General features: G+C 65.6%; 56 protein-coding genes. 25 read left to right on the forward strand and 31 right to left on the reverse strand.

Features of this window, described 5'->3' with window-relative positions; translation table 11 throughout:
• Positions 1 to 825: 825 nt before the first annotated feature.
• A complete protein-coding gene (locus IC232_RS23405; protein ID WP_190847366.1) occupies positions 826 to 984 on the reverse strand; it encodes a hypothetical protein in 159 nt (52 codons plus the stop codon).
• A gap of 120 nt (positions 985 to 1,104) precedes the next feature.
• Positions 1,105 to 1,500 (reverse strand): DUF6455 family protein, encoded by a 396-nt coding sequence (locus tag IC232_RS23410; protein WP_190847367.1) that lies wholly within the window; start codon positions 1,498 to 1,500, stop codon positions 1,105 to 1,107.
• A 146-nt stretch (positions 1,501 to 1,646) separates the two neighbouring features.
• Here IC232_RS23410 and IC232_RS23415 point away from each other — a divergent pair, with 146 nt between their 5' ends.
• Positions 1,647 to 2,492, forward strand: a complete 846-nt coding sequence (locus IC232_RS23415) for an HD domain-containing protein (protein WP_190847368.1) — start codon at positions 1,647 to 1,649, stop codon at positions 2,490 to 2,492.
• An 18-nt stretch (positions 2,493 to 2,510) separates the two neighbouring features.
• Here IC232_RS23415 and IC232_RS23420 read toward each other — a convergent pair whose 3' ends face one another.
• Positions 2,511 to 3,356, reverse strand: coding sequence for a DUF6544 family protein (locus IC232_RS23420; protein ID WP_190847369.1), 846 nt, complete (start codon positions 3,354 to 3,356; stop codon positions 2,511 to 2,513).
• A gap of 551 nt (positions 3,357 to 3,907) precedes the next feature.
• Positions 3,908 to 4,147: a DUF6894 family protein gene (locus IC232_RS23425; protein ID WP_190847370.1), complete on the reverse strand. Its 240-nt coding sequence runs from the start codon at positions 4,145 to 4,147 to the stop codon at positions 3,908 to 3,910.
• A 127-nt stretch (positions 4,148 to 4,274) separates the two neighbouring features.
• Between IC232_RS23425 and IC232_RS23430 the strand changes: the two genes are divergently transcribed.
• Positions 4,275 to 4,481, forward strand: coding sequence for a hypothetical protein (locus tag IC232_RS23430; protein ID WP_190847371.1), 207 nt, complete (start codon positions 4,275 to 4,277; stop codon positions 4,479 to 4,481).
• Positions 4,482 to 4,509: 28 nt separating this feature from the next.
• Here the strand turns inward: IC232_RS23430 and IC232_RS23435 are convergent, their stop codons facing one another.
• The 8 genes from IC232_RS23435 to IC232_RS23470 form a co-directional block, all read right to left on the reverse strand.
• Positions 4,510 to 5,082: a DUF2306 domain-containing protein gene (locus IC232_RS23435; RefSeq protein WP_190847372.1), complete on the reverse strand. Its 573-nt coding sequence runs from the start codon at positions 5,080 to 5,082 to the stop codon at positions 4,510 to 4,512.
• Positions 5,083 to 5,124: 42 nt separating this feature from the next.
• Positions 5,125 to 5,370, reverse strand: coding sequence for a hypothetical protein (locus tag IC232_RS23440; RefSeq protein ID WP_190847373.1), 246 nt, complete (start codon positions 5,368 to 5,370; stop codon positions 5,125 to 5,127).
• Between the two features lie 210 nt (positions 5,371 to 5,580).
• A complete protein-coding gene (locus IC232_RS23445; RefSeq protein WP_190847374.1) occupies positions 5,581 to 5,955 on the reverse strand; it encodes a response regulator in 375 nt (124 codons plus the stop codon).
• A 100-nt stretch (positions 5,956 to 6,055) separates the two neighbouring features.
• Positions 6,056 to 6,691: a response regulator FixJ gene (fixJ, locus tag IC232_RS23450; RefSeq protein ID WP_190847375.1), complete on the reverse strand. Its 636-nt coding sequence runs from the start codon at positions 6,689 to 6,691 to the stop codon at positions 6,056 to 6,058.
• Positions 6,681 to 8,174 carry a PAS domain S-box protein gene (locus tag IC232_RS23455; protein ID WP_190847417.1) on the reverse strand — a complete coding sequence of 498 codons (1,494 nt, stop codon included), beginning with the start codon at positions 8,172 to 8,174 and terminating at the stop codon, positions 6,681 to 6,683. The genes fixJ and IC232_RS23455 overlap by 11 nt, the downstream gene beginning before the upstream one ends.
• 277 nt (positions 8,175 to 8,451) lie before the next feature.
• Positions 8,452 to 9,633, reverse strand: a complete 1,182-nt coding sequence (locus IC232_RS23460) for an NnrS family protein (protein ID WP_190847376.1) — start codon at positions 9,631 to 9,633, stop codon at positions 8,452 to 8,454.
• Positions 9,633 to 11,078: a cytochrome c oxidase accessory protein CcoG gene (gene ccoG / locus IC232_RS23465; protein ID WP_190847377.1), complete on the reverse strand. Its 1,446-nt coding sequence runs from the start codon at positions 11,076 to 11,078 to the stop codon at positions 9,633 to 9,635. The genes IC232_RS23460 and ccoG overlap by 1 nt, the downstream gene beginning before the upstream one ends.
• Before the next feature lie 72 nt (positions 11,079 to 11,150).
• Positions 11,151 to 11,606 carry a pseudoazurin gene (locus tag IC232_RS23470; RefSeq protein WP_190847378.1) on the reverse strand — a complete coding sequence of 152 codons (456 nt, stop codon included), beginning with the start codon at positions 11,604 to 11,606 and terminating at the stop codon, positions 11,151 to 11,153.
• Between the two features lie 343 nt (positions 11,607 to 11,949).
• On the opposite strand from IC232_RS23470, the gene IC232_RS23475 reads away from it, so the two are divergent.
• Positions 11,950 to 12,648, forward strand: a complete 699-nt coding sequence (locus IC232_RS23475) for a Crp/Fnr family transcriptional regulator (RefSeq protein WP_190847379.1) — start codon at positions 11,950 to 11,952, stop codon at positions 12,646 to 12,648.
• Between the two features lie 11 nt (positions 12,649 to 12,659).
• On the opposite strand, the gene IC232_RS23480 is transcribed toward IC232_RS23475, so the two are convergent.
• The gene (locus IC232_RS23480; protein ID WP_409564957.1) at positions 12,660 to 12,944 is read right to left on the reverse strand and encodes a DUF1858 domain-containing protein; all 285 of its coding nucleotides are present in this window, start codon (positions 12,942 to 12,944) and stop codon (positions 12,660 to 12,662) included.
• 297 nt (positions 12,945 to 13,241) lie between these two features.
• Between IC232_RS23480 and IC232_RS23485 the strand changes: the two genes are divergently transcribed.
• A complete protein-coding gene (locus IC232_RS23485) occupies positions 13,242 to 13,490 on the forward strand; it encodes a DUF2249 domain-containing protein (protein ID WP_190847380.1) in 249 nt (82 codons plus the stop codon).
• 90 nt (positions 13,491 to 13,580) lie between these two features.
• Positions 13,581 to 14,273 (forward strand): NnrU family protein, encoded by a 693-nt coding sequence (locus IC232_RS23490; protein ID WP_190847381.1) that lies wholly within the window; start codon positions 13,581 to 13,583, stop codon positions 14,271 to 14,273.
• 22 nt (positions 14,274 to 14,295) lie between these two features.
• On the opposite strand, the gene IC232_RS23495 is transcribed toward IC232_RS23490, so the two are convergent.
• The gene (locus IC232_RS23495; protein WP_190847382.1) at positions 14,296 to 14,451 is read right to left on the reverse strand and encodes a hypothetical protein; all 156 of its coding nucleotides are present in this window, start codon (positions 14,449 to 14,451) and stop codon (positions 14,296 to 14,298) included.
• A 136-nt stretch (positions 14,452 to 14,587) separates the two neighbouring features.
• Between IC232_RS23495 and IC232_RS23500 the strand changes: the two genes are divergently transcribed.
• From IC232_RS23500 to IC232_RS23525, 6 genes are all read left to right on the forward strand, one after another.
• A complete protein-coding gene (locus IC232_RS23500; protein ID WP_190847383.1) occupies positions 14,588 to 15,154 on the forward strand; it encodes a cytochrome c oxidase subunit 3 family protein in 567 nt (188 codons plus the stop codon).
• 4 nt (positions 15,155 to 15,158) lie between these two features.
• On the forward strand, positions 15,159 to 15,434 hold the full coding sequence (locus IC232_RS23505) for a cytochrome C oxidase subunit IV family protein (RefSeq protein ID WP_190847384.1): 276 nt from the start codon (positions 15,159 to 15,161) through the stop codon (positions 15,432 to 15,434).
• 225 nt (positions 15,435 to 15,659) lie between these two features.
• Positions 15,660 to 16,112 carry a c-type cytochrome gene (locus IC232_RS23510; RefSeq protein ID WP_190847385.1) on the forward strand — a complete coding sequence of 151 codons (453 nt, stop codon included), beginning with the start codon at positions 15,660 to 15,662 and terminating at the stop codon, positions 16,110 to 16,112.
• Between the two features lie 15 nt (positions 16,113 to 16,127).
• Positions 16,128 to 17,474: a cbb3-type cytochrome c oxidase subunit I gene (locus IC232_RS23515; RefSeq protein ID WP_190847386.1), complete on the forward strand. Its 1,347-nt coding sequence runs from the start codon at positions 16,128 to 16,130 to the stop codon at positions 17,472 to 17,474.
• 65 nt (positions 17,475 to 17,539) lie between these two features.
• Positions 17,540 to 18,352, forward strand: coding sequence for a CbbQ/NirQ/NorQ/GpvN family protein (locus IC232_RS23520; protein ID WP_190847387.1), 813 nt, complete (start codon positions 17,540 to 17,542; stop codon positions 18,350 to 18,352).
• Positions 18,353 to 18,366: 14 nt separating this feature from the next.
• Positions 18,367 to 20,280 carry a nitric oxide reductase activation protein NorD gene (locus IC232_RS23525; RefSeq protein WP_190847388.1) on the forward strand — a complete coding sequence of 638 codons (1,914 nt, stop codon included), beginning with the start codon at positions 18,367 to 18,369 and terminating at the stop codon, positions 20,278 to 20,280.
• A 75-nt stretch (positions 20,281 to 20,355) separates the two neighbouring features.
• On the opposite strand, the gene hemN is transcribed toward IC232_RS23525, so the two are convergent.
• The gene (hemN, locus tag IC232_RS23530) at positions 20,356 to 21,708 is read right to left on the reverse strand and encodes an oxygen-independent coproporphyrinogen III oxidase (protein ID WP_190847389.1); all 1,353 of its coding nucleotides are present in this window, start codon (positions 21,706 to 21,708) and stop codon (positions 20,356 to 20,358) included.
• Between the two features lie 251 nt (positions 21,709 to 21,959).
• Here hemN and nirK point away from each other — a divergent pair, with 251 nt between their 5' ends.
• A complete protein-coding gene (gene nirK / locus IC232_RS23535) occupies positions 21,960 to 23,072 on the forward strand; it encodes a copper-containing nitrite reductase (protein WP_190847390.1) in 1,113 nt (370 codons plus the stop codon).
• Positions 23,073 to 23,138: 66 nt separating this feature from the next.
• Here the strand turns inward: nirK and glp are convergent, their stop codons facing one another.
• Genes glp through IC232_RS23575 form a run of 8 tightly spaced genes read right to left on the reverse strand, consistent with a single transcriptional unit; the run spans position 23,139 to position 29,287 of the window.
• Positions 23,139 to 24,395 (reverse strand): gephyrin-like molybdotransferase Glp, encoded by a 1,257-nt coding sequence (glp, locus tag IC232_RS23540; protein WP_312895227.1) that lies wholly within the window; start codon positions 24,393 to 24,395, stop codon positions 23,139 to 23,141.
• 8 nt (positions 24,396 to 24,403) lie between these two features.
• Positions 24,404 to 24,952 carry a DUF4142 domain-containing protein gene (locus tag IC232_RS23545; protein WP_190847391.1) on the reverse strand — a complete coding sequence of 183 codons (549 nt, stop codon included), beginning with the start codon at positions 24,950 to 24,952 and terminating at the stop codon, positions 24,404 to 24,406.
• Between the two features lie 4 nt (positions 24,953 to 24,956).
• Entirely contained in the window at positions 24,957 to 25,574 is a 618-nt protein-coding gene (locus IC232_RS23550) for a NapC/NirT family cytochrome c (RefSeq protein ID WP_190847392.1), read from the reverse strand.
• A complete protein-coding gene (locus IC232_RS23555; RefSeq protein WP_190847393.1) occupies positions 25,574 to 26,047 on the reverse strand; it encodes a nitrate reductase cytochrome c-type subunit in 474 nt (157 codons plus the stop codon). The genes IC232_RS23550 and IC232_RS23555 overlap by 1 nt, the downstream gene beginning before the upstream one ends.
• The gene (napA, locus tag IC232_RS23560; RefSeq protein WP_190847394.1) at positions 26,044 to 28,563 is read right to left on the reverse strand and encodes a periplasmic nitrate reductase subunit alpha; all 2,520 of its coding nucleotides are present in this window, start codon (positions 28,561 to 28,563) and stop codon (positions 26,044 to 26,046) included. The genes IC232_RS23555 and napA overlap by 4 nt, the downstream gene beginning before the upstream one ends.
• A gap of 4 nt (positions 28,564 to 28,567) precedes the next feature.
• On the reverse strand, positions 28,568 to 28,825 hold the full coding sequence (locus tag IC232_RS23565) for a chaperone NapD (protein WP_190847395.1): 258 nt from the start codon (positions 28,823 to 28,825) through the stop codon (positions 28,568 to 28,570).
• Complete coding sequence (locus IC232_RS23570; protein WP_190847396.1) at positions 28,822 to 29,109, reverse strand: 4Fe-4S dicluster domain-containing protein; 288 nt, start codon at positions 29,107 to 29,109, stop codon at positions 28,822 to 28,824. The genes IC232_RS23565 and IC232_RS23570 overlap by 4 nt, the downstream gene beginning before the upstream one ends.
• Before the next feature lie 13 nt (positions 29,110 to 29,122).
• Entirely contained in the window at positions 29,123 to 29,287 is a 165-nt protein-coding gene (locus IC232_RS23575) for a periplasmic nitrate reductase, NapE protein (RefSeq protein ID WP_190847397.1), read from the reverse strand.
• 516 nt (positions 29,288 to 29,803) lie between these two features.
• Between IC232_RS23575 and IC232_RS23580 the strand changes: the two genes are divergently transcribed.
• From IC232_RS23580 to IC232_RS23595, 4 genes are read left to right on the forward strand one after another with little or no spacing between them, the layout of a single operon-like run.
• The gene (locus IC232_RS23580) at positions 29,804 to 30,976 is read left to right on the forward strand and encodes a hypothetical protein (protein ID WP_190847398.1); all 1,173 of its coding nucleotides are present in this window, start codon (positions 29,804 to 29,806) and stop codon (positions 30,974 to 30,976) included.
• A gap of 6 nt (positions 30,977 to 30,982) precedes the next feature.
• Positions 30,983 to 31,372, forward strand: a complete 390-nt coding sequence (locus IC232_RS23585; protein ID WP_190847399.1) for a hypothetical protein — start codon at positions 30,983 to 30,985, stop codon at positions 31,370 to 31,372.
• 41 nt (positions 31,373 to 31,413) lie between these two features.
• Positions 31,414 to 31,950, forward strand: coding sequence for a YcnI family protein (locus IC232_RS23590; protein WP_190847400.1), 537 nt, complete (start codon positions 31,414 to 31,416; stop codon positions 31,948 to 31,950).
• Positions 31,951 to 31,969: 19 nt separating this feature from the next.
• A complete protein-coding gene (locus IC232_RS23595) occupies positions 31,970 to 33,589 on the forward strand; it encodes a CopD family protein (RefSeq protein WP_190847401.1) in 1,620 nt (539 codons plus the stop codon).
• 1 nt (position 33,590) lies between these two features.
• Here IC232_RS23595 and IC232_RS23600 read toward each other — a convergent pair whose 3' ends face one another.
• Positions 33,591 to 34,478, reverse strand: coding sequence for a ferritin-like domain-containing protein (locus IC232_RS23600; protein ID WP_190847402.1), 888 nt, complete (start codon positions 34,476 to 34,478; stop codon positions 33,591 to 33,593).
• 278 nt (positions 34,479 to 34,756) lie between these two features.
• Here IC232_RS23600 and IC232_RS23605 point away from each other — a divergent pair, with 278 nt between their 5' ends.
• From IC232_RS23605 to IC232_RS23635, 7 genes are read left to right on the forward strand one after another with little or no spacing between them, the layout of a single operon-like run.
• Positions 34,757 to 37,105, forward strand: coding sequence for a 4Fe-4S binding protein (locus tag IC232_RS23605; RefSeq protein ID WP_409564958.1), 2,349 nt, complete (start codon positions 34,757 to 34,759; stop codon positions 37,103 to 37,105).
• 14 nt (positions 37,106 to 37,119) lie between these two features.
• Positions 37,120 to 39,069, forward strand: coding sequence for a TAT-dependent nitrous-oxide reductase (gene nosZ / locus IC232_RS23610; protein ID WP_190847403.1), 1,950 nt, complete (start codon positions 37,120 to 37,122; stop codon positions 39,067 to 39,069).
• A gap of 4 nt (positions 39,070 to 39,073) precedes the next feature.
• Positions 39,074 to 40,468, forward strand: coding sequence for a nitrous oxide reductase family maturation protein NosD (locus IC232_RS23615; protein ID WP_246812365.1), 1,395 nt, complete (start codon positions 39,074 to 39,076; stop codon positions 40,466 to 40,468).
• Positions 40,465 to 41,385: an ATP-binding cassette domain-containing protein gene (locus IC232_RS23620; protein ID WP_190847404.1), complete on the forward strand. Its 921-nt coding sequence runs from the start codon at positions 40,465 to 40,467 to the stop codon at positions 41,383 to 41,385. The genes IC232_RS23615 and IC232_RS23620 overlap by 4 nt, the downstream gene beginning before the upstream one ends.
• A complete protein-coding gene (locus IC232_RS23625) occupies positions 41,382 to 42,212 on the forward strand; it encodes an ABC transporter permease subunit (RefSeq protein WP_190847405.1) in 831 nt (276 codons plus the stop codon). The genes IC232_RS23620 and IC232_RS23625 overlap by 4 nt, the downstream gene beginning before the upstream one ends.
• Positions 42,209 to 42,808, forward strand: coding sequence for a nitrous oxide reductase accessory protein NosL (locus tag IC232_RS23630; RefSeq protein WP_190847406.1), 600 nt, complete (start codon positions 42,209 to 42,211; stop codon positions 42,806 to 42,808). The genes IC232_RS23625 and IC232_RS23630 overlap by 4 nt, the downstream gene beginning before the upstream one ends.
• Positions 42,809 to 42,818: 10 nt before the next feature.
• Entirely contained in the window at positions 42,819 to 43,814 is a 996-nt protein-coding gene (locus tag IC232_RS23635; protein ID WP_190847407.1) for an FAD:protein FMN transferase, read from the forward strand.
• Positions 43,815 to 43,892: 78 nt separating this feature from the next.
• Here the strand turns inward: IC232_RS23635 and IC232_RS23640 are convergent, their stop codons facing one another.
• The 7 genes from IC232_RS23640 to IC232_RS23670 form a co-directional block, all read right to left on the reverse strand.
• Positions 43,893 to 44,588 carry a Crp/Fnr family transcriptional regulator gene (locus IC232_RS23640; RefSeq protein ID WP_190847408.1) on the reverse strand — a complete coding sequence of 232 codons (696 nt, stop codon included), beginning with the start codon at positions 44,586 to 44,588 and terminating at the stop codon, positions 43,893 to 43,895.
• Complete coding sequence (locus IC232_RS23645) at positions 44,589 to 44,972, reverse strand: hypothetical protein (protein WP_190847409.1); 384 nt, start codon at positions 44,970 to 44,972, stop codon at positions 44,589 to 44,591.
• Between the two features lie 423 nt (positions 44,973 to 45,395).
• Positions 45,396 to 45,635: a hypothetical protein gene (locus tag IC232_RS23650; RefSeq protein ID WP_190847410.1), complete on the reverse strand. Its 240-nt coding sequence runs from the start codon at positions 45,633 to 45,635 to the stop codon at positions 45,396 to 45,398.
• A gap of 81 nt (positions 45,636 to 45,716) precedes the next feature.
• Positions 45,717 to 47,009 (reverse strand): MFS transporter, encoded by a 1,293-nt coding sequence (locus IC232_RS23655; RefSeq protein ID WP_190847411.1) that lies wholly within the window; start codon positions 47,007 to 47,009, stop codon positions 45,717 to 45,719.
• 56 nt (positions 47,010 to 47,065) lie between these two features.
• On the reverse strand, positions 47,066 to 47,524 hold the full coding sequence (gene ccmE, locus IC232_RS23660; RefSeq protein WP_190847412.1) for a cytochrome c maturation protein CcmE: 459 nt from the start codon (positions 47,522 to 47,524) through the stop codon (positions 47,066 to 47,068).
• A 332-nt stretch (positions 47,525 to 47,856) separates the two neighbouring features.
• A complete protein-coding gene (locus tag IC232_RS23665) occupies positions 47,857 to 48,243 on the reverse strand; it encodes a hypothetical protein (protein ID WP_190847413.1) in 387 nt (128 codons plus the stop codon).
• A 129-nt stretch (positions 48,244 to 48,372) separates the two neighbouring features.
• Entirely contained in the window at positions 48,373 to 48,600 is a 228-nt protein-coding gene (locus IC232_RS23670; protein ID WP_190847414.1) for a hypothetical protein, read from the reverse strand.
• Between the two features lie 188 nt (positions 48,601 to 48,788).
• Here IC232_RS23670 and IC232_RS23675 point away from each other — a divergent pair, with 188 nt between their 5' ends.
• Together IC232_RS23675 and IC232_RS23680 are read left to right on the forward strand one after the other, a co-directional pair.
• Positions 48,789 to 49,097, forward strand: coding sequence for a bacterioferritin-associated ferredoxin (locus tag IC232_RS23675; RefSeq protein ID WP_190847415.1), 309 nt, complete (start codon positions 48,789 to 48,791; stop codon positions 49,095 to 49,097).
• Between the two features lie 282 nt (positions 49,098 to 49,379).
• On the forward strand, positions 49,380 to 50,021 hold the full coding sequence (locus tag IC232_RS23680) for a helix-turn-helix domain-containing protein (protein ID WP_190847416.1): 642 nt from the start codon (positions 49,380 to 49,382) through the stop codon (positions 50,019 to 50,021).
• Positions 50,022 to 50,054: the final 33 nt, after the last annotated feature.

Consider the following 50,054-nt stretch of genomic DNA (forward strand, 5'->3'; position numbering starts at 1 on the left):
ATTCCGGTCGTGGACCGGGATCTTCGGCCCCAGGGGGTGCTGAATGCGCGGGACATGCTCCAGGTTCTCCTGAGAGAGTCGGAGAACGAGGAAGCGATCATGCGGGATTATCTGATGGGAATTGGATACCGCTGACAGTGCGATGCCGTTCCTTCGCCGATGTGCCGGGATCGCAAATTGTCCTCTTCAGGCAGGGCCGCAGCCGCCTTCACGGAGTTGATCCTTGCATGAGGACGCTTGGAAGGCTTCTTGGCGACCGGATCTCCGGCGGTGCGTTCCCCGACACCAAAGCCGGCCGCAGCTCCCGAACGGACCCACCTTCTTCCAGGATGCGGCGGATCATTCTCGCCCGACTAAGGGAATGTCTGTTGTGGGTCGAGCCTGTGTCAAAACTCAGTGCCGCCAGATCTCGACGAAATTTTTGTTCAAGTTCACGCTTCTGTACCGAGGATTTCCCGGTTTATCTCGGCTCGCACGAAATCGAATTGCTCGACAGAGCGGCCGGATCGTGTTTTGACACAGGCTCGGTCATCCAGCGTCCTTCAGCGGGTTCGCGCAAAGGTCCGCTCATTTCAGCAGTGCGGAAGTACGGCTAAGGTCAGCCCCGTGCCTTTTGGAGACCTTCCGGGATCACCCATTCCACACGCAGATCCTCAACTGCCTACAGGTAGGATTTCGCGGAATCCCCTAATAGAAAGGATTCTGACAACCTCCACCTAGCGCTGAGGGTTATCTCGATCCGGCTCTAAGCAGATTCAAGCGCCATCTGAAGACCTCTCTCCTCATCAGAGACAGGTTCGGTGGGATCGAAGTCTTTGGCTTCGGCTAGATGACAATTGCCATGTAGATGCTGCCGACCGCCATCCAGATGAATGAGTTGATCAGCATCCGGACCAGGTCACGGTTATTCTCTTGACCAACACCGAGGAGGTTGCAGCAGAAGTCACCCGGGCCTAAAAATATCGTTTCAATAACTTTAACCATTGTCATGGCTCCTCTCAGATCATGCCGCACCATGCCCGCAACGGTGCGACCCTCCTACTCCGGAATTATCCGTGTGGGAGCAGGTGGGCATCGTCCCATTGGCCATGGGTCGACCCTAGCTCACGAGAAGCTGAGATCGACGGACCGTTCACCGCGCAGCTCCCGCAGCGTCTCCGCGTTGGGGCAGTACCCGCGGTAGGTCAAGGACGCCTGTCCGCGGTCGAGATCCCGCCGGCAGCGGGCGACCGCCGCACATTCCGAGCAGCTCACGCTCATGTCGCGCATCAGCGCGGCCCGCCAGTGCCTGATCCCTTCAGGGTCGAGGGAGAGTGCCTGCATCAGCCGCGGCAACTCCGCACCTGCCTTCGCGCCCCGCGCCACAAGGCGGACCACCACGTCCTCCGGAACCCCGATGTCGCGGGCCAGTGCCTCCCTCTGGTCCGGTCCGAGGGCATCGAATTCATGCGCCTGCGCCAAAATCGATCGCCATTGCCTGATCGTCGCTGCCAAACCCATGGTCGCCTCCATGCTGCGCAATGCAGGATGCTGGAGACCGCATCTCCGAACGTTGATCCAGCGCAAACCCGCGGTGCTTCCCGGCGGCGCCTCGGGAGGATTTCGGCTATACTCGCCTGGTGCGGACTGCGTCGAGGGAGGCTCCCATGATGACGATGCCGGCGATCGTGGCCGATGAACTCGGCAAGGACCTCGCGGAGGACTTCCGGCGGCTGTTCAGCTCCTCGTATCAGGACGAGGCCGAGCGGCTCGACGGCATCGCACGCGTCGCCCTGGAATGCCTGGGCAAGAGCGATGCCCTCTACCACAACGTGGAGCATACCTTCCTCGTCACCCTGGTCGGCCGGGACATCCTGCGCGGGCGCATACTCACCGAGCGCCTTGAGCCGCTGGACTACTCCCATCTCATCGTCGCCTGCCTGCTGCACGACATCGGCTATGTCCGCGGCATCCTGAAAGGGGATGGGAAGGACAGATTTGTCGTGGGTGCGGACGGGCGGACCGTGACCCTGGAGCGCGGCGCTTCTGACGCGGCGCTCACACCCTATCATGTCGATCGCTCCAAACTCTTCGTCAGGGAACGCTTGGGAGCATCGCCGACGCTTGATGCCGAGCGGCTGGAGCGCGCCATCGAGTTCACGCGCTTTCCCGCGGGCGCGTCTGGCGACAATGCCCCGGAGAACCGCGAGGGACGACTGGTCCAGGCGGCCGACCTGATCGGCCAGCTCGGCGATCCCCTGCACCTGAAGAAGGCGAATGCGCTGTTCTATGAGTTCGAGGAGATCGGCCTCAACCGCCAGCTCGGCTACGCCTCCCCGGCGGACCTAGTCGAGCGTTTCCCGGATTTCTACTGGACCAGCGTCTCGCCGCACCTGGAGGAGGCGATCGGCTACCTGAACGTGACGGCTGCGGGCCGGCAGTGGATCGCCAATTTGCACAGCCACGTGTTCTGCGCCGAACACGCCTTCGCCCTCATGGGGCCACAGCGGTAGGATCTACTTGCGCAATGGTCATCGAAAGCTCGCCTCGGTCACCCTGGCGCGGAAGAACGGGAAGTACGCCTCGGTTCCGAAGCCATTGCTGGCATCGATGCGGGTCGGGATCGTGTTGCCCCCGAAGGTCCCGGTTTCCACAACCGTCGCGCCGAACGGTTGATGGCGGAAGAGCCGTTGCGGGTTGGCATTCGTCCAGCGCTGCATGGCAACGGCGAGCGGTCGCCCGTCCGCCGCAACGGTCAGCTCCAGGGCAAAACGCTCGCCAGCGTAAGGGAAGACAGCCCGCGCCGCGTCGTCGTCGATGGACTCCCAGGTGACGCCGTTGGCCGGAAGGAGCGATGCAGGAACCCAGAGGGACTCGGCCACGGCCCTGGCCCGGGCCGAGCGGACGAGATCGGGAGTGGAGCGGCTGCGCGCCACCGGCACGGTGTCGAGGAGCCAGAAACGGGTCCAGGCCCGGTCTTCCATGCAGCCATCGGATCCCGAGACGCGGCGCAATCCTGTGCCGATCCAGGGCATCCAAACGAACCCGTGCGGGGGCGCGAGGATTTCTTCAGCGTTCATGGGCTGGTAGTTCGGCCGCTCTTGGTCGCCCAAGCCGATCTCGCCCGCCATCTTGAGCTCGGCCACCATGCGGAGAGGCGTGCCCGCGGTGATCGCGAACATGAAGTAGCGTCGGGCCGGATCAGGCAGGCCAGCAACCATCTTAAGGTCGAACCGGGCCATAGGCCGCGCGGCCCTTGCGGCGAGTGCATCCCACGCTTTCCGGGCATCTCGGCCATCACGAGCCCGAACGCCCCAAGCGCCGACGAGACACACGGCAGACACACTGGCAACCGAGATGGCAAGAGCCTTGGGCATCTCCCCTCCCTTGGGATGTGAACGCTGCCTGGCTGGCGCGTGCCTCAGCCATGCTAACGTGGCACGGCCGCGGGTTCCTTGATCTGGATCAGGGGACGGAACGGTCGGGCCCCATGGACTTGGTCGTGTCGCTGCCGGAGCCTGAGTTCCGACCGGCACAGAAGACCGCGAGGACTCATCATGTGACCAGTTGCGGCCACCCTGGGGCGCATGGGTGTCCAGCCGCAGGCCCTGCGGATCACCGCTTGAGGAGGGTGGCATGACCTTGCGGCGACCGACACATTGAAGTGAAGCCCCGTGGGGCTGCGCTGACGCTGCCCTAGGCAGGGGCCATCCGGGGCCTGAAGACCGCGCTTTGTGGTTGTCGCGATGGCCTTTCCCCAGCGGCGCTCGATCAAAAAAAAAGCCACGCACGGCCTTTTGACCGTGTGCGTGGCCCGCAACCCGTATTTGCCCCTACGGTTGAGTTTGGTCGAAAGCTCTTCGCGGATGCGAGAGCTACGCTTCAACGACCATTTTTTGGATTTCCACTCCTGGTTCCCTGAAAGCTTTCATGTGCAATGAAGGCGAGCCTTGGGCTTCAGCGGGATGGTTCTGACAACCAAACCCGACGGATCAGCAATCTCAAGCCTCCAGTCATGCCATTCATCGGAATGGGAGGGATCTTCCTGTTTGAGTTCCGCAATGACCTCTGTGGCGGACGTCACAGCGACATCAATGCCGGGCACGCGGACCCCTACTTCATCACGGATGACTTCATCGCCATCGGTCAAGTTGAAATGGTAAAACATAGAACTCCCCACTTGGGTGAGTTTAGTTGGCCCGCACTTGAGTACCCCGGCGAAAGGCGTGACTTCGACACCCTAGATGTCTTGGTGCGGATATCTTTGATCCAGCGCAAAGTTCAACAGCTTTACCTTGCGGCGCCTCCAACGGGGTGTCGCGGGCGCCGAGGCCAGTCCCTCACCCATCGGGTTGCTGGCGGATGACTGCCGCCCGGCCATCATCGGTTCAGGTGGGCGGCGGCTCCAGCTCTCACCGCCCCGGCTGATTTCCGGAACGTGCCACCTCAACTGCCTCACGGCGCCGCCGCTCGCTGCGCCGCACCCGGACCACGGCGGATGATCCGCTCGGCGACAGCAAGATTGATGGCCTAGCCTGCTCCCATGAGCAGCCCCCGGGCGAGTTCCCCCGGCACACCTGCGACCAGGAACCAGGGAAGGTGAATGATGGCTTGGGTGCCTGCGCCCATCCCGATTGCATAGGCACGCATGATCCACGCGCGGTGCCGTACGACGTCGCGTCGCTTGATCGCAACGAAGCCGAGGACGATTGATACTGCCATCGCCCAGCCGAACGTCAGCCGGAGGCCATATAGCAGGTCGCCGTCGTTCCAGGCACGCGAATAGAATTGGGTCATCCACAGGCCCGAGAGCGTCGCGACGAGACCGGATGCGATCAGGAGCCATCCCCCGCGCCGATGCCAACCGGGGTTCCCGCGCCGCAACGCAGGGGCAAACTGAAACGCACCCATGATGCAGAAGAGAGTGGCGCCGACGATATGGAGCACCGCCGGCAGGGGCGAGGCGAAGAACCGCGCGTTGTCCGGGGTGATCTCCGCGCCACCGGCCAACCCCGCGAGACGGACGGCGCCAGCACCCACCGGAACGAGGGTCAACGTGATCAGCGCAGCCGGGACAAGCCGGTCGGATTTCATCAAGACCATGCCGCACCGCAATCCATCCGGACCCGCACCGGGGCCATTCCTTCAGACACGGGTTCCTGCCAGCTCATTGAGCCTGATCCCGAGCTCCCGCGGCGAGTACGGCTTCCCAAGGACCCCGATGACCCCGCCGTGGCCCACGGGCGCACGCTCCACGTTCGCTGTCACGAACAGTACCTTGACGCCGAACCTCTCGGCCAGGGCGGTCCCGATCTCGGGCCCGGTGAATCCGTCAGGCAGGTTCAGGTCGACCAACGCGGCGTCCGGCCTGCGGTCGGCAGCGAGGGCCATGGCGTGCAACGGACCTCCCGCCCATCCTACGGCACCTCCCGGGCGATCTCACCCCGCCGAGGAGTTTCCCTCTCCGGCATGGCAGGCTTCCTCGGCCCGGAGCAGTTCGAAAGGTTCGGGATGCGGGACCTCCGGCAGCATGCCGGCCTCTTCAGCGGCCATCCCCTGGCTCGTCGCCGTCGGAAGGTCCGTCCCGAGGCAAGCGCCCCTTCATGCCACCGCCAAGGCGCCGCGAATGCCTTCGAGCAGGGAACCGTCCTCAAGGGGCTTCTCCAGCACCTGCCGGAAGCCGACCCGCCGGGCGCGCTCCAGCAGTCCGGGTGTGCACTTGGTCGTGATCAGGATTGCAGGCAGGTAGACACGGCGGGCGCGCAGCCGTTTCACGAGGTCGACGCCGTCGATCCCCGCCATCTGGTAATCGATGACGAGACAACCCATGCGGGGCAGATCGCTCTCCGCGAGAAGGTGGTCGCCGTCCCGGTAAAGACGGACGCTCAGCCCCTCGAGTTCAAGCGCGAACTTCAGCGATTGCCTGACCGCATCGTCGTCGTCGACCACGATGACCGGCCCCGTGATCATGGGCATGACGGTATCCTGTTGCTGGGCAACCTCGGAGCGTGACCAACGAGATCATCGACGGGCATCATGCCTCGACAGCCGTCATCATCCCATTCCGGTATTCCCCTTAGGGGCCTTGTCTCCAGACATCCGGGTCGACTTCCGTTCGCAGGGTCATGCGTACCAGTTCGGAGAGGCTGCCTGCCAGCATCTTGGTCATGACGTTCGCACGGTAGATTTCCACCGTGCGGGGGCTGATGCCGAGATCGAAGGCAATCACCTTGTTCGCCTTGCCGGCCACCAGCCCATCCAGGACCTGCCGCTCACGCTCGGAGAGGGACTGGATGCGGGTCTGCGCCATGCTGACCTGCGCTTCGCGTTGGGCATGCTGCTCACGGAGCCTCAGCGCCGAGCGAACAGACGCAAGGAAAACATCGTCGTCAAACGGTTTCTCAATGAAATCGACGGCGCCCTCCCTCATGGCCTCGACGGCCATGGGCACGTCGGCGTGCCCCGTCATCACGATGACCGGAAGGGTGATGCCGCCTGCCCTGAGGCGGCGCAGCAGCTCGATGCCGTCGATGCCGGGCATGCGCACGTCCGTCACGATGCACCCGACAGCCGCGTCGTCCACGCTTTCCAGGAATGCCGAGGCGGACTCGTGCAGGCGCACGGGCAGACCGTCCGACCCCAGCAGGAAGGAAAGCGACTGGCGCACGGCCAGATCGTCATCGACCACGTGCACGACCTGCTCATTCGGCATTTGCCAGCTCCTCCCGATCAACCGTGCGCAGGGTCAGGATGAACGTCGTCCCACCTCCCGGCTTGCCTTCGACAGCGATCTTACCCCCATGCGACTCGATGATGGTACGGCAGATCGACAGGCCCACACCCATTCCGTTCTTCTTCGTCGTCACGAAAGGCTGGAACAGGTTTTCCGCGATCTCCGGCGCAATGCCGCTCCCCGTGTCTTCGACACTGATGGCGACCATGCGTTCCTCAGGCATCGCACTTGTCCTGATGACGAGCTCCCGGCGGGGCTGATCCTGCATCGCCTCGATGGCGTTGCGGACGAGGTTCAGCAGGACCTGCTGGATCTGGATGCGGTCGGCGAGCACGAGGGGGGCATTCGGATCGAGGCTGAAGGTGACGCGAACCCCCTTTTCCTTCGCTCCGACGAGGGCGAGGGCGCTGGCCTCCTCTATCAGCCTGGGCAGGCTCTCGATGTTTCGCTCGCTCTCGCCGCGGGCCACGAACTCGCGTAGATGCCGGATCACCTGTCCCGCCCGTAAGGCCTGGTCAGCCGCCTGGTTGACGGCGTCCCGCAGCATGGCCACCTGGTCCCCCTCCATGCGCTGAAGGATGCGCCGGCACCCCTTGAGATAATTGGCAATGGCTGTCAGGGGCTGGTTGATCTCGTGGGCCAGTGTCGAGGCCATCTCGCCAAGGGCGGTGAACCGCGACATGTGAACAAGCTCGGACTGAAGCTCCTGGAGGCGTGTCTCGGTCCTTTGGCGCTCCGAAAGGTCGCGCACGAATCCGGTGAAGAAACGCATCCCACCGGAGTGCATCTCGCCCACTGCGAGTTCCATGGGGAAGGTCGAGCCGTCCTTGCGCTGGCCGACGACCACACGTCCGATGCCGATGATGCGGCGCTCGCCGGTCGCGAGATACCGATGCATGTAGCTGTCATGCTGGCTGCGGTAGGGTTCCGGCATGAGAATGCTGACGTTCCGGCCGACGACCTCTCCCGGGTCGTACCCGAATTGCCTTACGGCAGTCGCGCTGAAGGATTGGATCCGCGCCTGCTCGTCGATGACGACCATGGCATCCGGGACGGTCTCCAGGATCGAGCGGAGATGGGCCTCCCGGGCCCGTAGCGACTCCTCCGCCACCACCCGTTCAGTGACATCCCGGATGACCTTGGCGTATCCATGGATCTCGTCAGTCTCGTCCCGCAGGGGCGTCACCACGACGTAAGCGATGTAGCTTGACCCGTCCTTTCGCAAGCGTACGCCCTGCTCCTGATGCCGACCTGTCTCACGCACCATGGCAAGCTCCCTTGCGGGCTTGCCGTCCTCGATGGCCTCCGGCGGATACAGCATCGAGAAGTGTCGGCCCAGGATTTCGTCCTCACGCCAGCCACTGATATCTTCCGCACCGGCATTCCAGCTTGTGATCCGTCCATCCGTGTCCAGCACGACGAGGGCAATGTCGGTGACGGCATCGACCAGGAGTTCGGCCATCCTCGGATGCGTGTGGAGGAACCTGCGTCCCTTTGCTTCGTAACTCACTCGTCCCTCCAACGGGCATTGCGGTGGCGATCCGTGCCGTCAACGGACAGTTCACTCCCTCGGCCCGACAGGCCCGCGCTGGACCGCCTGCGTAACAGGTGGGCGTTAACCGTGGTTCCCGGCAGTAATGCAAGGTCCGTGCAGGACACCGACGGAGCTACCCTCCGACTGTCCCGCGACTGTCCTCCAGGATACGGCCGTTCGCCGGAGAAGGGAACCGCACGGCCCCTCAGGACTTCACCCGAGGGCGGGTGAATACGTTCCAGTAGGCCAGCCCGAACCCCAAGAAGGCGGCGGCCCAGCCTCCTCCGGCCAGGTGCAGCAGCGTGCCGCTCCAGGCGGGATGGATCGCCGCGCATATGCGCGCGACGGCGGCCGCGACGATCAGCCCGTAAAGGAGCTGGACGGGGGCCGTGGCGACGAGCGCCCTCCCCGTATGGCCGAGGCTTGCCCGGGACATCACCGCCAGCGTCATCACGCCCATGGCGCCGCCCGTCCAGGCATGGATACCCGCGCCGGTGGAGATCAGGCCCAGGGATGCCAGACCAGTCAGGACGAAGCCGAGCGGCACGAATCCATAAGCCACGTGCAGGATCAGGACGAGACGGTCCCTCCAGGTACGCTCGCCCGCCCAACGGCCAAGCCGTATCGCCTGGAGCAGCCCGGCGACGATCAGGGCCGCGCCGGTGACGAGCAGGTCCGGTGCGGCGATCCATGCCAGAAGCGCGGTGCCGGCCGCGACCATCGAGACCACGTCGAAGCGGCCGAACGATGCCGGCAAGCGGCCGGGGTTCTCGCGTGCGAGCCAATTGCGGGTGAAGCTCGGGATGATGCGCCCGCCGACCAGCATGATCAGCATCATAGTGGCGGCAATCCCGATGCGGATGCCGTAGTCGGCGGCACCGAGGACATGAGCCTCGATGTGGAAAACGATGTTGCCGATCGTGAGAACCCCCAGCGCAACCAGCACCTTGAGGTTGCGCCAGTTCCTGCCCCTGACGATCTCGCGGGCCATGGCCGCGCCCACAAGCAGCAGAAACGCGTTGTCGACGAGCGCCGCGGACTCCCAGCCGATCCAAGCCGACGTCGTGACGGCGAGGCGGCCTGCGACCCAGGTCAGCACGATGGCGAGCAGGGGCCGCCCCTGGAGCGGCATGCGCCCGGTCCAGTTCGGGACGGCCGTCAGCAGGAAGCCGGTGATCACGGCCGGGAGATACCCGTACAGCATCTCGTGGATGTGCCAGTCGCGCGGGGCGAAAGCGATCGACAGCTCCAACTCTCCATAGAACACCGGCAGCCAGGCCAGGATCGCGAGGCCGGCATAGAGGGAGCCGAGGAGGAAGAACGGCCGGAAGCCGTATGAGAGGAGCGCGGGTCCCTCGTAATCGCGCAGGCGTGGGATCGGAGCCATCATCGGCCTCCTTCGACTGGAATGAACACGTCCTGCGCCGTCACGGCGCCGTCCGAGGCGACGTCGGTCGCGGTGAATGCGATGGGCTGCCTGTCGTCCGCAGGAGCCGTGACGAGCACGCGCAATTCGCGGGTCGTGTCAGCGGCTACCCTCACCGGGCCGTCCTCGCCGACGGTCTCGACGGTCGCGGCGTGCAACCCGGAGACCTCCAGCCGAAACGAGCGTTCGACATCGGCCTTGTTGTAGAGCCGGACCGCGTAGCCGTTTCGGGCCCGTCCGTCGGAGAGCCTCACGGCAACGGGATTGCGGTCGTGGATGACGGTGATCTTGGCATCGCTCCGCATCGAGAGGCTCACGCCCATCGCCCCGGCCAGTGCCACGACGCACAGCCCGAGACCGATGGTCTTCGGCCTGATCACGCGTCGACGGGCAGGCTCGTTCCTGCGTTCACGCTCGATGTTCGTCCAGGCCTCGTAGTCGATGAGGCCACGCGGACGGTCGAGCTTGGCCATCACGCTGTCGCAGGCGTCGACGCACAGGCCGCAGTTGATGCAGGCGAAGTTCGGTCCCTCGCGGATGTCGATGCCGATCGGGCAGACGTTCACGCATTGCATGCAGTCGACGCAATCCCCGGCAGGTTCTCCCTTCGCACGCAGCTCCAGTGCCTTCTTGGCGGAGGCGCGGGGCTCGCCCCGGCGGTCGCGGTAGTTGACGGTCAGCGCCTCGGGATCCCAGATCGCGCCCTGGAGTCGCGGCCACGGGCACATCCAGGTACAGACCTGCTCGCGGGCGAAACCCGCCAGGGTGTATGTCGTGCAGGTCAGGATGCCGACCCAGGCATAGGCGAGCATGGAGGCGCGGCCCGTCGCGAGATCGGCCACAAGCGTCGGCGCGTCGGTGAAGTAGAGGACGAAGGCACCTCCCGTGCCCATGGCGATGAGGAGCCAGATCGTATGCTTGACGCCGATCTCCAGCACGCGCCGCGCAGTCAGCGGGGCGTCATGCTTCTTCAGGCGCTCCCTGCGGTCACCCTCGACGAGGCGCTCGACGAGAAGGAACAGGTCGGTCCAGACGGTCTGCGGACAGAAGTAGCCGCACCAGACGCGCCCCGCGACGGCATTGAGCCAGATGAGGACCAGCGTCGCCAGGACCAGAAGGCCCGTGAGGTAGTAGACCTCCTGCGGCCAGATCTCGATGAAGAGGAAATAGAGGCGTCCGCGCTCGAGGTCGAGGAGCACGGCCTGGTCAGGCTGGCCGGGACCACGCGCCCAGCGGACGAACGGCATGACGTAATAGATGGCCAGACAGCAGACCAGCGCGATCCACTTCAGGCGGCGGTAGCGGCCGGAGACGGACTGGGGGACGACCCTTTCCGTGATGACACCGCGCTTCGGCTTGCGAAGGTGCGCCCGTTCGGGCTTGAAGCTGATGTCGAGGGTGGCCATCGGGCGCTGCAAGGATGTTGGCGCCGCCGCGGCATGATCGCCGCGGCGGCGCAAGGGCCTCAAGGCACGCCGTTACTTGGCGGCAGTCGTGGTGGTGGCGAGCTTGTCGAACAGGTTGGCGAAGGCCTGCTTGGCCTTGCCGGGGTGCGTGGCAGCCTTGGCCTGGTCAACGTTGGCCGCGTCGCCGACCACGATCATCCCGACCATGCCCATGCCGTAGTGCGGCTTGCACTTGTAGCCGTACACGCCGGGCTTGTCGAAGGTGATGGCAAGCTCCTCGTTGATCTTGCCGACGAACTTCTGCCCGCCTTCCGGCACCATGGCATCGACGGTCTCGACGTTGTGGCCCTTGTCCGAGGCCACGAACTTCACCGTATCGCCGGGATTGATCTTCACCAGCGCCGGCTCGAACACCATGACGCCGTCGGTGCCCTTGTTGAGCATCTTGACCTCGACCTCGGCGGCACCGGCCGCACCTGCGAATCCGAGGGCAGCCACGAGAGCGCCGAGCACGATAACCTTACGCATGATCCTTCTCCTTGGTTGAAACCTGCGAGCCTCACCGGCTCTTGAGGAGAAGTCATACGCCTCGTTGCGGTGGGCTTGTTTGATCTGACGCAAACTGGGAGACGTTCTTCGTCGAAACGTCCGGAATCGTGTTCCATTCCCATGACAAGGATACGCAGCCTTGAGATGCATCAATTCGGCTGGATCGGCGCCATTGTAAGTGATGCTGGGCAACGAGTACGGTGATGGTCCTCGTCCAGCCGGCCCAGGGTGGGGCCGCGAGATCCACGCACGACGCGGCGTGATCTCCCTTCCCTTGGGATGCCATTGACCTCACGCTTGAATGAGAGATGGAATCCGTAAAATGCCGAACCTGGACAAGTCGCTCGTGGCCGATCTTCCGATGTTCGCGGGGGTGGAGCCGGACGATCTCAACGACATCCTCCGGGAAGCGCAATCGATCCGCTACCAGAAGGGGGCAAGCGTCTTCCAGCAGGACGAGGAGGCTCATTCCTTCTTCATCCTTCTCCACGGACACCTGCGGGTCATGAAGGTCACGCCCGACGGGCAGCAGGTCGTGGTGCGCTATGTGACGCCCGGCGAGATCTTCGGGATCGCCATGGCCATGGGGCGTGGCACCTACCCGGCGACGGCCCTCGCCGTCGTGGACAGCCTCGCCCTCGTCTGGCCGTCCGCGGCCTGGCCCCGCCTCGTCGCGAAGCATCCCTCGCTCGCCGTCAACACGATCCAGACCGTCGGAAGCCGCCTTCAGGACGCCCACACCCGGGTCGTCGAGATGTCGACGGAGCAGGTCGAGAGGCGCGTCGCCCACGCGCTCCTGCGTCTCGCCAAGCAGGCCGGGCGGAAGGGCGAGGACGGCATCCGGATCGACTTCCCGATCTCACGTCAGGACGTCGCGGAGATGACGGGAACCACGCTCCACACGGTCAGCCGCATCCTGAGCGCCTGGGAGGACCAGGGCCTCGTCGAGAGCGGACGCCAGAGGATCTCGATCCGGGACCCGCACAAGCTGTTCATCCTTGCCGAGCGCCCGTCGGGCTGAGTCCCCTCCCCTCATGCGGGCCAGCGGGCCGGGACGGGCGCTGACCCGTCCCGGGCTGCGGGAGCGGACCCCTGCGCGATGATGGCCCTCAGGTCGGTCAGGAATTCCGCCTGATCGACGCCATGCTCGCGGCAGGCGTCGGCCACTGTGTGGAAGCAGGCGATCGGACAGCCGACGCAGTGCATTTTGTGGTTCAGGAAGGCCCGGATCGTCATGGGCCAGCGCCGCATGACGTCGTCGACGAATTGTGTGGGTTCAAGGGGCATCATGGCCTCCGCGCTGATGGTTCGATTCACATAACCCCTTCTAACCAGTTTTCCGCTGTCCCTCTTTGCGCGGCATCAACCAGGCTAAAGGTGCCGAGCGCGTGGGTATTTGTTTGAGGTGGGGCAAAGAAGCGGCGGGCTCGATGGGAGAGTGTCCCGGTCATCGAAGGAGGGCCGTCATCGAGGACGCGCGGGAGCGCTCCTGCACCGGCTCCCGAATGCGCCTTCCATCGATGCCACCCTCGTCCGGGATCCGCAGGGATACCCGGACCTCATCACGTAAAGCGGCCGGAACCTGCCAGGTCGCCCGCCAAGGAATGCTTGCCGATGTGCAGTTGCAACGTCACCGAGACCGTCATCGATGTCCGCCAGATCATGCCGCGGATGCGCCACCCCCTGATCTTCAGCACCTTCGACCAACTCCAACCGGGCGAGGGTTTCGTGCTCCTGAACGACCACGATCCCAGGCCCCTCCTCTACCAGTTCAACGTCAACTACCCGGGCGACTTTGGATGGGATTACGAAGCGGATGGACCCGATCTCTGGCGGGTGCGCATCAGCCGCGCGGCAGCCTGAGGCCGAGTGTCCGAAAGCGGCCCCGACGCGGAGCCTGGAGCGGCTCCGCGTCACGTCTCCCTTGCCGGACACAACCTGGAAGCGCCATCCATGACCGAGTTTTACATTGCCCTGGCCGTCTTCCTCGCAGCCCACGTGATACCGGCCAGCCCCGGCCTGCGGTCACGCCTGATCGCCACGATGGGAAGGTCGACCTATCTCAGCGCCTACTCGCTCCTGTCCCTCGGGCTGCTCGCTTGGCTCATCCTGGCTGCGCAGCGGGCGGAGACGGTCCTGCTCTGGGACCCCGCCTCCTGGCAGTGGCATGTGCCCTTCCTCGCCATGCCGGTCGCCGCGTTCCTCCTGATCGCCGGTCTCGCGTGGCCCAATCCGCTCTCGATCTCGCTGCGGAGCGGCAAGGAACCCGGCCCGATCGTCGCCGTCACGCGCCATCCCGTCCTCTGGGGTTTCCTGATCTGGGCGGCATCGCACGTCCCGCCGAACGGAGGCCTCGTCGCGGTCCTCCTCTTCGGCGGCATGGCGGCCTTCTCGATGCTCGGGTTCTTCCTGCTGGACCTCAAGGCCCGCAAGCGCATGGGTTCGGAGCGCTGGCGCACACGAAGCGCCGGGACGTCGATCGTCCCGTTCAAGGCATTGTTGCAGGGGCGGGCTCCATGGACATCGCTGCGTCCCCTGATGCTGCCCGCCCTGGTTGCGATCGTCGCCTATGCCTGGTTCGTGCTCCAGGGGCATGCGCTCCTCATCGGACCCGACCCACTCGCAGGCCTTGTCGCGATGGGATAGGCGCCCGACCGCCGGATCCGCGCTACTGGGTGACGAAGAGGGTGACCGCGATGGCCACCGACATGGTCACGGCGGCGATCGTGCCGCTCAGCCGCAGTACCCCCATCCGGTGAAGCATCACCGCGAAGATGACGATGAGCGGTGTCGCCATCACCAGTCCGACCTGTGCATCAGTCATGGTTGATCTCTCCTGTCCATGGGTTTCCATCCCTCTATGGACCGGAACGCCGGGGAGTTGTTTGAGGCAGCGCAACGAGAATGCCGGATGGGCGCCGTAAGGATCGATGTCGGCAGGTACGGAATGGCTGGGAACGATGAACGCTGCGCAAGAGGATAGGCCCTGGGGGGCGCTGTCGGACCTGCCGGGACACCCGATGATGTGGGTGCTCATCCTGACGGAGGTCGTGACCTTCGGGCTTCTTCTCGCGACCTTCACCGTCACGGGAGTCGTTCAGCCCGCCGTCTTCGCGGCGGGCCGGGCACAGCTCGATCCCGTCCTCGGCGGCGCGAACACGCTCGTGCTGATCACCAGCGGATGGCTGGCCGCATTGGCCGTCGAGGCCCGCATGATCGAACGGCGGAGGTCTGCGCGTCTGCTGCTCGCCGGAGCGGCGGCCCTGGGTTGCGTCTTCACCGCCGTCAAGGTCGTGGAATACGCGGCCAAGGTCGAGGCAGGCATCGGCCTGGAGACCAACACGTTCTTCACGCTCTACTTCCTCATCACCGGATTCCATCTCCTCCACGTCGTGCTCGGGATCGTCATCATCGCGGGGGTCGCGCTGCACGACAGCCCGGAGAACCTGAAGACCGGCACCGCCTTCTGGCACATGGTCGACCTCGTCTGGGTCGTGATGTACCCGCTGGTCTACCTGGTCGGATGACGCCATGACCCGCATTGCCGCACGAAGGGCGACACGCGCCTGGATCCTGCTCGTCCTGTTCACCATCCTCAGCATGATCGCGGGACATGCGGGCGCGGGAGGCCTCGTCGGCAGCGGCATCGTGCTCACCGCGACCGTCGCCAAGGGATGGTGGATGCTGATGGACTTCCTCAAGCTCCGCCATGTGCCGCCCGGCTGGCGGATCGCGCTGTCGTCATGGCTGGTCCTGGTCGCCGCCTCGGCCTGGATTGCCGCCGCGATCCCCCTGTTGCGCGTCTGACGGCCGCAGTCCCTCCGAACCTTGTGCCAGATCAAAGAGCGTTCCGCCTGCTCCTGTAGATTGCCGACCATCCGCTCCGCGCGGACAGCGACTTCACTGCGAGGCATCAGCCATGTTCACCCCTTGCGACCGGACGGCCAGCTCCCGGAGCCCGCCTCGGCACCTCCGACATCGCGGCCCGGGCCGCACCTCCTACCTCCCTGCCCGATCAAGAAGGATCGCGTGATGGCTGAAGTCCTCACCAAATCGGCGGCAAGAAACGTGTTCTACGGGGGCTCGTTCTTCTTCTTCGCCATCTTCGTGGGCCTGACCGCCCACAGCCACTACTACATGAACACCACGTCCACCGACGTGTCGACGCTCAATGACTCCGTCGCCCGCGGCAAGCACGTGTGGGAGAAGCACTCCTGCATCAACTGCCACTCGATCCTCGGCGAGGGCGCATATTTCGCGCCCGAACTCGGCAATGTCTGGGTTCGCTATGGCGGCAAGGAGGATCCGGCCGCAGCCCGCGAGACGCTCAAGGCCTGGATGGCCGCCCAGCCGACCGGGATCGAGGGCCGGCGCCAGATGCCGCAGTTCGACCTGACCGAGCAGGAGCTCAACGATCTCGCCGATTTCCTGGAATGGACCAGCCGCATCAAGACCCAGAACTGGCCGCCGAACAACGCCGGCTGAGAGGGGACTGTCATCATGAAATACCAAACGCAAAAGGTGGCCCTGCTCTACTTCTACGGAGCCCTGGCCCTGTTTATCGCCCAGGTCCTGTTCGGCGTCCTCGCCGGCACGATCTATGTCCTCCCCAACACCCTGTCCGAGCTTATTCCCTTCAACGTGGTCAGGATGATCCACACGAACGCGCTGATCGTGTGGCTGCTGATCGGGTTCATGGGCGCAACTTACTACCTGATCCCGGAGGAGACGGAGAACGAACTCTTCAGTCCTCTTCTCGCGAAGATCCAGTTCTGGATGTTCTTCGGCGCCGCCGGCGTCGCGGTGGTCGGCTACCTGTTCAAGATCCATGAGGGCCGCGAGTTCCTGGAGCAGCCCTTCATCATCAAGGTCGGCATCGTCGTCGTGTGCCTGATGTTCCTGTTCAACATCACCATGACGGCGCTCAAGGGCCGAAAGACGGTTGTCACCAACATCCTGATCTTCGGGCTGTGGGGCGTGGCGATCTTCTTCCTGTTCTCCTTCTACAACCCATCGAACCTGGCGCTGGACAAGATGTACTGGTGGTACGTCGTGCATCTCTGGGTCGAGGGCGTGTGGGAGCTGATCATGGCCTCCATCCTTGCCTTCCTGATGATCAAGCTCAACGGCATCGACCGCGAGGTCGTGGAGAAGTGGCTCTACGTCATCGTCGGCATGGCCCTGTTCTCCGGCATCCTCGGCACGGGCCACCACTTCTACTGGATCGGCGCTCCCGGCTACTGGCAGTGGATCGGCTCGCTGTTCTCCACCCTTGAGGTCGCGCCGTTCTTCACCATGGTCGTCTTCACCGTCCAGATGACCTGGAAGGCCGGCCGCAAGCACCCGAACCGTGCGGCCCTTCTGTGGTCGATCGGCTGCTCCGTGATGGCCTTCTTCGGCGCGGGCGTCTGGGGCTTCCTGCACACCCTGTCCTCGGTGAACTACTACACCCACGGCACGCAGGTCACCGCCGCCCACGGCCACCTTGCCTTCTTCGGCGCGTACGTGATGCTCAACCTCGCCGTGATGGCCTATGCCATGCCGCACATCCTCGGCCGTGCCCCGTACAACCAGATGCTCAGCATCGTCAGCTTCTGGATCATGTGCACGGCCATGTCGGTGATGACCTTCGCGCTTACCTTCGCGGGCGTCATCCAGGTCCACCTGCAACGCGTGCTCGGGCAGTCGTACATGGACGTCCAGGACCAGCTCGCGCTGTTCTACTGGGTCCGCCTCGGCTCCGGCGTGTTCGTCCTGATCTCGGCGCTGATGTTCGTCTACGCGGTGTTCGTTCCCGGACGCGAGAAGGCCCCGCGCCTGGCGCAAGGTCTCCAGCCTGCCGAGTAGGCTCCTCCAGGGCGGCCTGCATCAGGTCGCCCCGCCCTCCCCATACCATCATGAAGGATTGACCGATGAAGCCCCTTCTCCACGCCGTGCCGCAGCCCGCCGTCGAACTTCCCTACTACGTCCCTGCGGGGAACGAGTGCGTGCTCTTCGAGCTCGCCTGGCGCAAGCGCCTGCCGCTGCTCCTGAAGGGTCCGACCGGCTGTGGCAAGACCCGGTTCGTGGCCTACATGGCATCCCGGCTCGGTCTGCCGCTGCACACGGTTTCCTGCCATGACGATCTCACGGCCGCCGATCTCACCGGACGTTATCTTCTCAAGGGCGGCGACACGGTCTGGGCTGACGGCCCGCTGACCCGCGCCGTGCGCGAGGGTGGCATCTGCTACCTCGACGAGGTCGTGGAGGCGCGCAAGGACGTGACAGTCGTGCTCCATCCGCTGACCGACGACCGCCGCATCCTTCCCCTCGACCGCACGGGCGAGGAATTGCAGGCGCCGGACTCCTTCATGCTCGTGGTCTCCTACAACCCGGGCTACCAGACCCTGCTCAAGTCACTGAAGCCTTCGACGCGCCAGCGCTTCGTCGCCATCGAGTTCGACTTCCTCCCGATCGATCAGGAGATTGCCGTCGTAGCCTCGGAGAGCGGGCTGTCCGCGGAGCGCGTTCGTCCCCTCCTTCTGCTGGCCCGCCGCCTGCGGGCTCTTAAGGGCCAGGACCTGGAGGAAGGCGTCTCGACGCGGCTGCTGGTTTACTGCGCCTCCCTGATCGCCGCGGGTGTTTCCGCCGAAGAAGCCGTCACCTCGACCATGATCGAACCGCTGACCGACGACCTCGACGTCAAGCAGGCTCTGCTCGAGGTCGCCCGCGCGACGCTCGCCTGACCCGGAGACCTGCCATGCTCGACTTCCTGGAACTCGAGGAGACCGTCGGCCAGTTCTGGCATCGGCTGGTGGGGCGCGCGGTGACGTATCCTCGTCATCCCGAGCATGGCATCTCGCTCGACGAGGTCCGCTCACCGCTGGCGGTATTCTTTCGCGGCCTCGGCGGCGAGGCTGGGGTGCAGCTTGCCGGCACCGCAGCCCGGGCCTCGTCCCACCGCCTGAACCTGCTGCAACGGATCGGCATGGCCGAGGAGCGGCTGGAGCAGCCGGGACGCGATGCGGCCACCCTCTTCCTTCCACCGAAGATCGAGATCTTTCCTTCAAGCGCGCTGAACCGCTCGCTCTATTTCTGGCTGGCGGCCTACTTCGCCTATGTCCCGACCGAATCGATCCATGAGGCCGATCCGCTGCGCCGGGATCTTCTGGTTCTCCGGAGGGTGCAGGAGACGGTCGCCACCGTTCTGGCGGAGTGCCCCGGTCTGACAGGGACCTACACCGAGCTTTGCACCGCCATGCGCGAGGCCCGGCCGCGGCGGCCCCTCCCGGCATCCGAGGGCAAGGTCGAGAGCATTGTCCTCTCGCTTCTGGGCGACGGGTCCGCGACGCCGCCTCCCCTTTGGGACATGATGATTGACGACGCAGGTTTGCCGTTTCAAGCCCGTGCGGGCTATCAAGCCTTCCTGCCGGTTCCGGTCTGGGGCGACACCTGGATCCGCGAGGCCGGAGCGGCAAACCGCAACGGCGATGAGCCCGCGGGTCCGGGCGACCTTGCCGCATCGGACACGCGCAAGCGCTTCGCGGCAAGGCGCGAAGCGGACCAGGCCCAGCGCAGCGACCCGTTCATCCTGAACCGCTTCGAGAAGATCCTGGCCATGGCGGAGATGGTCAACGTCAACCGACCCTCGGACGATGACGAGGACGAGAACGCCGAGAAGGCCCTGGACGACCTCGAGGAGATTCCACTCTCTACGCACAAGGGCAAGCCGGCGACCAAGCTCAAGTTCGACCTCGACCTTCCGCCCGAGGCCGTCGACACCACCTGCCTGACGGCGGATCTGACCTATCCGGAATGGGACTATACCCGCAAGGCCTACCTGCCGAACCACTGCCGGGTCCTGGCGGCCCGGGCCACGGAACAGGGAGAGGCATGGGAAGCGGACGAGGAGGCGCGCCGCCGCATCCGCCGGGTGCGCCGCCAGTTCGAAGCTCTGAGGCCCAAGCACGAGATCCTTCGCGCTCAGCCGGACGGCGAGGAGATCGACATCGATGCCTTGGTCCGTGCGCGCAGCGACTTGCTCTCGGGCGGCTCCGGGTCGGACCGTGTCCACCTCGCCAGCAAGCGCCAGGCGCACGATCTGGCCGTGACGCTCCTGGTCGACGTCTCGCTTTCCACGGACGCATGGGTCGACGACAGGCGCGTGCTCGACGTGGAGAAGGAGGCACTGTTGGTGCTGGCGCACGGAATGGCTGCCTGCGGCGATTCCCATTCCATCATGACGTTCACCTCGCGGCGCCGCTCCTGGGTGCGGGTGGAGACCGTGAAGGATTTCGACGAGCCCATGAGCCAGGCTGTCGAGCGGCGCATCTCGACCCTGAAGCCGGGCTACTACACCCGCATCGGAGCCGGCATCCGCCACGCGACGGCAAAGCTGGCGGAGCGTCCCAACCGACAGCGCCTGTTGCTGGTGCTGACCGACGGCAAGCCGAACGACATCGACCACTACGAGGGCCGCTTCGGCATCGAGGACACCCGACGCGCCGTCATGGAGGCGCGGCGAGCAGGCGTCACCGTCTTCGGCGTGACGGTGGATCGTGAGGCGCAGTCGTACTTCCCGACCCTCTTCGGCCGCGGCGGCTACGCCATTGTCGGCGAGGTGGCGAGGCTGCCCTCCGCCCTCCCGGCCATCTACCGCCAGCTCCTGAGGTAGGAGCCGCCATGACACGGAAAGGGGCCGGCCATCTTTCCTGATGGTCGGCCCCTTTCCGTGTTTCCGCCATGTCCGCTACACGGCGCGGCTGTGGGTTCGTCCGGACGCCCCGAGATAGGCATCGAATGCGGATGCGACGGTCCGCACCAGGAAGCGAGTGTCTCCGTTCACCGACAGCAGGTTCCCATCGAGACGGATGATCCCGTCCCGCTCCAGCATCCGAAGCCGGGGAATTGCTTGCAGGATGGTCTCCGGAGTGGTGCCATGCCGGCTGCACACCGCCTGCACGTCGACCCGGAAGTCGCACATCACCCGCTCGATCAGCTCGGCCCGCAGGCGGTCGTCCGCGGTCAGGGCATAGCCCTTCGCCGTCGCCAACTCTCCCTGCGAGATGCGCTCTGCATAGCGTCCCAGAACGACCTCGTTCTGGGCGTAGCCCTGCGTCAGCCGTCCGATGGCCGAGGCTCCGAAGCCGATCAGGACGTCGCTCGGATCGGTGGTGTAGCCCTGGAAGTTGCGGTGCAGGACACCGTCGACCTGGGCCTGGGCCATGGAGTCCTCCGGCAGCGCGTAGTGGTCGAGCCCGATCCGGCGATACCCGGCTTGGATGAGCGCCCCGGCGATGGCCTCGGCCTGCTCGTAGCGGGCGGCGCCGTCGGGCAGAGCGGCCTCGTCGATCCGGCGCTGGTGCTTCTTGAAGGTGGGGACGTGTGCGTAGCCGAAGACGGAAAAGCGTTCGGGGCGAAGCTCGATGCTCTGCCGCACGGTCTCGATGCAGGACTCGACCGTCTGGTGCGGCAGTCCGTAGATGAGATCGAAGTTGACCCCGCGGATGCCCGCGTCCCTCAGTCCGTTCGTGGCCCTTGCCGTCTGCTCGAAGCTCTGGATGCGGTTGATCGCGCGCTGCACGACGGGATCGAAGCTCTGCACGCCAAGGCTGGCGCGGCTGACACCCGCCTCCCCCAGGGCGGCGGTCATGGTGCGGGTGAGCGTGCGCGGATCGATCTCGACGGCGATCTCCGCGCCTGCACCAAGGGAGAACCTCTGCCGCATGAGATCGATCAGGCCGATGAACTCGGCGGGTTCCATGATGGTCGGCGTGCCCCCACCGAAATGCACGTGGCTCACCGGCAAGGGGGCGCTCAGGCGGTCTGAGACGAGCCCGATCTCCCGACGGAGCACCTCAAGGTAATCGACAATCGGCGCATCCCGCTGGGTGATCGTGGTGTGGCAGCCGCAATACCAGCACATGGAGCGGCAGAACGGGACGTGGAGGTACAGCGAGGCCGTCGTTCCGCCCGGGATGGCAGCGAGCCACTGCCCATAGGTCTCGTGCCGTATGGCATCCGAGAACTGCGGCGCCGTCGGGTAGCTCGTGTAGCGGGGAAGCCGCTCCTCACCGTATTGCGCTCTCAGGTCGTCTCTCATCGCGATGGCTCCCATTGGAGACGCTTTCCACGTCGGGTGCGTCGGGTCGATGGCATGCGAGGCACATCTACGGCTGTTTGCCGCCACCTTCATTGAGCTTGCTCAATTTGTCCGAGAACCGTTCGCGGGCTCCGCATTCATCCGGTTATTTGCGTTGCAACAAATTGCCCCCGCGCCAGGGGTGTACACCTTGACCATCCGATGACGGACCAATTCCGATCCGCCAGGCGGTCCCACGAAGGAGGGTTACGATGAAAGCACTGAAAACCTCGGGACGCCGGCCGCTGCTTGCGACCGCTGCCGTTCTTGCACTGGGCGCGGCCGCCCTGATCGCCCAGCCCCTGCCCGCCAATGCCGGCGACAAGCTCGCCGCGGCCACACCGCACGTGCACAGCCACCCGGATGCAAGGGGCACGGCCTCTGCTCCCGTAAGCGTGGTGCGTCTTCCCACTGACCTGCCCGGCCCCATCGGCAAGCGCGGCCCGCAGCGCGTCAAGGTCGATCTGGAGACCACTGAGGTGACGGGCGAGCTGGCTGACGGGACGACCTACCACTACTGGACCTTCAACAACAAGGTTCCGGGTCCCTTCGTCCGGGTCCGCGTCGGCGACACCGTCGAGGTGAAGATGAAGAACGCCGAAGACAGTGCCATGATGCACAACGTCGACTTCCACGCGGTGACCGGCCCCGGCGGCGGCGCCAAGGCCACGGAAGCGGCCCCTGGCGAGACCCGTGGCTTCGAGTTCAAGGCCCTCAACCCCGGCCTCTACGTCTACCACTGCGCCACCCCCACGGTCGCGTCGCATATCGCCAACGGCATGTACGGCCTGATCCTGGTGGAGCCGGAGGAGGGCCTGCCGAAGGTCGACCGCGAGTTCTACGTCATGCAGGGCGAGATCTACACCGAGCAGGCCTACGGCACGAAGGGCCATCTCGACGAGAGCATCGACAAGCTCCTGAGCGAGCGCCCCGAGTACTTCATCTTCAACGGTAGCACCGATGCCCTGAAGAAGAACCCGCTCAAGGCGAAGGTGGGCGAGACGGTGCGGGTCTACTTCGGCGTGGGCGGTCCGAACTACACCTCGTCCTTCCACGTGATCGGCGAGATCTTCGACAAGGCCTATCCGATGGCCTCCCTCAGCTCGCCGATGAAGGACGTCCAGACGATCACCACACCTCCCGGCGGAGCCAGCGTGGTGGACTTCAAGCTCGAGGTGCCCGGCAACTACATCCTGGTCGACCATGCGCTGAGCCGCGTCGAGCGTGGACTGGCCGGCATCCTCCAGGTCGAGGGACCGCAGAACGAGGCGATCTTCAAGGACCACAACCCGCAGAAGTCCGCCCAGTCGACCAGTGGCCACTAAAACAAACGATAAGAAGCGGTCACATGCTGGCCCGGGCGCAAGTCCGGGCCACTTCTTTTGGATGCTTCAGACGGTGAACCCGTCCCGGAACGGGTGGAACAAGACCTCGTCGCCCTCGCCCACCGGCGCATGGAGCGGCTCGATGCGCACGAGTCCGTCCGCCGCGGCGAGAGGCTTGAGGCGGGCCGAGCCGCCGCGACCGAGGATCTCAACCGCCGAGCCGCCGCTGACCTGAACGATGCGGGCGGGCGCGAATTCCGTCCGTCCCGGCCGCCGGTTGAAGGCATGCACCAGCGGAAGGCGCATCCCAGGGAGAGGACGGGTCCGGCGACCATCCAGGGCAGCCAACACGGCACCTCCAAGGAGCAGCCAAGACACCAGGGCAGCCACCGGGTTTCCCGGGAGGCCAAGGTAGGTTGTCCGCCCGATGGCCCCGATCACGGCAGGCTTGCCGGGCTTGAGCGCGACCTTGAGGGTTTCGCCCCTTCCCCTTGCCCCGACGAGCGCAACCATCGAATGGTCCTCGTCGCCGACCGAGACGCCGCCCGTCGTGACGATCAGGTCACAGCGGCGGGCAAGCTCCGAGAGGGCTCCGGCAATCAGTTGCGGGTCGTCCCGCACTATTCCCCCGTCGACGACGTCGCCCCCCGACTGGCGCGCAAGCGCAAGGATCATCGGGCGGTTGGAATCGAAGAACGAGGTTTCGGTCAGCCGCTCCCCCTGGGAGCGAAGTTCGTTGCCCGTCGAGAGGACGCCGATCCGCACCTTGCGCCGTACGCACGTCCGCTCAAGGCCTTGCGCGGCGAGCAGTGCGACATGACGCGCATCGATGCGATCGCCCGGCTGGAGCAGCACCTCCCCGACTTGGACGTCCTCGCCCCGCCGACGGATGTTATCGCCGGATCTGGCCATCCGGGTCAGGACGATCCTGCCACTGACATTGGTGACGTTCTCCTGCATCACCACGGCATCGGCACCATGGGGGATCCTCGCGCCCGTGAGAATGCGCAAGGCACTTCCCTGCGGCAGAGGCAGACCCTCGTCGCCGGCCGCCATGCGCCCTGCGATGCCCAGGGCAGTGCCCGATGGCAACCCGTCGCCTGCCTTAAGGGCGTAGCCGTCCATGGCCGACTGGTCGAAGGGCGGCAGCGGCAGGACCGACATCATCGGCTCCGCCAAGGTCCGGCCGAGGGCGTCGCCGAGGGAAACCTCCTCATGCTCCCTGATGACGGAGGCATATGCCGCTGCCCGGGAGCAGGCCTGCTCGATCGGGATCAGTCCATCGGGGGAGTCGCAGGACAGCACTTTCGCGGGTTCCGTCACCACCCCGCTCAAGGCCTGACCGCCTCGTGCATTCTCTGCGCGCCTTCCTGCTGCCGCTGCAACTCGGGGAGGACCTGCTCGGCGAACGCCTTGATCTCAGCCGACGGACTGCGGGCTGCCGCCTGGTAGATCCCGATCTCCTGCCCGAGCGCCTGGAGCTGGATTTCCGCGTAGCGTCGGCTCAGCGCGAGGTAGTCGAGCGGCTCCAGGTTCTCGATGATGACCTGATGCTCGAACTCCTTCACCGACGGGAGCGGCAGACTGCGTTCCTTGGCAAAGCCCTCGATCCTTTGCAGGAGGCCCAAGCGGAATTCGGCCGCTCCGGTCGCATAGCTTTTGACCTCGGGTCTCGTCTCGCGGCCGGCGGCCAGCTTGGCGGCCTGGCCCTGTAGGGTCGCGGAGCTGTAGGCCAGCCGCAGGAACTCCTGCGGCTCGATGGGGCGGTTCTTGGCAGGAGCGCCGGATGTTCCCTGTGCTTGTGCCCAAGCGGCCGGAGCCGCGCCGGAAAGCGCGATCCCGATGGCCAGCGCGATGATGAGTGGCTTCCGGACAATCATGAGCTTACTGCCATCCCGGGACGCCCGACATGTCGGGCAGACGATGCGCGATGCCCTTATGGCAGTCGATGCAGGTCTTCTGTCCGGTGAACAGGAACTGCTCGTGCGCGGATGCGGCGCGCGGGTTCTGCTTCACGAGGTCCATGGATTCCGAGCTGTGGCAGTTGCGGCATTCCAGCGAGTCGTTGGCCTTCATCCGCTCCCATTCACGCTCGGCCAGATGCTTGCGCATGGCCAGGAACTTGTCGCGCGTGTCGATGGACCCGAAGATGTGACCCCAAACCTCCTTCGATGCCTGCATCTTGCGGGCGATCTTGTTGGTCCACTCGTGCGGCACGTGGCAATCCGGGCACCCGGCCCTCACGCCGGACCGGTTCGTGAAGTGGATCGTGCCCTTGAGCTCCTCGAAGACGTTGGTGTTCATCTCGTGGCAGCCCACGCAGAACTTCTCCGTGTTCGTGTACTCGAGTGCGGTGTTGAACCCGCCCCAGAAGATGACACCTGCGACGAAGCCACCGAGCGTGAGAAAGCCAAGGCTGAGATAGGCTGGCGGGCTCAGGGCCGTCTTGACCCAGCGATTGCCTCTGAACCAGCCCCAGGCCCGCGTGATGCCTGCCGCCATCAGTGCCTCCCCCGCGCCGGCTGCCGTTCAGGCTCGGTGATGGCATCCATGTCCGTGAACACGTTGTCCACGAGCGGCTTCGCATTCGTCTGCGGCACGTGGCAGGCCACGCACACGTAGCGTCGCGGGGCCAGGCCGCCGAGGGTGTTGCCCGCCCGGTCCTGGTAGTGAGTCACGCTGATCATCGGCGCCTGGCTCTGCTCGGTGAACTTGCGGGCATGGCATGACATGCACTTGTTCGCGTTCAGGTCGACGGCGTAGCCCTCGATCGAATGCGGGATTACGGGAGGCTGGTCGGGATAGTTGCGACCGACGCGCACGTCATCGGTGATCTGCCGCTGCATGGGCGGAGCCGGAACCTCCCTCGTGAAGGGTTCAGGGCCGCGCAGGCGCGGCGCATCCTGCGCGAGGATCGCCCCTGCCGCCAGACATGGCACGATACTGACCAGAAAGAGGAAGACGCCACGCTTCATTGCTGCCCCCCTGCATCGGCCGTTGCGGCCGAGACGACCTTGACGGCGCACTTCTTGAAGTCGGTCTGCTTGGAAATCGGGTCGGTCGCGTCGAGCGTGACCTTGTTGATGAGCTGGCTCGCGTCAAAGAACGGAACGAAGACCAAGCCGGGTGGCACCTTGTTGCGCCCGCGGGTTTCGACCCGGCTGCGGATCTCGCCGCGACGGGAGACGATGCGGACCTCCTGCCCCCGCCTGAGACCGCGCTTGGCGGCATCGTCCGGGTGCATGAACAGAACCGCGCCCGGGAAGGCCTTGTAGAGTTCGGGCACGCGCAGGGTCATGGAGCCCGAATGCCAGTGCTCCAGCACGCGGCCCGTCACGAGCCACATGTCGTACTCTGCATCTGGGGACTCGGCCGGTGGCTCGTAGGGAGCCCCCATGATGTTGGCCTTCTTGTCGGGGTTGCCGTAGAACTGCACCCCGCTGCCCTTCTCGACATAGGGATCAAGCCCTTCGCGGTAGCGCCAGAGCGTCTCCTGTCCGTTTACGACCGGCCAACGCAGCCCCCTCACCTGATGGTAGGTGTCGAACGGGGCAAGGTCGTGCCCGTGCCCGCGGCCGAAGGCGGCGTACTCCTCAAACAGGCCTTTCTGAACGTAGAAGCCGAAGACCTTCGATTCCCGGTTCTCGTAAGCCGGGTCGACCTCCGACAGCGGGAACTTGTTCACCTCGCCATTGGCGAAGAGCACGTCGAAAAGGCTCTTGCCCCTGTACTCCGGCTGGGCGTCGAGGATCTCCTTTGTCCAGACTTCGTCCGTCGTGAAGCGCTTGGAGAACTCCATGAGCTGCCACAGGTCGGAACGGGCATCGCCGGGGGCGTTGACGAGCTGATGCCAGAAGTGGGTGCGCCGCTCCGCATTGCCGTAGGCGCCCTCCTTCTCCACCCACATGGCGGTCGGCAGGATCATGTCCGCCGCCATGGCGGTCACCGTGGGATAGGGATCCGAGACGACGACGAAGTTCGCCGGATTGCGGTAGCCGGGATAGGTCTCGTTGTTAGTGTTCGGCGCCGTCTGGAGGTTGTTGTTGCACATGATCCAGTAGGCGTTGAGCTTGCCGTCCTTCAGCATCCGGTCCTGCTGCACGGCGTGGTAGCCGACCTTTCCCGGCAGGAGGCCGTGCGGCAGCTTCCAGATCTCCTCCGCGTGCTTGCGGTGCTCGGGGTTCGCCACCTGCATGTCGGCCGGCAGGCGATGACTGAAGGTGCCGACCTCACGCGCGGTGCCGCAGGCCGAAGGCTGCCCCGTGAGCGAGAAGGGTGAGTTGCCGGGTTCCGAGATCTTCCCGGTGAGCAGGTGCAGGTTGTAGACCATGTGGTTGGCCCAGACGCCGCGGACGTGCTGGTTGAACCCCATGGTCCAGAGCGACATCACCTTGACCTTCGGATCGGCATAGACCTTGGCGAGGGCCTCGAGCCTCTCCTTCGGGACACCGGACAGTTCCGACGCCTTCTCGACCGTGTACTGGCTCATGAGCTTCGCATAGTCCTCGAAGCTCGATGGGTTCGAAACCTGGGCATCGTTGGCGTGCTGGGCCCGCTGCTCCAGCACGTTGTCAGGCCTCAGCCCGTAGCCGATGTCGGTGTTCGCCAGCCGGAAGTTGCAGTGCCTCTCCACGAACTCGCGGTTCACCGCCCCGTTCTGGATGATGTAGTTCGCAATGTAGTTCAGGATCGCGAGGTCCGAGTTCGGCTTGAAGATCAAGGCCGTGTCGGACAGGTCCGTCGTGCGGTGCTCGTATGTGGACAGCGTCGCGATCCGCACATGCGGATGGCTGAGGCGCCGATCCGTGATCCGGGTCCACAGGATCGGGTGCATCTCGGCCATGTTCGAACCCCAGAGCACGAAGGCGTCGGCATGCTCGAAGTCGTCATAGCAGCCCATCGGCTCGTCCATGCCGAAGGTGCGGATGAACGTGACGGCAGCGGACGCCATGCAGTGGCGGGCATTCGGGTCGAGGTTGTTGGTGCGGAAGCCGGCGCGCATCAGCTTGGAGGCTGCGTACCCCTCCCAGATGGTCCACTGGCCGGAGCCGAACATGCCCACGGCCTCGGGCCCTTTTTCCTTCAGCACCTTCTTCCATTGTCTGGCCATCTCGTCGAAGGCCTGGTCCCAGGAGACCGGCTGGAACTCGCCGTCCTTGGCGAACTGCCCGTTCTTCATGCGCATGAGCGGCTGGGTGAGGCGGTCGCCTCCGTACATGATCTTCGACAGGAAATAGCCCTTCACACAGTTGAGGCCGCGGTTGACCTCCGCCTGCATGTCACCGTGCGTGGCGACGACCCGCCCGTCCTTCACTCCGACCATCACGCCGCATCCGGTGCCGCAGAAGCGGCAGGGAGCCTTGGACCATTGCAGCTTGATGTCCTCGCCGGTCGGGATGTTCTGCGCCTCAGCGGGAACGGAAACGCCGGCTGCGGCGGCCGCAACGGCGGCCGCCTGTGTCTTGAGGATGGTGCGGCGCGTGAGGTCCATGGGTCTACTCCCGCTCTTGGACAGGTTCGAAATGGTGGAAGACGAGGGTGGCGGCGAGAACGCCGTCGAGAAGCTGGATGGCGTTGATCCGTTCGACGACCTGACTCTCGGTGTCCGTCTCGAGTGTGACGATCAACTTGCCTGTGTCCGCACCGCCGTGAACCTCGGCTCCTTCGATCGAGCCGATGCTCTCGATGATTGACTGGACCCGGTCGGGACGGCTGTGGACGACAAGACTGGAGATGTGGCACTCGGTGGTCATGCTGCCTCCTCTGGCTGTGCCAGCCGAATGGCATCAGCCGGGCACGCTTGGGTGCAGTCGCCGCATCCGATACAGGAATCCGTCAGGATCAGGGGGCGGGCACCGCCAAGGGCAAGTTCGAAGCGCACCGCCCCCGTTGGACAGGCGTCCCGGCAGCTCATGCAGGCAATTCCCTTGAAGGCAAAACAGGTAGGACCGATCACGGCCACCGGAGGCTCGGGCTGTTCGGCGGCAAACCTACCAAGCAGGAAGTTGCGACGCCTGAGGTCCGGGGTTTCGGCCATCGCCAGTTTCCCGTCAGACCGGACCGGGCGGTCCGGTGAACATATAGTACATCCAGACGAGGAAACCCCACCCTGAGACGACACCAACGGCGATGAAGGGCCAGATCAGGACCGCAAGGATGAGGAACGTGAGCGCCTCACGCTTTTTGCTGCCGGTTTCCAGTGAGTTTGATCGCATTCCGAAATGTTCAGAAGGGAGTTCACGAATTCGTGTCAACTCTCAAGCTCCATTGATGTTCCGGCTTAGATGAGGCCGGGTTCGGCCTCGACGCTGACTCGACGGCGAACCTCACGGAGGCTCGTGGATGGGGCATGGGCAGCCTTGCCTGCTTTTTCCCGCGGGACGCGGCTTGCCCTTGAGCGAACCATGCCAGGGGCGTCGGGAGCGCTCCACTCAGGAATTGTACCTAGGCAGCCGACAGTGGAGGCATGCGGATGTCATGATCGCGTACGCGGCAACGCGACCACTGAACCGGTCCTGACCGGGAATGTCCCTCATCCCGCAAGATCAAGGCGCCGGTACCGACGACAAATGCCTGCGGTCACGTGTGGTGATCGCCGCGAACTGGCCAGAAACCATGTACCGGACATACAGGCGTCCTGTTTGCGCGATGTCAAAGACGACCTTCATCCGATGGGCCATGGTCGCACTATCGTCAGCCGTCACGCGTCAACGTAATCCGCGGAGTCCCTAATGTGCGCCGTATCCTCGTCCAGCACGGCCTCGCTTGACGCCACGGCCCCGCCAGGATCCACAAGGGGCATCAAGGGGCTCCACCTTATCTTGATTGCCTTCGGAATCTTCGCCCTGATCGCCGGCCTCTGTGGGGCGCTGTGGCGGCTCGGATGGACGCTGCCCCACGGTTCGTCGCTCGCCGCCATTCACGGGCCGTTGATGATCTCAGGCGTGTTCGGAATGCTGATCAGCCTGGAGCGGGCCGTCGCCCATGGTAGCCGATGGGCTTACGCCGCCCCGGTCCTCGCCGGCATCGGTTCGCTTGCCCTGGTCATCGGCGCACCGATGGAATTCGGGGCGGGCGCATACGCTGCCGCAGCGGCGGCACTGGCAGGGGGATCGCTGTCGGCCACGATCCGGCAGCCAGGCCTTCCCACCGGTGCCCTCCTGTTCGGCGCGCTGGCATGGCTCGCAGGTAACGTGCTCTGGCTCGCAGGCATGGGGGGAGCGGATGCGGCGGGTTGGTGGCTGACCTTCCTGATCGTCACGATCATCGGCGAACGCATGGAGCTCAGCCGGCCGATGCCGCAGCAGCGCGGCGTCGAGGCGTGGTTCCTGTTTGCCTTTGGCTTGCTCCTGGTCGGTGCGCGCAACGGGCTACCGACCGGGAATGGCGCGATCCTCTATGGTGCCGCCCTGCTCGTCACCGGCCTGTGGCTCCTGCGGCACGACACTGCCCGCCTGGACGTGCGCGGGACCGGGCAGGCTCGCTTCACGGCCTCCTGCATGCTGGCGGGCTACGTCTGGCTCGCCATAGCCGGGCTTGTCCTGATCGCCTCTCCATCAGGTGGCGCCTTCGGCTACGACGTCACGCTGCACGCGGTCCTGGTCGGTTTCGTCCTCTCGACGGTGTTCGGTCATGCGCTTGTCATCCTGCCTGCCGTGGCCCGCGTTAACCTCCGCTACGCCCCTGTCCTCTACCTGCCGCTCGCGCTCCTGCACCTTTCGGTCGTCCTGCGGGCAGGCGGAGGCCTCATGGGGTGGGACTCCGGGCGCAAAGGGAGCAGTCTTCTCACGATTGCCGCGCTCGCATCCTTCGCCGCGAGCCTCGTCGTCGTCTCGTTGCGCGAAGGCCGTGGACCACGTCCGGAGAGCGCGTCCGTTGAACCCCTGACACTCCAGCCCAGGTAAAGGGCAATGTGGCGGTCCCGGAAGATTGCGAGCGTGATCAGGGGGGCGGCGGCCTTGGCCTCGGCCATGTCCCTGGTCATCCACATCGCCCTGATGTCCATCGGGGCAGGCCGCCAGATGCCTGCCGCGCCGACCGCCGGGAAGATGAGCCTGCACCATTCGCATGATGCGGGTGGCCACGGCCCGAGCGAACCCGTCAAGGACACCCGACACGTCCCGGCCTGCTGCATCCTCAGCCAAATCACGGGATCGTCGCCGCCGCCATCGACCGGGCACTTGTCACCTCCTCTCGCGACGGCGATCGTCGTGACCTTTGTCGGAGCACCCGGCCCAGCCGCCATTCGGATCCTACCCTCCTATCCCGTCGGTGCGAGGGCACCGCCCGCGTCGGCCTGACCGACACGACGCGACCACCCTCTTACAGACTGGACAAGACCATGATCACGATCCGTTCCCGCGGGGCCGTTGCTGCCGCCGCGTTCCTCTCGCTTGCCTTTGCGGCACAGGCCCACACCACCCTTGAGACGCAGCAGGCCCCCGTCTCCTCCACCTACAAGGCGGTTCTGCGCGTCGGCCACGGCTGCGAGGGGGCCCCGACCCTGAAGCTGCGCGTGCGCATTCCCGAGGGCGTCATCAACGTCAAGCCGATGCCCAAGCCCGGCTGGGAGATGGAGACCGTCATTGCTCCCTACGGGAAGGCGTACGACTACTACGGGACGGAGATGTCGGAGGGCGTGCGGGAGATCGTCTGGACGGGCAAGCTGCTCGACGAGCACTACGACGAGTTCGTCTTCCGCGCCTACCTGACCGACAGCCTCAAGCCGGACGCCACGCTTTACTTCCCGACCGTGCAGGAATGCGGGGGCGGCAAGGCGGACCGCTGGATCGAGATTCCGGCACAGGGCAGGAGCGCCGACGACTACCAGTACCCCGCCCCCGGGCTGAAGCTCCTTCCTGCGAAGGCCACGCACTGACGAAGGAGTGGGGAGTCGCATGACGGCTCCCCGCATCACCATGAAGCGCGCGATCCTCCTCATGCTCTGGCTGACGCTTGCCCTGCTTTCCGGCAGCGGCGGCGTCCTTGCCCATGCGGCATTGCTCGGGGCCCACCCCCAGGACGGTGCCATCCTCGACGAGGCTCCTTCCACCCTCACCCTGCACTTCAACGAGCCGGTGTCACCTCTCGTCGTGAGCCTGACGGACGCGGGCGGGCGATCTCATCGGGACCTCACGGTCAAGGCAGCCAACGGCATTCTCGAGATCGCGACGCCGCCGGGGCTCCAAAGGGGAAGCCATGTCCTGAGCTACCGCGTGACGTCGAATGACGGCCACCCCATCGGCGGATCGGTCGTGTTCTCGGTCGGCAGCCGGACCGCCGCCCGAACGCCCGTCGCGGAAGGTGAGGGCTACGGTGTCCGTACCGGCCTGTGGCTTGCGCGGATGGGACTGTACCTCGGCCTCTTCGCGGGCGTGGGCGGCTCCTTCTTCCTCGCCTGGCTCTCCTCCGCGTGGCGCAGCGGCATGGTCGAGGGGGGCCTCGGAATCCTCATCGGGACCGGCATCCTTGGCGCCGGCATCTCCCTCGGCCTCCAAGGTGCCGATGCCCTGGGAGAACCGCTTGCTTCCCTCCGGACGGGCGCCGTGTGGTACGCCGGGTGGGGAACATCCTTCAAATGGACGGTAACCGCAGGGGCCGCAGCCTGCCTCCTTTCATGGTCGGGCCTGACCGGACCCTTGTGGCGGCGGCGGGCATGCAGTCTCCTGGCCCTGTGCGGGGTCGGCGTTTCCCTCGCTTCCAGCGGCCACGCCTCGGCCGCATCCCCACAGTGGCTGACTCGACCTGCCGTGTTCCTGCATGGCATCGGCATCGCATACTGGATCGGAGCCCTTTTCCCGCTGGCGGTCATCGTGCTCAAGGCGGCAACGGGTCACCTTGCGATTATCCGGCGCTTCTCGAACGGGGCCCTCGTCGCGGTGGCTGCACTGACGCTTGCGGGCCTCGTGCTGGCGGCGGTCCAGGTGGAGGAACCCGCCAACCTGACGTCCACCGCCTATGGGCGCGTCCTCGTGGCGAAGACGCTCCTCGTGGCCGTCCTTCTCGGACTGGCGGCCCTCAACCGCCTGTGGCTGACACCCGGGCTGACGGCCCGGTCGGGGTCGGGAAGAACCTGGCTCGTACGGTCCGTCGCGGCGGAGACGGTCCTCTGCGTAGCCATCCTGGGAGCCGCAGGACTATGGCGGTTCACCCCGCCGCCGCGGTCGCTCGCGGCCGACGAGGCCGCTGCCGCAGCGACGGGCGTCCACCTTCACTCGGCACGGATCATGGCCCAAGTCACGCTTACGCCAGGAAGGGCTGGCCCCATGCGGGGCAGGATCGTGATCGCGTCGGGCAGAGCGGAACCCATTGACGCTAAGGAGGTGACGATCTCCCTGTCGAGGCCGGATGACGGGATCGAGGCGCTCATCCGCAAGGCCAGGAAGTCGGGCCGGAACGCATGGGAGGTCGAGAACCTGACGCTGCCCCTCGCGGGTGCGTGGCAGGCCAGGGTTTCGATCCTCGTCGACGATTTCGAGAAGGCGGACCTGGAGGGTACGATCTCGGTCAGGCCGTGACTCAGGACGGAATCGCCGCCGGTCCGTCATGCAACTCCGGCAGGTCCGCCCTCAGCCAGGCGAGGCGCACGATGGCACGGCTGGCCAATTCCTGGACCAGCGCAAGGGCATCGGCATCCTTCAGGCTGTCGCCGGCCTCGAGGTATCGGTCCGTGAGCATCTCCGCGAGCGCGATCGGCCCGTTGGGGATTTCCAGCATGGAAACGGCAATGGGAACGGTGACCCCATCGAGTTCCACGGCATTCCGCCGCGCTTCCTCCACGAACCCGGAGAGGCGCCCAGCTTCATTCAGGGAAACCTTATGCACGAGGGGTTCGAGGAGGTCGGCGAGGCGATGCTCCATCGCGGCGAGATCGGTCGTTCCTTGCCCGTCATGTGCCTCATGGTGCCTGCGGTCGGCATGGAAGGCGTTCCGCCGTTCCCTCCTGAGGATGGACACGTGTTCCAGCTCCTCGTGGGCCATCGTCTCGGCCGCCTGCCGAACCTCGGTGGATTGCGCATGTGCCGCGACATAGCTCCAGAAGGCGAAGGCCCGCTCCTCGTTCCGCACGGCCATCGAGAGAGCCCTGTACGCGGTCAGAAGGCGGGGATGGGCCAATGCTACGCCCTCGTCGTCGAAGGTCTCGGACCTTTCCCAGCGGATCGAGGCCGGATCGGGATTGCGTCCCTGCGTCCTGGTCGACCAGTGCACGACCCTGTCGAGATGCCCCATCTCGTCGGCGGACAGCCGCTCGAACACCGAGGCCAGCGCGGGATCGCCCTCACGGCGCATGCGCTCGCCGATCTCCGCATAGCGGATGGCGGCCTCGCTCTCCATGGCCGCGGCGATGGCGAACAGCTCATCCAGCGACCTCACGGAACCTGCTGGCTCACTCTTCAGCAAAGACATCGGCCTCTCCGGACTGCGCAAGGAAACGGAACCTCGAAAGGTTGATAGTCCAGGTCTCGTGCTGTGGGTTTGACGCAGATCAATGTGCGCCCGACCACGATGGCCATGATGGTTCTGGGCTTCGGAAGATCGATTTCAACAGCCCCTGGCATCACGGCGCCTCCCCGCGGAACCAATCCGCAGCGGGGGTCGCACTGCCCCAGTTCAGCAACCAGAACATGACACTGGACGGTTCCCTGGTGGTACAATCGCTCCCGACCGGTCTTTCCCGGCACCGAATGATCAGCCGTTTCCAGCTCGTTCGTCTCCTGTCATTGATGGGGGCGTTCGCGCTCCTGTTCTGGGCCGGACAGGCCATGGCAGCGGGTCGTGTCCAGGAGTTCCTCCCCAAGGCACAGCCCTCCGAGTTCTTTCCCGGGGCCGATCGCTTCGGCACACCGCAGGGTGACCCGCCCATCATTCCCGTCCACCAAGGCGACCGCCTGGTCGGCTTTGTCTACCTGAACTCGGACGTCACGAGCGCCACGGGCTACTCCGGCAAGCCCATCAACATGCTGGTCGGAATCGATCTGAACGGCGTGGTCACCGGGATCAAGCTCGTCGACCACAAGGAGCCCATCGTCCTCATCGGAATCCCCGAGCGCCGCATCGTCGACGCGATGAACACGCTCATCGGACGGGACATGAAGCCGATCGCGTCCGGCGCCGAGCGCCCGCCCCAGGTCGATATCGTCAGCGGCGCCACCGTGACGGTCCTGGTCATGGGCGACAGCGTGGTGCGCTCGGCCGTGCGCCTCATCAGGAGCGGACGTCTCGGTTCCGCCCAAGGGACACCCGCGGCAGGCGCAGCTCATCCTGCCGTCAAGAGCGTCGACATGACGAAGAGCGAGGTCCGCGACTGGCAGACGCTGCTCGGTGACGGCTCGGTGCGCCGCCTGTCATTGTCTGTCGGCGAGGTCAGCGAGGCATTCACCAAGGCTGGCAACCTGGAAGCGGCGGCCAACGCGGAGACCGGCGACCCGGCAGATGCCTTCATCGACCTGTACCTCGCACCTGTCAGTGCCCCTACCATCGGTCGAAGCCTGCTCGGCGATGCGGCATACGAGCGGCTCAAGGCGCGGCTGAAGCCGGACCAGCAGGCCATCGTCGTGGCCGGGGACGGTGCGTACTCGTTCAAGGGCTCTGGCTACGTGCGGGGCGGCATCTTCGACCGCATCGAACTGCTCCAGGATGGCCAGAGCACACGGTTCCGCGACCGCAATCACACCCGCCTCGGCGACCTTGCGGCCGAGGGGGCCCCAGCCCTGCGCGAGATCGCCCTGTTCGTGGTGCCCGATGACTTCAAGCTTGCCCTCACGGAGCCGTGGCAACTGCAACTGCTCGTCCAGCGGAACGTCGGCGCCCGCGACAAGGCCTTCCTGAACTACAATCTCGAATACACCCTCCCGGACCAGTACCTGCGTATCGAGCAGCCTTCCGCACCTCCGGCTCCCGCACAACCGCAAGCCCAGGGTCAAGGCCCGGCGAGGGCTCAATCTGCTGCCCCTGCTGTGCAATCCCTGAACGATGCCGAAGCGCTTGCGGCGGGAGAGGTCGAGGAGCCGCTCTGGCTCAAGATCTGGAGGACGAACACCGTCTCCATCGGCATCGCCGCCGTCGCGCTTCTGGTCCTCACCGGCATCTTCTTCTTCCAGGACACCTTGGTCCGCCGCCCCAAGGTCCATGTCTGGGTGCGGCGCGTCTACCTCACGTTCACGCTGGTCTGGCTCGGCTGGTACGCCAACGCCCAGCTCTCGGTGGTCAACGTCCTGACCTTCACCAACTCCCTCATCACCGACTTCAATTGGGAGTTCTTCCTCGCCGCACCGCTGATCTTCATCCTGTGGGCGGCGGTCGCTGCCGGGCTGCTGTTCTGGGGACGCGGTCCCTTCTGCGGCTGGCTGTGCCCCTTCGGCGCCCTCCAGGAGCTGACCAACAACATTGCCCAGTGGCTCAAGGTGCCGCAGGTGACCTTGCCTTGGGGGCTCCATGAGCGTCTGTGGCCGATCAAGTACGTCATCTTCCTCGGCCTGTTCGGGCTGTCGTTCTACTCCGTCGCCCTGGCCGAGGTCGTCGCCGAGGTCGAGCCGTTCAAGACCGCCATCATCCTGAAGTTCGTCCGCGACTGGCCCTTCGTCATCTATGCCCTGACCCTGCTCACGGCTGGCCTGTTCATCGAACGCTTCTTCTGCCGCTATCTCTGTCCGCTCGGCGCGGCGCTCGCGATCCCCGGCAAGATCAGGATGTTCGAGTGGCTCAAGCGCTGGCCCGAATGCGGGTCGCCCTGCCAGCGCTGCTCCAAGGAATGCCCGGTGCAGGCGATCCATCCCGAAGGCTTCATCAACGTCAACGAGTGCATCTACTGCATGCATTGCCAGGAGCTGTACCACGACGACCAGCGCTGCCCGCACATGATCCAGGTGCGGCTCAAGCGCGAGAAGCGCGAGGCACTTTCTTCGCCTTCCATGAGCCAGATCAAAGACGGCGGCAAGGGACCCGCTAAAACTGTCATCACCCACAAGGGCAAGGTCATCGGAAAGCCCATGCTCGAGCCGAGTCCGGCCGACGTTCCGACAACCGTTTCATGAGCAAGGAGAACCACGTGTCACAAGAGGAAAAGAAAAGCGGCTTCAGCAGACGCCAGTTGCTCGGGACGACCGCCGCCGCGGCGGCGGCAGGAGCCGCAGGGGTCGCCGGCGGCGTCTCCCTGGACAGCATGGGCATCATCACGCCCGCAGAGGCGCAGACCGCACCGGGTGCGTCCGCGGCGCGGCCCGCCGTGGCCAACAAATACGAGGTCAAGCCGGGCGAGCTCGACGAGTACTACGTGTTCTTCTCCAGCGGCCAGACCGGCGAGGTCCGCATCGTCGGCCTGCCCTCCATGCGCGAGCTAATGCGCGTCCCGGTGTTCAACCGCGACAGCGCCACCGGCTGGGGCCAGACCAACGAGAGCCGCAGGATCCTCACCGAGGGACTCACGCCCCAGACCGTCGAGTACCTGAAGGACAAGGGCGGGGTCTACACGGCCGGCGACCTGCATCATCCGCATCCCTCCTTCACCGAAGGCACCTACGACGGCCGCTACCTGTTCGTGAACGACAAGCTGAACACCCGTGTCGCGCGCATCCGCCTCGACGTGATGAAGTGCGACAAGATCATTCAGCTCCCGAACCAGCACACCGTGCACGGCCTGCGCGTGCAGAAGTACCCGCGCACGGGCTACGTGTTCTGCAACGGCGAGGACCGCGTGCCGATCCCGAACGACGGCACGGTGCTCGACGACCCGAAGAAGTACTCGTCGATCTACACCGCGGTGGACGGCGACACCATGAAGGTTGCCTGGCAGATCAGGGTCGACGGCAACCTCGACAACACCGATGCGGACTACCAGGGCAAGTACTCCTTCGCCACCTGCTACAACTCGGAGGAAGGCGTGACGCTCGCCGAGATGATGGCCAAGGAACAGGACTGGGTCGTCATCTTCAACCTCAAGCGCATCGAGGAGGCGGTGAATGCGGGCAAGGCCGAGATGATCGGCGGCGTGCCGGTCCTCGACGGCCGCAAGGGCTCGCCCTACACCCGCTACGTGCCGGTCGCAAACAGCCCGCACGGCATCAACACGGCGCCGGACGGCATCCACTTCGTGGTCAACGGCAAGCTCTCGCCCACGGTCTCGGTCTTCGACGTGCGCAAGCTCGACGATCTGTTCGCGGACAAGATCCAGCCGCGCGACGTCATCGTGGCGGAGCCGGAACTCGGCCTCGGGCCGTTGCACACCGCCTACGACGGCAAGGGCAACGCCTACACGACGCTGTTCCTCGACAGCCAGGTGTGCAAGTGGAACATCGACCTGGCCAAGCGGGCGTTCAAGGGCGACAAGGTCAATCCGGTCCTCCAGAAGCTCGACGTGCACTACCAGCCGGGCCACAACCACACCTCCATGGGCCAGACCAAGGACGCGGACGGCAAGTGGCTCATCTCGCTCAACAAGTTCTCGAAGGACCGCTACCTCAACGTCGGCCCTCTCAAGCCCGAGAACGACCAGCTCATCGACATCTCCGGCGACCGGATGGTGCTCGTGCACGACAGCCCGAGCTTCGCCGAGCCGCACGACGCCACCATCGTGCACCGTTCGAAGATCAACCCGATCAATGCGTGGAAGCGCGACGACCCGTTCTTCGCCGACGCGGTGCGGCAGGCCAAGGCCGACGGGGTGACCTTGGAGGCCGACTCGAAGGTGGTGCGTGACGGCAACAAGGTGCGGGTCTACATGACCTCGTCCGCGCCGGCCTTCGGCCTGGATAGCTTCCAGGTCAAGCAGGGCGACGAGGTGACGGTGTTCGTGACCAACATCGACGAGGTCGAGGACCTGACCCACGGCTTCGCCATCGTCAACTACGGCATCAGCATGGAGGTGGCGCCACAGGCCACCGCATCGGTCACGTTCAAGGCCGACCGGCCCGGCGTGTACTGGTACTTCTGCTCCTGGTTCTGCCATGCGATGCACATGGAGATGAAGGGCCGCATGTTTGTCGAGCCGCAGGCGACCTGACGACATGATGGGACCTCGTACACTGGTACGTCTGGGACTGGCGGCGGCATTCGCCGCCGGTCTCTCCCTGCCCGCCCGGGCGGAGCGGATCGCCATCGGATCTTCCGACAATCCGCAGGAGATCGTCGACTTGGCGGCGGACGGCGACGTTGTCGTCCTGCGTCGTGGCGAGCACCGCGGTCCACTTCGGATCAGCCGTCGGCTGACCGTCGAGGGTGAGATGGGTGCCGTCCTGGTCGGACCCGGCCAAGGAAGCGTCGTCACCGTCAGCGCACCCGGAGCCGTAGTGCGCGGCCTGACGATCCGCGGCTCCGGCACGAACCTGGAGAAGATGGATGCCGGGGTCTTCGTCGAGAAAACCGCCAAGGGAGCATTGGTCGAGGAGAACAGGATCGAAGGCAACCTCTACGGCATCTACCTCCATGGTGCCGAGGACTCCGTTGCGCGGGGCAACGAGATCATCGGAATCCAGGAAGGGCGCGTGAACGAGGCCGGCAACGGCATCTCGGTCTGGAACGCTCCCGGAGCCAAGGTGCTCGACAACGACGTCCGCTTCGGGCGCGACGGCATCTATGTGATCACCAGCAAGCGCAACGTGTTCAGTGGCAACCGCTTCCGCGACCTGCGCTTCGCCATCCACTACATGTACACCAACGACAGCGAAATCACGGACAACGTCTCCGTCGACAACGCGGTCGGCTTCGCGCTCATGTTCTCGAGCCGCCTGAGGATCACCGGCAACGTCTCGGACGGGGACCGCGATCACGGCTTCCTGTTCAACTACGCCAATGCCTCGCAGATTGCCGGCAACATGGTGCTGGGCCGCCTCCAGGCCGCAGAACGCTGGACCAGCGCCGGCACGCGCTCCAAGGACGACAAGGAGCATGCCGTGCCCTCTTCGGACGAAGTCGCAGCCACCGAGGTTTCGGGTGCCCGTCCCGGTCCGACGAAATGCGTGTTCATCTACAACGCCAACCAGAACCGCTTCCGCGACAACTGGTTCGAGGGCTGCGAGATCGGCATCCATTTCACCGCCGGGTCCGAGCGCAACGAGATGGTCGGCAACGCCTTCATCCGGAACCGCAACCAGGTGAAGTACGTCAGCACGCGCTACCTCGACTGGTCCAAGGACGGCCGCGGCAATTTTTGGAGCGACAATCCGGCCTTCGACCTCAACGGCGACGGGCTGGGCGACAGCGCCTACCGCCCGAACGACCTCGTCGACAAGGTGCTCTGGACCGCACCGCAGGCCAAGGTGCTGATGAACAGCCCGGCCGTGCAGGTGATCCGCTGGGCGCAGGCCCAGTTCCCGGCCCTGCTGCCCGGCGGCGTCGTCGACAGCCGTCCGCTGATGGCGCCGCCCGCACGCCCGAAGATCGCCGAAGGAGCAAGACCATGACCGGAACGGTCGAGATCAGGAATGTCGTGAAGCGCTTCGGCAAGGTCGAGGCGGTGCGCGACGTCTCCTTCAGCCTGCCGGAAGGCGAGACGGTGGCGCTCGTCGGCCACAACGGTGCCGGAAAGACCACCCTGATGAAACTCATGCTGGGATTGATCCGGCCGACGGGCGGCAGCATCGCCGTGCTGGGCGACGATCCGGCGGCGGGACAGTTCGAGGCGCGACGCAGGCTCGGCTACTTGCCGGAGAATGTCTCGTTCAACGCGGCCCTGACCGGACACGAGACGCTGGCGTTCTACGCGCGCCTCAAGCGGGAGTCGGCCAGGGCCTGCCGGCCGCTTCTCGAACGGGTTGGCCTCACCCATGCCGCCAACCGGCGTGTCGGCACCTATTCCAAGGGCATGCGCCAGAGGCTCGGTCTCGCCCAGGCGCTGCTCGGTGAGCCCCGGCTGCTTCTGCTCGACGAGCCGACCACCGGCCTCGATCCTGCCCTGCGCCAGAGCTTCTACGAGATCGTGGAGGAGCTGCGCGGACGCGGTGCGACGGTCCTGCTGTCGTCGCACGCCCTGACCGAACTCGAGGAGCGCGCCGGGCGCGTCGTCATCATGAACCGCGGCAGCAAGGTCGCGGACGGCACGCTCGACGAACTCCGTCGCATCGCCCGGCTGCCGACCCGCATCCGCCTCAAGGTCACCGACGCCGGACTCGCCAACGTGCCGAACTGGCTCGGTCCCGTGGAGGGATGGCGGCGGGTCAACGGCCGCATGGTCGAGATCGATGCCTCGCCGGAGAGGAAGATCGAGGTGCTGCGGCGCGCGACCGACGAAGGCGCGCCCGTCGAGGACATCGACGTGGTGCCTCCGACGCTCGACGAGCTTTATGCCCACTTCCTTCTGTCGCAGGAGACCGCGCGATGAGAAACATCCTGATCGTCGCGCGCAAGGAGATCCAGGAGGGCTTGCGCAACCGCTGGGTTCTGGCCACGACCCTGCTGCTCGCCGGCCTCGCCCTTTCGCTCACCTTCCTCGGCAGCGCCCCCACCGGCACCGTCGGCGTGCGTGCGCTCGACGTGGTGATCGTGAGTCTGTCCAGCCTCACGATCTTCCTGCTGCCGCTGATCGCCCTGCTGATCTCGCATGATGCCATCGTGGGCGAGATGGAGCGCGGCACCATGCTCCTGTTGTTGAGCTACCCGGTCGGGCGCTGGCAGGTGCTGCTCGGCAAGTTCATCGGCCACCTGTCCATCCTGGCCTTCGCGACCCTGCTGGGCTACGGCGCGGCCGCGGGCGCGCTGGCGGCGACGGGTGCGGAGATCGACGCGCAGAGCTGGACCGCCTTCGCCACGATGATCGGCTCCTCGATCCTGCTTGGCGCCGCGTTCATCGCGGTCGGGTATCTGGTCAGTGCCTTGGTGCGGGAACGCGGCACCGCTGGCGGGATCGCCATCGGCATCTGGCTCGTGTTCGTGCTGATCTACGACATGGCGCTGCTCGGGATGCTTGTCGTCGACCAGGGACGGACCTTGTCCGGCGGGATCCTCAACGCCCTGCTCCTGCTCAATCCCGCCGACGCCTACCGCCTGTTCAACCTGACGGGATCGGCAGGTGTGAGCGCCTTCTCCGGCATGGCGGGGATTGCCCAGACCGCGACGCTCAGCCCGACGGTCCTGCTGGCAGCCCTCGCAGCATGGACCCTGGTCCCGCTCGCCCTGGCGGCTATCGCATTCTCAAGGAGAGAGTTATGAGAAAGATCATCCTCCTCGCATCGCTCGCCGCTGCTCTCGGGATCTCGGGATGCAACGACCGGCCGACTGCGGCAGCCCCGCCGTCGCCGCAGGAAATGACGGCCTCGGCCGTCGGCCGCTACTGCGGCATGAACGTGATGGAGCATCCCGGCCCGAAGGGGCAGATCATCCTGGCGGGCCAGAAGGAGGCGATCTGGTTCTCGTCCGCCCGGGATGCGATCTCCTTCACAATGTTGCCGGAGGAGCCGAAGGACATCCGCGCGATCTACGTCTCCGACATGGCCAGGGCGCCGGAGTGGGACAAGCCCGGGGCAACGAACTGGGTCGATGCCAGGCAGGCCTCGTTCGTGATCGGGAGCCGGATGAAGGGCGGCATGGGCGGCGACGAGGCCGTGCCTTTCTCCGGCAAGGCCGCGGCCGAGAAGTTCGCGTCCGAGAACGGCGGACGCGTCGTGGCATTCGCAGACGTGCCCAAGGACTACGTCCTCGGATCCACGGCCGAGATGACCGGTGCCGTCGAGGAGGAGCACGACGCAGGCGGACCACATGACGGCCTTGCCGCGCCCTCCGCGGCAAGGGACGGTCACGCCCACTAGGGAAACAGCCATGTCCCCTCTTCTCTCGCGCAGGCGCTTCATCGGGATCTCTGCCGCAGCGGCGGGTCTTGGCCTCCTTCCGTTCGGACGTGCCGCCAAGGCCGACGCCCACCTGGTGACCTGGCGAGGCCAGGCGATGGGCGCGGTGGCGACGCTGCAAGTGCATCATCACGACCGGAGCGCCGCCGAGCGCCTGGTCGAGCGCTCGCTCGCCGAGGTCCGTCGCCTCGAGGCGGTGTTCAGCCTGTACCGGGAGGACTCCGCGCTCACGGCACTGAACCGACGCGGCATCCTGGTCGCGCCACCTGCGGATCTGGTCGCTCTCCTCGCCGAGTGCCGCCGCTGGTGGGAGCTGACCGATGGTGCCTTCGACCCGACGGTGCAGGCGCTGTGGACGCTCTACAGGGACCATTTCTCCGAACCCGGTGCGGATCCGCGCGGTCCGTCGGGAGCCTCGCTCCGCGATGCCCTGGGGCGGGTCGGCTTCGGTCGGCTGGTGTTCGATGCAAACCGGATCGCCCTTCCGCGACGTGGCATGGGGCTGACCCTGAACGGCATTGCCCAGGGCTACGTCACCGACCGAGTCGTGGACATCCTGCGCGCCGGCGGGATCGGGAGCAGCCTCGTCGACATGGGCGAGCCGCGGGCCATGGGCTCCGATCCCTCGGGTGGGCCCTGGCGTGTCGGGATTGCCGATCCGGAGCATCCGGAGCAGGTCGAGGACACGCTGGAGGTGATTGATCGCGCGGTCGCGACCTCCGGATCGTATGGGTTCCACTTCGACCGGGACGGCCGCTTCAACCACCTGCTCGACCCGCGGACCGGTGCGTCGGCCCACCTGCACCGGAGCGTGACCGTCATCAAGGAGACGGCGGCGGCAGCCGACGCCCTTTCGACAGCGTTCAGCCTCCTGCCGGAGGATGGGATCGCGAACGTCCTGCGCAAGGTCGGTGGCGAGGTCCGGCTGGTCAGGGCAGACGGAAAAAGACGGATCCTGAGGGGCTAGACCGGACACGCTCCGCCCGGGGCGAACTCCGACAGGGCCCCCCAATCCGTCCATACCGTCGTTCCCCGACTTCGCCGTTCACTCGTGCTCCGCCGGTGGTTCCCGGTACAGGACTCGGGCCACGGCCTCGATGTCGGCGATGACCAGACGACGCCTGTATCGCCTGATCCGGCGCTGCGTCTCCCAGGCGCGAAGGGTTCGGCTCACCATGTGCAGGGTGCTCCCGATCAGGTCGGCGAGATCCTGGCGACTGACAGGGAACGGAATCTCGACCCCTTCCGCAGTCCGCCGCCCGAAGGTTTCCACGAGCCTGAGGATCGCGCGGGCGAGGCGCTGCTCGACTGGCTCGGTCGAGAGATCCCGCAACCTGCTCTCCATCTCGCGCAAGCGCGTCTCAAGATCCCGGATGACGTTGAGCGCCAGTTGTGGGTACCGATCCACGAACGATTTGATGGTTGCCGACGACCATTGGAGTTCCACGCACTCGGTCACGGCAATGGCATTCGTGGGGTAGAACCGGTCCAGCAGGGCGGGACTGCCGAATACCTCCCCGGGCCTGACGTACTTGATGATGATACGCGGCCCGCTCGGCGTGACCTGAACCAGCCGGACGACACCCGAGACGATGACGTGCACGGCCCGCGCCGGCTGCCCCGCGGTGAAGAGCACGCCTTCGGCCGGGACGGTTCGGCGCTCCGCCTGCCGCAGCATCTGGGCCGTGGCCTCCTCGCCGAGACCGTTGAGCAGGCCTTCCAAAAGGGCGTCGTCGGACATTCAAACCTCCGCATCCCGAGGCGTCGCGCTTCCCGCGGCGGCTAGACTCCTGGCCCTGGCCATGTCCCCGGCGCCGCGTGCCGCCGCGGAACCGATGTCCGCGAAGAGGAGCGCTATCTCGTCGAAGACGCCCAGGTCCGCCTCGTCGGTCGTGACCGTATCGAGTTCGCCGACCAGTTCGAGCAGCGCTGCGATGCGTTCGGCCTGGTGCCGCGCGTCGAGGATCAGGGCACGGAGTTGCCGCCGTGTCTCGAGGGCCTCGAAGCGCTCCAGGGCGGCATCGACCTTTCCGCGGCACCTGCAATCGAGATCGAGCGTGCCCAGGACTGCACGGACGCGCGTCAGGAGATGGGACGCTCTTGGTCTGGATGCGGGGTCTTCCATTCGGGATTCCTCGTTGTACCGTCGGAACAGGAAGCCACACGAGGATCCGCGCTTCGTTGCAGCAGCGCAAGGATCCTCCTGCCGTCCCTAAAACGGCCGGGGGAGCGTCCGTTTTCGGTGAAGGCGATTGCCCCTCACCTTATTAGGGCCGCCATGGCAAAGCTGGATGTCGCCATGCCCACCAGGAACCAAGGCCACCATGTCGGAAGGGGCTTGTCACTTCTGTCGATCATGATCGCACCTCATCGCATCATCGTCCGAAGTTTGCCCGATGGCGGCGGACGTGACCTTGATCTGGGGCAAGGAGTCCGGAAAAGGTGAGCCAGGCCGGCGCGGATGAAGGTGGCGGGCCAAGCCGCCCGTGCAACGAGGATGCCTCGACTGCCTTGTCGTGATGTCCCGACGACGAGGAGCGCGGAAACGCTATTCCGAAGGCGTGGGAGCAGTGGCGATCACGCCTCCCGCTCGCCCGGGAGCCTTCAGCCCGCCCCGAAGGAACTGCCGCGCCCTCGTGAAGCCAACGGTGAGGGGAAGAACGAACATCGCTCCGACCAGCACCAGACCTGCGGCGAACGCCATCAGCGCCATTCCACCCAGCAGCGCTCCAACGGCAAGGCCTTGAATGACGGGGCGCGACAAGGGATGGGCGAACGAACTGATCATTGGCAGGCTCCTCGATGGAAACGTGCTTCCGTCGCACCACCGACAGCCCACTTCCTTGCTGCACGACAAACAGGAATGCATCTATGCCCTGCGCTGAACCAACTGCGGCCCGGGCCTGAAGGCAGGCCCGCGGCGTGGATTATGCCTGCGCCGGAGGGACCCATCTGCGGCCAGGAGGGGCACAACCGCCGTAAGGGCCAGCATGAGCAGGACCACGGCCACGAGGAACGGGGCGCCCGAGCAGATCCAGGAACCAGGCTGCGACACGCCGACGGCAAGACTGGCGGTGAACAGCACCGGACCGACAAGCCCGCTCACCCCCCGCAGGCTGTTGAGTGCCCCCTGCAACCGTCCCTGCTCGGAAGCCGCGATCCGCTGGGTCATCAGGCTCTGCGCGGCCGGGCCGAACAGTCCCCATAGCGCCGCCACGGGGATGGCCAGCCAGATCCAGGCCCCGCTCGGGGCAAGGCCGAAGAGCAGACATCCGATGGCGCCGCAGGCGAGGTCCGCCACCATCGTCGGCCGCTCGCCCAGGCGCGGCACGATTCGGCGCACGAGGCCGCCCTGCACCACGGCCGACGCGACGCCAACAGTTGCCAGCGCGAGGCCGATGGTGACCTGGTCCCATCCGTAGCGGTGACCAGCATACAACACGAACACGGCCGGGAAGACCTCATGGGCCAGGTTGGAGAGGAACAGGACCGCCGCGACCCTGGACACCTCCGCGTTCGACCTCAGCAGCCGCAGGGCGGCCACGGGGTTCGCCTTGCGCCAGGAGAACCGCGTCCACCGGTCCTTCGGCAGGGACTCCGGCAGGACGAGGATGCCGTACAGCGCGTTGGCCAAGCAAAGCCCCGCCGCAACCCAGAACGGGAGACGCAGGTCGACGGCTCCAAGCACGCCGCCAAGGGCCGGCCCGACGATGAAGCCGAAGGCGAAGGCCGCCCCAATCGCCCCGAACCCGGCCGCGCGGCGGTCCGCGTCCGTGACGTCGGCCACATAGGCGAAAGCGGTAGTGAAGCTCGAGGACGCGAGGCCACCGACGGCACGGCCGGCAAGGAGCCAGCCTAGTCCGGGAGCGACGGCCATCAGCAGGTAATCCAGTCCGAGCGCCAGGTTCGACAGCAGGATGACCGGGCGGCGCCCGCAGGCGTCCGACAGCGCGCCGAGGATCGGTGCGCCAAGAAACTGCATGACGGCCCAGGTCAGGCCGAACAGCCCGTACACCTGCGCCGCGCTGACGGTCTCACCCCCGAGGAACTCCTGCACCAGGCGCGGGAGGACAGGGATGATGATGCCGAAGGCCAGAAGGTCGACGGCAACGCTGATCACCAGGAATGACAGGGCCGCGCGACGGGGACGATGGGCTTGCATGGCTATGGTCTCAACATTGGAATTGCGGGCGGGTGAACGGCTCGCCGGGAAGCACGCTAGGGCGTTCCGGTCGCAGTCAGGCCTTCACCCTGCCAGTGGCCCTGGCTCTTCAGGGCGTCCGCGACCTCGCGGGGCATGTAGTTCTCGTCATGCTTGGCGAGCACCGTGTCCGCCTTGAACACGCCGGCCGGGTCGAGCACGCCTTCGGCCACAACGCCCTGTCCCTCGCGGAACAGGTCGGGCAAGAGCCCGCGGTACCGCACGCTGACGGTCCCGTTCACATCCTCGATCCTGAAGGCTAATTCCTGGTCGGCACCCCGTCGGAGCGACGCCTGTTGAACCAGGCCGCCCAGACGGAACCGGGTGCCGGGCGCGACGTGCCTGGCCTGGACATCGCTCGGCGTATGGAAGAACACGATGGTGTCGCGCATGGCGAAGGACACGAGGCCGAGCGCCGTGGCAATCGTGGCCAGTCCGGTGCCGATCAGGGTCAGGCGCCGTTGCTTGCGGGTCATGCTCCTTGTCTCCTGGCTTGCCGTCATGCCCTCCTGTAGCATCGCCGCGGTTTCCTGGATTTGACCGAGCGCAAGCCACCGGTGTCTCCGCCCCTGCCTAGGGGCCCGTGGGCCAAGACACTCCGCCGCATGAAGACACCTGTCTAGCCGATCGCAGATGTCCGGCGAGCGAGGTGCCTGCCTCCCCGCACCGGTTCGAAACCATCGGACGTCGCACAGCGGAGATGGCGTCTTGGACAGGGGCCGAAGGCCCTCCTCGGGGCGCGGCGAGGGTGACGCCTCTTTACCCGAGCCGGAGGAGGCTTCCGCAGGGCGGGGAGCGATGGATTGCGTCAGCGGACGGCGCGCCGCCTCTCCGCCTCCAACGCGCTGATCGTCCCGGCATTCGGGCAATAGCGCTGCACCGCGTGTGCCCACCCACGGTCGAGGTCGCTCCGGCAGCGCCTGGCGGCCAGGCAGCCGGAGCATGTGACGCTCATGTCGCGCATCACGGCCGGACGGGTGAGTTCCAGCCATGCGGGAACGAGGCCTCCGGCGTGGAGAAGCCGTGGCAGTTCCTCCCCGGCCCTGGCGCCGCGCGCCGTCAGGTGGATCAAACGGTCCGGACAAAGTCCGACGTCCCGGCCAAGCGCGGCAAGCTCGTCCGCACCCAGGGAGGTCAGTTCCTGTGTCGCCCGTCGGCTCGACAGCCAGTTCGTGATCGTTGCGCGCAAATCCATGGGACGCCTCCATGCCATCCGGCAGATGTTGCCACGGGTTTCCTCCGCGATATTGCTCCGGCGCAAACTTAAGGCAGATGTTGCCGAATGTCCGCCGATCCGCCGGACGTGGACCGCACCCTGTGGCACCTACCACGTCGTGGCTTGTGCGCCGCGCGCCATGCAGCCGGCCGGAAGCTCATCCGGATCCGGGCCACGACGGCAGTAGCCGGCCTCGGCGCATCCGGAGCACCCGAGCGTCAGGCCAGGCGTCGAAACGTCCACATCGCCCGTCCCAGGCCGCTCCGGCCCGCGGGCGTGGGCTCCCTCGTCACCGTACCCGTTCACTGGCCGCCCACCCGCACCTTCAAGACACATGAAAGCCTCCCCGTCGTCTCCCAGCGATTGCAGGGTTCGCGGCACAGAGCCTTGATCTGCCGCAATCAGCTCCGGCACCGAGCCTCCACGGCTCCTCCGGTATATTCCGTAGTTGGCTCGACACGCGGCATCGGTCCAAGTTGCCGGGAAGAACAGGCTTTTCAAGCAATTCCGAACTGGATGTTCCCGTGATCGTTTGCTCTTGCAATGTCTTCTCGGACGGGGAGGTGCGCTCCTGCCTCAACCCTGGCCCGGACTGCCCTCGCACCCCTGCCCAGGTCTACCGCTGCCTCGGCTGCGGCCCGCAATGCGGGCGCTGCGCCACCACGATCCGCACCATCATGGATCAGAACCATGCGCAAGGGCACGCTTGCTCGGCAGAATGCGAAACGGCCTGCCCGCTGACCCGGCAGGCCAACTCCAACGAGCTCCCGCAACCCGAGAGCCTGAAGCCCGGGAGATGGCGGCCCCGCCCTGCCCTCATCGGACGGCGATGATCGGCTCTGGCCAATGGCACGAAGCGCCCGATCCATCATGGGAGAGGCGCATGGGCACTTTCCGTCGCCGCCCCGGAAGGGAAGCGGTCCATTCGCCCGGCAGGAACGCGCTGCCGTTCCATCGCTGATGGGTTCGCCTGATCCACCGGCTTCCTCAAGAGCTGTCCGGGAGCATCCGGATCACCTACGCAAAACCCCTTAGGTATCAGACCTGAATTTCAGCTCTGCCATTCCAGCGGTACCCATGAACCAACGTCACTTCAAGAAGACAACGAGGGTTCGATGCAGACTGCGCTCATCACCAAAGCCACCTCATCGGCCCTTCCTCTTTTTGCCCTGGAAGCGCCGCAAGTCCGTAGGACCGTCGATGCGGCAGTCCCGGCGGTCGGTTCCGTTCGCTCCTGTGCCAAGGACCAGGAGATCTTCGCGGAAGGTGACCGGGCGGCCTTCGTCTACAAGGTTCTCTCAGGCGTCGTCCGCACCTCCAAGCTCCTGAGCGATGGACGCCGCCAGATCGACGCCTTTCATCTCGCCGGTGACATCTTCGGCATCGAGGCCGGAGACGAATATCGCTTCTGCGCGGAGGCCGTTGTGGATTGCGTCGTCATCGCCTATCGCCGCAACAACCTTGGCACCACGGGGAATGACGCTCAACTGGCCCAGGAACTGACCATGGGCATGATGCGCTCCCTGATCAGGGCCCAGAACCACATGCTGCTGCTGGGGCGCAAGTCCGCGCTTGAAAAGATCGCGACCTTCCTCTTGGATCTGGCTGGAAGGACGGCTGACGGCGATGCGGTGGACCTGCCCATGTCGCGTACCGACATCGCGGATCATCTCGGATTGACCATCGAGACCGTCTCCCGGTCCTTTACCCACCTAGAGCATCGGACGGTTAAACGGACGCATATCCGGCTGCCCTGAGGAAGTTCCAACATTCTCGCGGCTCAAACAAAT

It is taken from the genome of Microvirga sp. (assembly GCF_014699075.1).
In the GTDB taxonomy this organism is placed as follows: Bacteria; Pseudomonadota; Alphaproteobacteria; order Rhizobiales; family Beijerinckiaceae; genus Microvirga.

What these genes read in the sequence shown, in the direction of transcription:
- IC232_RS23585 (WP_190847399.1), top strand. Translation starts at nt 30,983, where the DNA reads ATGTGGCGGTCCCGGAAGATTGCGAGCGTGATCAGGGGGGCGGCGGCC.
- IC232_RS23630 (WP_190847406.1), top strand. Translation starts at nt 42,209, where the DNA reads ATGAGAAAGATCATCCTCCTCGCATCGCTCGCCGCTGCTCTCGGGATC.
- IC232_RS23580 (WP_190847398.1), top strand. Translation starts at nt 29,804, where the DNA reads ATGTGCGCCGTATCCTCGTCCAGCACGGCCTCGCTTGACGCCACGGCC.
- IC232_RS23435 (WP_190847372.1), bottom strand. Translation starts at nt 5,082, where the DNA reads ATGGTCTTGATGAAATCCGACCGGCTTGTCCCGGCTGCGCTGATCACG.
- IC232_RS23495 (WP_190847382.1), bottom strand. Translation starts at nt 14,451, where the DNA reads ATGACTGATGCACAGGTCGGACTGGTGATGGCGACACCGCTCATCGTC.
- IC232_RS23445 (WP_190847374.1), bottom strand. Translation starts at nt 5,955, where the DNA reads ATGCCCATGATCACGGGGCCGGTCATCGTGGTCGACGACGACGATGCG.
- IC232_RS23500 (WP_190847383.1), top strand. Translation starts at nt 14,588, where the DNA reads ATGAACGCTGCGCAAGAGGATAGGCCCTGGGGGGCGCTGTCGGACCTG.
- IC232_RS23635 (WP_190847407.1), top strand. Translation starts at nt 42,819, where the DNA reads ATGTCCCCTCTTCTCTCGCGCAGGCGCTTCATCGGGATCTCTGCCGCA.
- IC232_RS23565 (WP_190847395.1), bottom strand. Translation starts at nt 28,825, where the DNA reads ATGACCACCGAGTGCCACATCTCCAGTCTTGTCGTCCACAGCCGTCCC.
- IC232_RS23600 (WP_190847402.1), bottom strand. Translation starts at nt 34,478, where the DNA reads ATGTCTTTGCTGAAGAGTGAGCCAGCAGGTTCCGTGAGGTCGCTGGAT.
- IC232_RS23620 (WP_190847404.1), top strand. Translation starts at nt 40,465, where the DNA reads ATGACCGGAACGGTCGAGATCAGGAATGTCGTGAAGCGCTTCGGCAAG.
- IC232_RS23425 (WP_190847370.1), bottom strand. Translation starts at nt 4,147, where the DNA reads ATGTTTTACCATTTCAACTTGACCGATGGCGATGAAGTCATCCGTGAT.
- IC232_RS23640 (WP_190847408.1), bottom strand. Translation starts at nt 44,588, where the DNA reads ATGTCCGACGACGCCCTTTTGGAAGGCCTGCTCAACGGTCTCGGCGAG.
- IC232_RS23605 (WP_409564958.1), top strand. Translation starts at nt 34,757, where the DNA reads ATGATCAGCCGTTTCCAGCTCGTTCGTCTCCTGTCATTGATGGGGGCG.
- IC232_RS23510 (WP_190847385.1), top strand. Translation starts at nt 15,660, where the DNA reads ATGGCTGAAGTCCTCACCAAATCGGCGGCAAGAAACGTGTTCTACGGG.
- IC232_RS23655 (WP_190847411.1), bottom strand. Translation starts at nt 47,009, where the DNA reads ATGCAAGCCCATCGTCCCCGTCGCGCGGCCCTGTCATTCCTGGTGATC.
- IC232_RS23670 (WP_190847414.1), bottom strand. Translation starts at nt 48,600, where the DNA reads ATGTGTCTTGAAGGTGCGGGTGGGCGGCCAGTGAACGGGTACGGTGAC.
- hemN (WP_190847389.1), bottom strand. Translation starts at nt 21,708, where the DNA reads ATGAGAGACGACCTGAGAGCGCAATACGGTGAGGAGCGGCTTCCCCGC.
- ccmE (WP_190847412.1), bottom strand. Translation starts at nt 47,524, where the DNA reads ATGACCCGCAAGCAACGGCGCCTGACCCTGATCGGCACCGGACTGGCC.
- IC232_RS23490 (WP_190847381.1), top strand. Translation starts at nt 13,581, where the DNA reads ATGACCGAGTTTTACATTGCCCTGGCCGTCTTCCTCGCAGCCCACGTG.
- IC232_RS23550 (WP_190847392.1), bottom strand. Translation starts at nt 25,574, where the DNA reads ATGGCGGCAGGCATCACGCGGGCCTGGGGCTGGTTCAGAGGCAATCGC.
- IC232_RS23650 (WP_190847410.1), bottom strand. Translation starts at nt 45,635, where the DNA reads ATGATCAGTTCGTTCGCCCATCCCTTGTCGCGCCCCGTCATTCAAGGC.
- IC232_RS23455 (WP_190847417.1), bottom strand. Translation starts at nt 8,174, where the DNA reads ATGGCCGAACTCCTGGTCGATGCCGTCACCGACATTGCCCTCGTCGTG.
- IC232_RS23615 (WP_246812365.1), top strand. Translation starts at nt 39,074, where the DNA reads ATGATGGGACCTCGTACACTGGTACGTCTGGGACTGGCGGCGGCATTC.
- IC232_RS23515 (WP_190847386.1), top strand. Translation starts at nt 16,128, where the DNA reads ATGAAATACCAAACGCAAAAGGTGGCCCTGCTCTACTTCTACGGAGCC.
- IC232_RS23420 (WP_190847369.1), bottom strand. Translation starts at nt 3,356, where the DNA reads ATGCCCAAGGCTCTTGCCATCTCGGTTGCCAGTGTGTCTGCCGTGTGT.
- IC232_RS23590 (WP_190847400.1), top strand. Translation starts at nt 31,414, where the DNA reads ATGATCACGATCCGTTCCCGCGGGGCCGTTGCTGCCGCCGCGTTCCTC.
- IC232_RS23440 (WP_190847373.1), bottom strand. Translation starts at nt 5,370, where the DNA reads ATGGCCCTCGCTGCCGACCGCAGGCCGGACGCCGCGTTGGTCGACCTG.
- fixJ (WP_190847375.1), bottom strand. Translation starts at nt 6,691, where the DNA reads ATGCCGAATGAGCAGGTCGTGCACGTGGTCGATGACGATCTGGCCGTG.
- IC232_RS23525 (WP_190847388.1), top strand. Translation starts at nt 18,367, where the DNA reads ATGCTCGACTTCCTGGAACTCGAGGAGACCGTCGGCCAGTTCTGGCAT.
- IC232_RS23485 (WP_190847380.1), top strand. Translation starts at nt 13,242, where the DNA reads ATGTGCAGTTGCAACGTCACCGAGACCGTCATCGATGTCCGCCAGATC.
- napA (WP_190847394.1), bottom strand. Translation starts at nt 28,563, where the DNA reads ATGGACCTCACGCGCCGCACCATCCTCAAGACACAGGCGGCCGCCGTT.
- IC232_RS23415 (WP_190847368.1), top strand. Translation starts at nt 1,647, where the DNA reads ATGATGACGATGCCGGCGATCGTGGCCGATGAACTCGGCAAGGACCTC.
- IC232_RS23680 (WP_190847416.1), top strand. Translation starts at nt 49,380, where the DNA reads ATGCAGACTGCGCTCATCACCAAAGCCACCTCATCGGCCCTTCCTCTT.
- IC232_RS23405 (WP_190847366.1), bottom strand. Translation starts at nt 984, where the DNA reads ATGGTTAAAGTTATTGAAACGATATTTTTAGGCCCGGGTGACTTCTGC.
- IC232_RS23570 (WP_190847396.1), bottom strand. Translation starts at nt 29,109, where the DNA reads ATGGCCGAAACCCCGGACCTCAGGCGTCGCAACTTCCTGCTTGGTAGG.
- IC232_RS23575 (WP_190847397.1), bottom strand. Translation starts at nt 29,287, where the DNA reads ATGCGATCAAACTCACTGGAAACCGGCAGCAAAAAGCGTGAGGCGCTC.
- nirK (WP_190847390.1), top strand. Translation starts at nt 21,960, where the DNA reads ATGAAAGCACTGAAAACCTCGGGACGCCGGCCGCTGCTTGCGACCGCT.
- IC232_RS23520 (WP_190847387.1), top strand. Translation starts at nt 17,540, where the DNA reads ATGAAGCCCCTTCTCCACGCCGTGCCGCAGCCCGCCGTCGAACTTCCC.
- IC232_RS23545 (WP_190847391.1), bottom strand. Translation starts at nt 24,952, where the DNA reads ATGATTGTCCGGAAGCCACTCATCATCGCGCTGGCCATCGGGATCGCG.
- IC232_RS23460 (WP_190847376.1), bottom strand. Translation starts at nt 9,633, where the DNA reads ATGGCTCCGATCCCACGCCTGCGCGATTACGAGGGACCCGCGCTCCTC.
- IC232_RS23475 (WP_190847379.1), top strand. Translation starts at nt 11,950, where the DNA reads ATGCCGAACCTGGACAAGTCGCTCGTGGCCGATCTTCCGATGTTCGCG.
- IC232_RS23595 (WP_190847401.1), top strand. Translation starts at nt 31,970, where the DNA reads ATGACGGCTCCCCGCATCACCATGAAGCGCGCGATCCTCCTCATGCTC.
- IC232_RS23555 (WP_190847393.1), bottom strand. Translation starts at nt 26,047, where the DNA reads ATGAAGCGTGGCGTCTTCCTCTTTCTGGTCAGTATCGTGCCATGTCTG.
- IC232_RS23665 (WP_190847413.1), bottom strand. Translation starts at nt 48,243, where the DNA reads ATGGATTTGCGCGCAACGATCACGAACTGGCTGTCGAGCCGACGGGCG.
- IC232_RS23505 (WP_190847384.1), top strand. Translation starts at nt 15,159, where the DNA reads ATGACCCGCATTGCCGCACGAAGGGCGACACGCGCCTGGATCCTGCTC.
- IC232_RS23470 (WP_190847378.1), bottom strand. Translation starts at nt 11,606, where the DNA reads ATGCGTAAGGTTATCGTGCTCGGCGCTCTCGTGGCTGCCCTCGGATTC.
- IC232_RS23625 (WP_190847405.1), top strand. Translation starts at nt 41,382, where the DNA reads ATGAGAAACATCCTGATCGTCGCGCGCAAGGAGATCCAGGAGGGCTTG.
- IC232_RS23410 (WP_190847367.1), bottom strand. Translation starts at nt 1,500, where the DNA reads ATGGGTTTGGCAGCGACGATCAGGCAATGGCGATCGATTTTGGCGCAG.
- IC232_RS23645 (WP_190847409.1), bottom strand. Translation starts at nt 44,972, where the DNA reads ATGGAAGACCCCGCATCCAGACCAAGAGCGTCCCATCTCCTGACGCGC.
- ccoG (WP_190847377.1), bottom strand. Translation starts at nt 11,078, where the DNA reads ATGGCCACCCTCGACATCAGCTTCAAGCCCGAACGGGCGCACCTTCGC.